At 71.7% G+C, this 56,160-nt stretch carries 51 protein-coding genes, 2 pseudogenes and 2 riboswitches (1 of these 55 cut by a window edge); of the genes and pseudogenes, 34 read left to right on the top strand and 19 right to left on the bottom strand.

The genetic code is table 11. The features are described from left to right. Window positions 1–132 precede the first annotated feature (132 nt). The 10 genes from ACFT9I_RS00690 (at window position 133) to ACFT9I_RS00645 (ending at window position 13,849) form a co-directional block, all read left to right on the top strand. Window positions 133–1,302 (top strand): LacI family DNA-binding transcriptional regulator, encoded by a 1,170-nt coding sequence (locus ACFT9I_RS00690; protein ID WP_382558936.1) that lies wholly within the window; start codon window positions 133–135, stop codon window positions 1,300–1,302. Further along, window positions 1,299–2,225 carry an ABC transporter permease gene (locus ACFT9I_RS00685; RefSeq protein WP_382558934.1) on the top strand — a complete coding sequence of 309 codons (927 nt, stop codon included), beginning with the start codon at window positions 1,299–1,301 and terminating at the stop codon, window positions 2,223–2,225. Before ACFT9I_RS00690 ends, ACFT9I_RS00685 begins: the two co-directional genes overlap by 4 nt. Further along, window positions 2,225–3,103: an ABC transporter permease gene (locus ACFT9I_RS00680; RefSeq protein WP_382558932.1), complete on the top strand. Its 879-nt coding sequence runs from the start codon at window positions 2,225–2,227 to the stop codon at window positions 3,101–3,103. The genes ACFT9I_RS00685 and ACFT9I_RS00680 overlap by 1 nt, the downstream gene beginning before the upstream one ends. Before the next feature lie 93 nt (window positions 3,104–3,196). Next, window positions 3,197–4,744, top strand: coding sequence for an ABC transporter substrate-binding protein (locus ACFT9I_RS00675; RefSeq protein WP_382558930.1), 1,548 nt, complete (start codon window positions 3,197–3,199; stop codon window positions 4,742–4,744). After that, complete coding sequence (locus ACFT9I_RS00670; protein WP_382558928.1) at window positions 4,741–5,772, top strand: ABC transporter ATP-binding protein; 1,032 nt, start codon at window positions 4,741–4,743, stop codon at window positions 5,770–5,772. The genes ACFT9I_RS00675 and ACFT9I_RS00670 overlap by 4 nt, the downstream gene beginning before the upstream one ends. Beyond that, on the top strand, window positions 5,769–6,611 hold the full coding sequence (locus ACFT9I_RS00665; RefSeq protein WP_382558926.1) for an ATP-binding cassette domain-containing protein: 843 nt from the start codon (window positions 5,769–5,771) through the stop codon (window positions 6,609–6,611). Before ACFT9I_RS00670 ends, ACFT9I_RS00665 begins: the two co-directional genes overlap by 4 nt. An 11-nt stretch (window positions 6,612–6,622) precedes the next feature. Then, window positions 6,623–8,947, top strand: a complete 2,325-nt coding sequence (locus tag ACFT9I_RS00660) for a trehalase family glycosidase (protein ID WP_382558925.1) — start codon at window positions 6,623–6,625, stop codon at window positions 8,945–8,947. Then, on the top strand, window positions 8,944–10,557 hold the full coding sequence (locus ACFT9I_RS00655) for an FAD-dependent oxidoreductase (RefSeq protein WP_382558923.1): 1,614 nt from the start codon (window positions 8,944–8,946) through the stop codon (window positions 10,555–10,557). Before ACFT9I_RS00660 ends, ACFT9I_RS00655 begins: the two co-directional genes overlap by 4 nt. Then, window positions 10,557–11,537, top strand: coding sequence for a dihydrodipicolinate synthase family protein (locus ACFT9I_RS00650; RefSeq protein WP_382558921.1), 981 nt, complete (start codon window positions 10,557–10,559; stop codon window positions 11,535–11,537). Before ACFT9I_RS00655 ends, ACFT9I_RS00650 begins: the two co-directional genes overlap by 1 nt. Before the next feature lie 188 nt (window positions 11,538–11,725). Next, the gene (locus tag ACFT9I_RS00645; protein ID WP_382558919.1) at window positions 11,726–13,849 is read left to right on the top strand and encodes an exo-alpha-sialidase; all 2,124 of its coding nucleotides are present in this window, start codon (window positions 11,726–11,728) and stop codon (window positions 13,847–13,849) included. A gap of 51 nt (window positions 13,850–13,900) precedes the next feature. On the opposite strand, the gene ACFT9I_RS00640 is transcribed toward ACFT9I_RS00645, so the two are convergent. Further along, complete coding sequence (locus ACFT9I_RS00640; protein ID WP_382558917.1) at window positions 13,901–14,458, bottom strand: TetR/AcrR family transcriptional regulator; 558 nt, start codon at window positions 14,456–14,458, stop codon at window positions 13,901–13,903. 138 nt (window positions 14,459–14,596) lie between these two features. Here ACFT9I_RS00640 and ACFT9I_RS00635 point away from each other — a divergent pair, with 138 nt between their 5' ends. Beyond that, window positions 14,597–15,277: an SDR family oxidoreductase gene (locus ACFT9I_RS00635; protein WP_382558915.1), complete on the top strand. Its 681-nt coding sequence runs from the start codon at window positions 14,597–14,599 to the stop codon at window positions 15,275–15,277. Between the two features lie 39 nt (window positions 15,278–15,316). Here the strand turns inward: ACFT9I_RS00635 and ACFT9I_RS00630 are convergent, their stop codons facing one another. The 3 genes from ACFT9I_RS00630 to ACFT9I_RS00620 form a co-directional block, all read right to left on the bottom strand. Beyond that, window positions 15,317–15,982, bottom strand: a complete 666-nt coding sequence (locus tag ACFT9I_RS00630; RefSeq protein WP_382558913.1) for an SDR family NAD(P)-dependent oxidoreductase — start codon at window positions 15,980–15,982, stop codon at window positions 15,317–15,319. Window positions 15,983–16,062: 80 nt separating this feature from the next. Further along, window positions 16,063–16,440, bottom strand: coding sequence for a DUF2255 family protein (locus ACFT9I_RS00625; protein ID WP_382558912.1), 378 nt, complete (start codon window positions 16,438–16,440; stop codon window positions 16,063–16,065). Between the two features lie 227 nt (window positions 16,441–16,667). Beyond that, window positions 16,668–17,123: a MarR family winged helix-turn-helix transcriptional regulator gene (locus ACFT9I_RS00620; RefSeq protein WP_382558910.1), complete on the bottom strand. Its 456-nt coding sequence runs from the start codon at window positions 17,121–17,123 to the stop codon at window positions 16,668–16,670. A 170-nt stretch (window positions 17,124–17,293) separates the two neighbouring features. On the opposite strand from ACFT9I_RS00620, the gene ACFT9I_RS00615 reads away from it, so the two are divergent. Then, window positions 17,294–18,751, top strand: coding sequence for an MFS transporter (locus ACFT9I_RS00615; RefSeq protein ID WP_382558908.1), 1,458 nt, complete (start codon window positions 17,294–17,296; stop codon window positions 18,749–18,751). 147 nt (window positions 18,752–18,898) lie between these two features. After that, complete coding sequence (locus ACFT9I_RS00610) at window positions 18,899–19,573, top strand: DNA-binding response regulator (RefSeq protein ID WP_382558907.1); 675 nt, start codon at window positions 18,899–18,901, stop codon at window positions 19,571–19,573. Here the strand turns inward: ACFT9I_RS00610 and ACFT9I_RS00605 are convergent. From ACFT9I_RS00605 to ACFT9I_RS00590, 4 genes and pseudogenes are all read right to left on the bottom strand, one after another. Continuing rightward, window positions 19,507–19,686: pseudogene (locus ACFT9I_RS00605) on the bottom strand (hypothetical protein); the annotation flags it as partial. The gene ACFT9I_RS00610 and the pseudogene ACFT9I_RS00605 overlap by 67 nt on opposite strands. Window positions 19,687–19,719: 33 nt before the next feature. Further along, complete coding sequence (locus ACFT9I_RS00600; protein ID WP_382558905.1) at window positions 19,720–20,892, bottom strand: alcohol dehydrogenase catalytic domain-containing protein; 1,173 nt, start codon at window positions 20,890–20,892, stop codon at window positions 19,720–19,722. Further along, entirely contained in the window at window positions 20,889–21,623 is a 735-nt protein-coding gene (locus tag ACFT9I_RS00595) for a YoaK family protein (protein WP_382558903.1), read from the bottom strand. The genes ACFT9I_RS00600 and ACFT9I_RS00595 overlap by 4 nt, the downstream gene beginning before the upstream one ends. A 149-nt stretch (window positions 21,624–21,772) precedes the next feature. Further along, entirely contained in the window at window positions 21,773–23,596 is a 1,824-nt protein-coding gene (locus ACFT9I_RS00590; protein ID WP_382558901.1) for a serine/threonine-protein kinase, read from the bottom strand. Between the two features lie 143 nt (window positions 23,597–23,739). Between ACFT9I_RS00590 and ACFT9I_RS00585 the strand changes: the two genes are divergently transcribed. From ACFT9I_RS00585 to ACFT9I_RS00570, 4 genes are all read left to right on the top strand, one after another. Then, a complete protein-coding gene (locus tag ACFT9I_RS00585) occupies window positions 23,740–23,949 on the top strand; it encodes a putative leader peptide (RefSeq protein WP_382558899.1) in 210 nt (69 codons plus the stop codon). A 249-nt stretch (window positions 23,950–24,198) separates the two neighbouring features. After that, the gene (locus tag ACFT9I_RS00580) at window positions 24,199–25,224 is read left to right on the top strand and encodes an aldo/keto reductase (protein WP_382558897.1); all 1,026 of its coding nucleotides are present in this window, start codon (window positions 24,199–24,201) and stop codon (window positions 25,222–25,224) included. Window positions 25,225–25,328: 104 nt separating this feature from the next. After that, window positions 25,329–26,402: an LLM class flavin-dependent oxidoreductase gene (locus tag ACFT9I_RS00575; RefSeq protein ID WP_382558896.1), complete on the top strand. Its 1,074-nt coding sequence runs from the start codon at window positions 25,329–25,331 to the stop codon at window positions 26,400–26,402. A gap of 61 nt (window positions 26,403–26,463) precedes the next feature. Further along, window positions 26,464–27,468 carry a hypothetical protein gene (locus ACFT9I_RS00570; RefSeq protein ID WP_382558894.1) on the top strand — a complete coding sequence of 335 codons (1,005 nt, stop codon included), beginning with the start codon at window positions 26,464–26,466 and terminating at the stop codon, window positions 27,466–27,468. An 11-nt stretch (window positions 27,469–27,479) separates the two neighbouring features. Here ACFT9I_RS00570 and ACFT9I_RS00565 read toward each other — a convergent pair whose 3' ends face one another. Continuing rightward, window positions 27,480–28,496, bottom strand: a complete 1,017-nt coding sequence (locus tag ACFT9I_RS00565) for an iron-containing redox enzyme family protein (protein WP_382558892.1) — start codon at window positions 28,494–28,496, stop codon at window positions 27,480–27,482. Further along, window positions 28,480–28,752, bottom strand: coding sequence for a CDGSH iron-sulfur domain-containing protein (locus tag ACFT9I_RS00560; protein WP_382558890.1), 273 nt, complete (start codon window positions 28,750–28,752; stop codon window positions 28,480–28,482). Before ACFT9I_RS00560 ends, ACFT9I_RS00565 begins: the two co-directional genes overlap by 17 nt. Window positions 28,753–28,919: 167 nt before the next feature. On the opposite strand from ACFT9I_RS00560, the gene ACFT9I_RS00555 reads away from it, so the two are divergent. The 6 genes and pseudogenes from ACFT9I_RS00555 to ACFT9I_RS00530 all read left to right on the top strand — a co-directional run. Then, window positions 28,920–29,252, top strand: coding sequence for a small hydrophilic protein (locus ACFT9I_RS00555; RefSeq protein WP_382558888.1), 333 nt, complete (start codon window positions 28,920–28,922; stop codon window positions 29,250–29,252). Continuing rightward, the gene (locus tag ACFT9I_RS00550) at window positions 29,224–30,666 is read left to right on the top strand and encodes an ATP-binding protein (protein WP_382558886.1); all 1,443 of its coding nucleotides are present in this window, start codon (window positions 29,224–29,226) and stop codon (window positions 30,664–30,666) included. Before ACFT9I_RS00555 ends, ACFT9I_RS00550 begins: the two co-directional genes overlap by 29 nt. Continuing rightward, on the top strand, window positions 30,663–31,322 hold the full coding sequence (locus ACFT9I_RS00545; protein ID WP_023536688.1) for a response regulator transcription factor: 660 nt from the start codon (window positions 30,663–30,665) through the stop codon (window positions 31,320–31,322). Before ACFT9I_RS00550 ends, ACFT9I_RS00545 begins: the two co-directional genes overlap by 4 nt. A gap of 122 nt (window positions 31,323–31,444) precedes the next feature. Further along, window positions 31,445–32,878: an SLC13 family permease gene (locus ACFT9I_RS00540; RefSeq protein WP_382558884.1), complete on the top strand. Its 1,434-nt coding sequence runs from the start codon at window positions 31,445–31,447 to the stop codon at window positions 32,876–32,878. Next, entirely contained in the window at window positions 32,875–34,077 is a 1,203-nt protein-coding gene (locus ACFT9I_RS00535) for a glycerate kinase (protein ID WP_382558883.1), read from the top strand. The genes ACFT9I_RS00540 and ACFT9I_RS00535 overlap by 4 nt, the downstream gene beginning before the upstream one ends. Window positions 34,078–34,177: 100 nt before the next feature. After that, window positions 34,178–34,372: pseudogene (locus ACFT9I_RS00530) on the top strand (carboxymuconolactone decarboxylase family protein); the annotation flags it as partial. Between the two features lie 16 nt (window positions 34,373–34,388). On the opposite strand, the gene ACFT9I_RS00525 reads toward ACFT9I_RS00530, so the two are convergent. Then, complete coding sequence (locus ACFT9I_RS00525; RefSeq protein ID WP_382558881.1) at window positions 34,389–34,997, bottom strand: TetR family transcriptional regulator; 609 nt, start codon at window positions 34,995–34,997, stop codon at window positions 34,389–34,391. Between the two features lie 100 nt (window positions 34,998–35,097). Between ACFT9I_RS00525 and ACFT9I_RS00520 the strand changes: the two genes are divergently transcribed. Next, window positions 35,098–35,949, top strand: coding sequence for an oxidoreductase (locus ACFT9I_RS00520; RefSeq protein ID WP_382558879.1), 852 nt, complete (start codon window positions 35,098–35,100; stop codon window positions 35,947–35,949). A gap of 54 nt (window positions 35,950–36,003) precedes the next feature. On the opposite strand, the gene ACFT9I_RS00515 is transcribed toward ACFT9I_RS00520, so the two are convergent. Then, the gene (locus ACFT9I_RS00515; RefSeq protein ID WP_382558877.1) at window positions 36,004–36,555 is read right to left on the bottom strand and encodes a TetR family transcriptional regulator; all 552 of its coding nucleotides are present in this window, start codon (window positions 36,553–36,555) and stop codon (window positions 36,004–36,006) included. Window positions 36,556–36,772: 217 nt separating this feature from the next. Here ACFT9I_RS00515 and ACFT9I_RS00510 point away from each other — a divergent pair, with 217 nt between their 5' ends. From ACFT9I_RS00510 to ACFT9I_RS00500, 3 genes are all read left to right on the top strand, one after another. Beyond that, entirely contained in the window at window positions 36,773–38,098 is a 1,326-nt protein-coding gene (locus ACFT9I_RS00510) for an MFS transporter (protein ID WP_382558875.1), read from the top strand. A 161-nt stretch (window positions 38,099–38,259) separates the two neighbouring features. After that, window positions 38,260–38,892, top strand: coding sequence for a hypothetical protein (locus tag ACFT9I_RS00505; RefSeq protein WP_382558873.1), 633 nt, complete (start codon window positions 38,260–38,262; stop codon window positions 38,890–38,892). 105 nt (window positions 38,893–38,997) lie between these two features. Then, window positions 38,998–40,146: an SGNH/GDSL hydrolase family protein gene (locus ACFT9I_RS00500; RefSeq protein ID WP_382558871.1), complete on the top strand. Its 1,149-nt coding sequence runs from the start codon at window positions 38,998–39,000 to the stop codon at window positions 40,144–40,146. Here the strand turns inward: ACFT9I_RS00500 and ACFT9I_RS00495 are convergent. Then, complete coding sequence (locus ACFT9I_RS00495) at window positions 40,143–41,294, bottom strand: FAD-dependent oxidoreductase (RefSeq protein ID WP_382559590.1); 1,152 nt, start codon at window positions 41,292–41,294, stop codon at window positions 40,143–40,145. The genes ACFT9I_RS00500 and ACFT9I_RS00495 overlap by 4 nt on opposite strands. Window positions 41,295–41,382: 88 nt before the next feature. On the opposite strand from ACFT9I_RS00495, the gene ACFT9I_RS00490 reads away from it, so the two are divergent. Continuing rightward, the gene (locus ACFT9I_RS00490; protein ID WP_382558869.1) at window positions 41,383–42,054 is read left to right on the top strand and encodes a TetR/AcrR family transcriptional regulator; all 672 of its coding nucleotides are present in this window, start codon (window positions 41,383–41,385) and stop codon (window positions 42,052–42,054) included. Between the two features lie 229 nt (window positions 42,055–42,283). On the opposite strand, the gene ACFT9I_RS00485 is transcribed toward ACFT9I_RS00490, so the two are convergent. Together ACFT9I_RS00485 and ACFT9I_RS00480 are read right to left on the bottom strand one after the other, a co-directional pair. After that, the gene (locus ACFT9I_RS00485; RefSeq protein WP_382558867.1) at window positions 42,284–42,754 is read right to left on the bottom strand and encodes a hypothetical protein; all 471 of its coding nucleotides are present in this window, start codon (window positions 42,752–42,754) and stop codon (window positions 42,284–42,286) included. 1 nt (window position 42,755) lies between these two features. After that, window positions 42,756–43,535 (bottom strand): sulfite exporter TauE/SafE family protein, encoded by a 780-nt coding sequence (locus tag ACFT9I_RS00480; RefSeq protein ID WP_382558865.1) that lies wholly within the window; start codon window positions 43,533–43,535, stop codon window positions 42,756–42,758. Between the two features lie 84 nt (window positions 43,536–43,619). Between ACFT9I_RS00480 and ACFT9I_RS00475 the strand changes: the two genes are divergently transcribed. Then, window positions 43,620–44,579, top strand: coding sequence for a LysR family transcriptional regulator (locus tag ACFT9I_RS00475; RefSeq protein ID WP_382558863.1), 960 nt, complete (start codon window positions 43,620–43,622; stop codon window positions 44,577–44,579). 53 nt (window positions 44,580–44,632) lie between these two features. Here the strand turns inward: ACFT9I_RS00475 and ACFT9I_RS00470 are convergent, their stop codons facing one another. After that, window positions 44,633–45,370 (bottom strand): DJ-1/PfpI family protein, encoded by a 738-nt coding sequence (locus ACFT9I_RS00470; protein WP_382558861.1) that lies wholly within the window; start codon window positions 45,368–45,370, stop codon window positions 44,633–44,635. Window positions 45,371–45,475: 105 nt separating this feature from the next. Beyond that, window positions 45,476–46,888, bottom strand: coding sequence for a hypothetical protein (locus tag ACFT9I_RS00465; RefSeq protein WP_382558859.1), 1,413 nt, complete (start codon window positions 46,886–46,888; stop codon window positions 45,476–45,478). Between the two features lie 130 nt (window positions 46,889–47,018). Then, window positions 47,019–47,162, bottom strand: a riboswitch (cobalamin riboswitch). Window positions 47,163–47,254: 92 nt separating this feature from the next. Next, window positions 47,255–47,400: riboswitch (cobalamin riboswitch) on the top strand. 132 nt (window positions 47,401–47,532) lie between these two features. Here ACFT9I_RS00465 and ACFT9I_RS00460 point away from each other — a divergent pair. From ACFT9I_RS00460 to ACFT9I_RS00440, 5 genes are read left to right on the top strand one after another with little or no spacing between them, the layout of a single operon-like run. After that, a complete protein-coding gene (locus tag ACFT9I_RS00460; protein ID WP_382558857.1) occupies window positions 47,533–50,283 on the top strand; it encodes a prenyltransferase/squalene oxidase repeat-containing protein in 2,751 nt (916 codons plus the stop codon). Beyond that, the gene (locus tag ACFT9I_RS00455; protein WP_382558855.1) at window positions 50,280–51,302 is read left to right on the top strand and encodes a hypothetical protein; all 1,023 of its coding nucleotides are present in this window, start codon (window positions 50,280–50,282) and stop codon (window positions 51,300–51,302) included. Before ACFT9I_RS00460 ends, ACFT9I_RS00455 begins: the two co-directional genes overlap by 4 nt. 52 nt (window positions 51,303–51,354) lie before the next feature. Further along, a complete protein-coding gene (locus ACFT9I_RS00450) occupies window positions 51,355–52,518 on the top strand; it encodes an energy-coupling factor transporter transmembrane component T (RefSeq protein WP_382558853.1) in 1,164 nt (387 codons plus the stop codon). After that, window positions 52,515–54,263 (top strand): ABC transporter ATP-binding protein, encoded by a 1,749-nt coding sequence (locus ACFT9I_RS00445; RefSeq protein ID WP_382558851.1) that lies wholly within the window; start codon window positions 52,515–52,517, stop codon window positions 54,261–54,263. The genes ACFT9I_RS00450 and ACFT9I_RS00445 overlap by 4 nt, the downstream gene beginning before the upstream one ends. Before the next feature lie 56 nt (window positions 54,264–54,319). Then, window positions 54,320–55,096: an ECF transporter S component gene (locus ACFT9I_RS00440; protein WP_382559587.1), complete on the top strand. Its 777-nt coding sequence runs from the start codon at window positions 54,320–54,322 to the stop codon at window positions 55,094–55,096. Window positions 55,097–55,130: 34 nt separating this feature from the next. Here the strand turns inward: ACFT9I_RS00440 and ACFT9I_RS00435 are convergent, their stop codons facing one another. Together ACFT9I_RS00435 and ACFT9I_RS00430 are read right to left on the bottom strand one after the other, a co-directional pair. Next, window positions 55,131–55,691, bottom strand: coding sequence for a hypothetical protein (locus ACFT9I_RS00435; RefSeq protein ID WP_382558850.1), 561 nt, complete (start codon window positions 55,689–55,691; stop codon window positions 55,131–55,133). Between the two features lie 220 nt (window positions 55,692–55,911). Further along, window positions 55,912–56,160 carry the 3' end of an RBBP9/YdeN family alpha/beta hydrolase gene (locus tag ACFT9I_RS00430; RefSeq protein WP_382558848.1) on the bottom strand. It continues 360 nt past the right edge of the window, so only the last 249 of its 609 coding nucleotides appear in the window; its start codon lies off the right edge, out of view — the gene reads right to left on this strand; its stop codon occupies window positions 55,912–55,914.

The raw sequence follows: 56,160 nt of genomic DNA, 5'->3' as shown, positions 1-56,160 counted from the left end.
CTGTCACGCCACATGATCAGACCATCTGTCAGAAACAAGCCGGACAAAGGCCGTTCACGGCTCTTGACGCGTTTCGCGGCATTCGAGTAGCGTCTTGCGGCACTTGCTAATACGTATTAGTTGGGAGTGCTCATGGCCCCTCCCGAACGGCGTCGACGGACCACCCAGCGGGACATCGCCCGGCGCGCCGGCGTCTCCCAGGCGACGGTGTCGCTGGTGATAAGCGGGGGCGCGGCGAGTACCCAGATCGCGGACCCGACACGCAGGGCCGTGCTGGCGGCGGCCGAGGAACTCGGCTACACGGCCAACGTCGCCGCGCGCAGTCTGAAGGGCGGGCGGAACCGGCTGCTCGGGCTCTACACCTTCGAGTCGGTGTTCCCGACCGATCAACGCGACTTCTACTACCCGTTCCTGCTCGGCGTGGCGGAGGAGACGGCGCGGCAGGGCTACGACCTGCTGCTGTTCAGTTCGAGCGGCGCGAGCGCGGGCGCCACCGCGGGTTCGGACACGCGCGGGGCCGGCGCCGGTGGCACAGGTGGCGCCGAGCGGTCGATCTACGTCGGCGGGGCCAACCGGCTGAAGATCGCGGACGGCTGCGTCCTCCTCGGCAGGAACGTCCGGCGCGAGGAACTGTCGGCGCTGGTCCGAGAGGACTTCCCCTTCGTCTTCGTCGGACGCCGCGAGGTGGACGACGGTGAACTGTCCTACGTGGCAGCCGACTACGTCTCCGCGACCGGCGCGCTCGTCGCCGAACTGGCCCGGCTGGGCCACCGGCGGATTCTGTACCTGCGGGCCCTGGAGGACAGCGAGCCCACCCGCGACCGTGAGGAGGGATACCGGCGCGGGCTGGCCGACGCCGGCATCGTCCCCGACGAGGCGCTGATCCGGACCCTGGCCGATCCGGCGGACCTCTCGATCGAGCGGGTGGAGGAGTGGATCGGCGGGCTCGGGATCACCGCGCTGCTGGTCGAGCCGACCGAGGACAACCGGCTCACCGAGGCGCTGGCGACGATGGCCGGCACGGAACGGGTGCGCTTCCCGACGGACTGCTCGCTGGCCCTGCTGGGCGATCCGCCGTCCTGGACACCAGAGTCGCGGGACTGGACGCGGTTCTCGCTGCCACGCGCCGAGATGGCCGGCCAGGCCGTACGCGTACTGATCGAACTCCTCGACCAGGAGCCCCCCGAGCCGCGACAGGTGACGGTGCGCTGCGCGTACGTACCGGGCGACTCGATCGGCCCGGTCCCCACTCGCGTCGAGCGTAAGCCCGAGCCCCAGCCCGACGGGGGGCCGGGGACATGATCCGTATGATCGCGCACCGGCTGCTCGTCGGGGTCTTCGTGATGTGGGGCGCCGCCTCGCTGATCTTCGTCATCGTCCGCGCGGCGCCCGGCGACCCCGCGACCGTGCTACTCGGCCCGGACGCCGACCAGGGCCAGATCGACCGGCTGCGCGCGTCGCTCGGACTCGACCGGTCGCTCGGCGCCCAGTACCTCAGCTACCTCGGCGATGTCTCCCGGCTCGACTTCGGGGAGTCGCACCGGCTCGGCAGGCCCGCCATGGACGCCGTCCTCGACCGGCTGCCCGCCACGATCGACCTCACGCTGACAGCCACCGCGATCGCGGTGATCGTGGGACTGACGCTCGGCCTGCTGGCCGGCGGACGGCCCGGCGGCCCGCTGGACCGGGTGGTCTTGGCCTGCACGATCGCCCTCCAGTCCTTCCCCACGTTCTGGATCGGCATCATGCTTGTGCTGGTCTTCGCACTCGGCCTGCGCCTGCTGCCCAGTTCAGGAGTCGGCACGCCCCAGCATCTGGTGCTGCCGGCCGTCACCCTCTCGTTCCCGTTCGTCGCGATCATCGCCCGGCTGACCCGCACCAGCGTCGCGGAGACGATGCGCGAGGGCTACATCCAGACCGCGCGCTCCAAGGGGCTGACCCAGCGTCAGGTACTGCTCGGTCACGCCCTGCGTAACTCGCTGATCCCGGTCGTGACCGTCGTGGGCGTCCAGGTGGGCGCCCTGGTTGGCGGCGCCGTGATCGTCGAGAACGTCTTCGCGTGGCCCGGCCTCGGCTCGCTCGTGGTGGACGCGGTGGCCAACCGCGACTACGCCGTCGTCCAGGGCGTCACCCTCCTGATCGCGGGCATCGTCGTCGTACTCAACCTGATGGCGGACCTGCTCATCGCCCAGCTGGATCCGCGCATCCGGACGGGAGCCGCCTGATGGCCGACATCGCCACCGCCGCCGAACAGTTGACGACCGCTCCGCCGCGTCCGCGGCGCCGGCTGCTCTCCCGTATCCCCTGTCTGGTCGTGGGCCTCTATCTGCTGATCGCCGTCGTGGGACCGCTGCTGATCCAGTACGACCCGGTGCACACGTCCCTGGAGGACCGGCTGCTCTCTCCCGGCTCCGAGACGTCCACGGGCGGCACGGCCTGGTTCGGCACGGACGGCCTCGGCCGCGATGTACTGGCGCAGATCGTCCACGGGGCCAGGACCTCGGTGCTCATCGGTGTGTCCACGGTCGCGATCTCCTGTCTCGCCGGGGTCGTCCTCGGCGCCGTCGCCGGCTACTTCCGCGGCGCTGTCGACGCCGTACTGGCGCGGGTCTTCGACGTTCTGCTGGCGTTTCCCGCGATCCTGCTGGCGATCGTGATCGCGGGCGCCTTCGACCGCAGCGTCCTGCTGGTCGTCGTCGCGCTCTCGGCGACCGGCTGGATTTCCTTCGCCCGCGTCACGCGGGGCGTCGCGCTCTCCATCCGGGAACGGCCCTGGGTCGACGCCGCGCGGGTGCTGGGCGTGCCGGGGCGGACCATCCTCGCCCGGCATGTACTCCCGTTCACGGCGGGGCCGATCGTCGCCCTCGCCACGCTCGAATTCGCGCTGGTGGTGCTGGCGGAGGCGGGGCTCAGCTTCCTCGGCATAGGGCTGCCCGCCTCGACGGTGTCCTGGGGGCAGACCATCGCGAACGGCAAGGAGTACCTCGAACCGCAGTGGTGGATCTCCACCCTTCCCGGCATCGCCCTGTCTCTCCTGATCATCAACGTCGGCATCCTCGGCGACCAGCTCACCGCCCGCCACCGGCGTGGCCGCACCGACTGAACCGCCTGGTCGCCACCTCCGTCCGACCCGGCTGCCCCCCCGAACCGGCCGACTCCGACCGACCGACCCTCGTTCTCAGACAGGAGCACCACCATGACCAAGACGCGCTGGTACGGGCGGAGCCGGCTGGTCCGGCTCGCCGCCACCGCAACAGCGGGCGCGGCCCTCCTCGCCGCCTGCACGACGACTACGGGCGGCGACGACAACGACGGAGGGGGCTCCGGCGGCTCGGGCGACGTGACGGCCGCGGGCACCTATCCGATCGAGAGCCTGGACCCGCACGGCGCCCAAGGCGCCTCCACCGGAACGCAGTTGGCGGGGCAGGAGATCTTCAGCAGACTGGTGAAACCTGAGCCGGACGGCACCCTCACCGGTGATCTCGCCACCGCCTGGAAGCCCGACAAGGCTGTGACGGCCTGGACGTTCACGCTGCGCGAGGGGGTGACGTTCTCCGACGGCTCCCCGCTCGACGCCGACGACGTGGTCGCGTCCTTCCGGCGCATGATCAGCCTGGACGGCCCCAACGCGGGCAATTTCCCCGGCTCGACGATGACCAGGACGTCGGCCACCGAAGTCGTGCTCACCAGCCCGGCACCCGACGCGTCCGTCCCCGGCAAGCTCGGCACCTTCTACGTCATCCCGTCGGACGTCGGCGAGGACGACACCGCCTTCTTCAACAACCCCGTCGGCTCGGGCCCGTTCACCGTCGACGGGTTCACACCGGGCGAGTCGCTGGTCCTGGTGCCCAACAAGAAGTACCGGGGCGACAAGCCCGCGCCGCGCCGGGTCACCGTACGGAACATCCCGGAGCTGTCGGCACGGATGACGGCCCTGCGCACCGGCGAGGTCGACATCCTCTGGGGCATCCCGGACGACCAACTGGCCTCGCTGAAGGGCGAGAAGGACCTGACGGTGCGAACGGTGCCGAGCAGCGCCGAGTTCACCATGTGGTTCAACTCCTCGACCCCCGCGCTCAAGGACGCGAAGGTACGCAGGGCGATCTGGCAGGCGGTCGACTTCAAGACCATCATCGACAAGCTCTACCCCGAGACCGGCAAGCCGGCCGACGCGCCCGTGACGAGCGTCGTACTCGGACACGTACCGCAGCCGCCCGTGGCCCACGACGCGACAGCCGCCAGGTCGGCGCTCACCGCCGCGGGCTTCGACTTCTCCAAGAAGCTCCGACTCCAGTTCGCCAACGCCGAGTTCCGGCCCTTCATCCAGGCCGTCGTCTCGGACCTGCGGGAGGTCGGGGTGCGGGCGGAGCCGCTGGAGAAGGAACAGGCCACCTTCACGGAAGACCTGATCGCGCTCAAGTGGGACATCAACTTCCAGCAGTTGGCCATCCCCAGCTACGACGCGGCCAGCAACCTCGGCCGCCTCTACACCTGCGAGGCCAACCGGAACGGCTACTGCAACAAGCGGCTGGACGGTCTGCTCGCGGCGGCGGGCGCCACCGCCGACAAGAAGAAGCGCACCGACCTCTACGGCCAGGCGAGCCGGATCATCTGGCAGGACGCCGTCGGGATGTACCCGATGTCGGTGAGCATCGCCTACGCCTGGAAAAGCGACCTCATGGGCTTCACCCCCGACGCCAGTGGCCTGCCGGACTTCGCCACCGTCCGGACCGGTGGCTCGTGACCCCGGCCGGAACCGCGCGCGAGCGCGGAGCCGTGAAACCGGAGCCCGCGACCGACGGGCCGCCCCTGCGGATCGACGACCTGGTGGTGGAACTGCCGGGCCCGCGCGGTGAGCGGGTGCGCGTGGTGGACGGTGTGTCCTTCGACGTACCGAGAGGCACCACCGTAGGACTGATCGGTGAGTCGGGCAGCGGAAAGACGATGACCGCCCAGGCGATCCTGGGCCTGCCGCCCGAGGGCGCCACGCTCACGGGGCGGCTGCTGTGGCACGGCGAGGACCTGATCGCCGCCGACGAGGTACGGCGCCGTACGGTACGCGGCCGGGAGATCGCGATGATCTTCCAGGACCCGCTCGCCGCCCTCAACCCGACCCAGCGGATCGGCCGTCAGGTCGGCGAGATCCCACGCCGCGACGGGCTGCCGCGCGCCGAGGTGAACCGCCGGGTCGTCGAACTCCTCGACCGGGCGGGTGTACCGGAACCGCGCCGCCGGATGCGCGCCTACCCGCACGAGTTGTCCGGCGGCCTGCGCCAACGCGCCATGATCGCCCTGGCGTTGGCCGGCCGGCCCGCGCTGCTGCTCGCCGACGAACCGACGACGGCGCTCGACGTCACCGTGCAGTCCCGGATCCTGCGGCTGCTGGCCGACATCCAGGCGGCGGACGGTCTGGCCATGCTGCTGGTCAGCCATGACCTGCGGGTCGTGTCGCACGTCGCCGAACAGGTGGTGGTGATGTACGCGGGACGGGTCGGCGAGCGCGGGCCCGCCCGCGACGTACTGCGCCGGCCGGCCCATCCGTACACCGCCGCCCTCGTACGCAGCGTGCCCGCCGTCAGGACCCGTACCGCGCTCGCCGATCCGCTGCCGGGGGCCCCGGCGACCCCGGCGAACCGGCCGGCCGGCTGCGCGTTCCATCCGCGCTGCCCACTGGCCCGCGCACGGTGCCGAGGCGAGGTGCCGGCGGTCCGGGAGGTGGCGCGGGAGCGGTGGAGCGCCTGTCACTTCGCCGAGGAGGTGCTGGGCTCGTGAGTTCGGATGAGCGAGTGGGGAAACTCCTCGACGTGCGCGATCTGCGCGTCAGTTACGGGGGGCGGGGCAGAGCCCGCAGGGGCGGCACGGCCGCCGTGGACGGGTTGAGTCTGTCGGTGGCGCCCGAGGAGACCCTCGGGCTGGTCGGCGAGTCGGGCTCCGGAAAGACGACCGTCGCCCGGTGCGTGGCCGGACTCCTGCGGCCGGGGGCCGGGACGCTCACCTTCGACGGCCGGCCGCTCGGCCGCGCGGGCCGCCGGCCGCCGGAGCTGCAACGCGCGGTACAGATGGTGTTCCAGGATCCGCGTTCGTCACTGAACCCGCGCATGACGGTCGCCTCGATCATCGCCGAGGTCTGGGACACCCACCCGGTCACCGCCCCCAAGGGCGATCGAACGGAGGCGCTGCACCGGCTCCTGGCCGACATGGGGCTCGACCCCGAGGTGGCGTCGCGGCGGGCGGGGGACCTGTCGGGCGGTCAGTGCCAGCGCGTCAGCATCGCCAGAGCGCTGGCGGTACGGCCCCGGCTGCTGGTGTGCGACGAGGCGGTGTCGGCGCTCGACGTCTCCGTCCAGGCCCAGATCCTGCGGCTGCTGGCCGATCTGCGGGCCAGGCACCGGCTCGCGATGCTGTTCATCTCCCACGACCTGGGGGTGGTGCACCAGATCGCCGACCGGGTGGCGGTGATGCACCGGGGCGTGATCGTGGAGAAGGGCCGGACCGGCGAGGTACTGACCGCGCCGCGTCACGCGTACACCCGGGCGCTGCTGGACGCGGCGCTGGACCTGGACGACTCGGTGCCGGGCGACGGCACCACCGACGACAAGGCGGTCGTATGAGCGGGAGTCGTATGAGCGGGAAGCGTGCCACCACCGTCACAGCGACGGCCGTCCCTGCCACCACCGTCACTCCGGCGCCGACCGGTTGGAACACCTGGGACGTCCGCACGCACACCGGTATGAGCCTGCTGCCGTCCGGACCACGGGTGCGGTTCGGTGTACTCGGCGCCGAGGGACCGGTGCTCGACGGGTTCACCTGGCGCGACGGACTTGAGCGGCTGGGGCCGCACACCGTGGACGGCGCCTACGCCGAGGTGACGGTACGGGCGGCGGGCCACCGGCTGCGGCTGCTCTTCGCGGGCGGCCCCGGCGACGTCCTGCACGCCCGCGCCGAGTGCACGGGCGGGGGTGTCGTGCTGTCCGTGGAGGGCCTGGACGGTACGGGCTTCGACGGTACGGGCCCGGACGCCGCGAGCCTCGACGGTACGGTCTCCGACGGCACGGGCCCGGTCGGCACCGTCCTTGTGGGCGGCGCCCGTTGGACGGTCAGCGCCTCGTCGCCGGCCCGGCGGATCGAGGGGCCGGCCGACACGCTGCTCCTGACGTTCGCGGTCGAGGCCGGGGCCGTGGACCTGCGGATCGCGCCGGAGCACGCGCCCGGGACGGTCGCCGGGACCGGCACCGTACTAGCGGCGCGCCAGGGCGCCTCCTACCGGACCCGGCTGCGGTCCGGCGGCTGGCTGGGCGACGCCGCCGACGCACTGACCAGGGCCGTCACCTGGAACACCGTCTACGCGCCCGGCATCGACCGCGTCCTCACCCCGACGTCGCGGGACTTCGTCTGCGCCGAGCGGAAGGGCTTCTACGGCACCTGGGCCCTGCACGCCTGGGACACGTTCTTCACGGGCCTCGCCGCCTCCGCCGTCGACCGGGACTACGCGCGCGGCGTGTTCGGGCAGATCCTCCCGTACACCGACGGGGCCGGGATGATCCCGAACCGGATCTCGGACGACGGGGGCCGCACCGACGACCGTTCGCAACCGCCCGTCGGCGCGCTGACGGTGTATCAGGCGTATCTGGCGGGCGGCCTGTCGCCCGGGACCCGTGACGTGGCGCTGCTCGACGAGACCTTCCCGGCGCTGCTGGCCTGGCACGACTGGTGGCCCCGGGCCCGCCGGGGACCGCACGGACTGCTCGCCTGGGGCTCCGACCCGATCGCGGGCGACCCCGCGTCGGCGACCCTGGACCGGGCCAAACGGGAGTCCGGCCTGGACGATTCGCCGATGTACGACGAGGCTCTGTACGACCCGGTGACCCACACCATGGACCTCGCCGACGTCGGGCTGAACGCGCTGCACATCGCCGACGCCGAGGCACTGGCCGCGATCGCCGACATCCTGGGGGAGCCCGCGACGGCCGACCGGCTGCGCGCCGAGGCCGCCACGGCCAAGGCGGTCGCCGACCGGCTGCTGTGGGACGGCGAGCGGGGCGGCTACCGCAATCTCACGGCGGCGGGCACGCACGATCCGCATGTCTCGCCGACGATGCTGTACGCGCTGCTCGGCGGGTTGCCGGAGCCCGCGCGGGCGGCGGCCGTGGCCGCCGATCTGCTGAAGCCCGAAGCGCTCGGCGGTGTACGGCCACTGCCCAGCGTCGCCCGGAACGACCCCGGCTTCGCGGCGACGTACTGGCGCGGCCGGATCTGGGCACCGATGGCGTATCTCGCCGTACGGGGCCTGCGGCGGTACGAGCTGACCGAGCTGAGCCGGCCGGTGGTGGGGGCGCTGTTGCGGCTGTTTCTCGACGAATGGCGGGAGCACGGCCACGTCAGGGAGAACTATCCGGCCGCCGACGGGGAGAATCTGACGGGTCTTCAGAAGCGTTCGGACGGGCTGATGGCCTGGGGAGGTCTGTTGGCGTACCTCGCGTTCGGTGAACTGGCCGACGCACGTCCCGACGGCTGGCGGTTCGCCCACCCGGGGGAGCCCGCGGAGCTGTGCAACCTGCCGCTCGGCGAGGGCCGCCTCGACATCCGGGCGGCCGACCGGCTCACCGTCGGCCTGGCCGGACGTGTCCTGCTGGACATGGCGCCCGGCGTCGTCGTCCGGGGCTACCGGCTGACGGCCGACCGCGTCACCGGGACCGCCGAGGGCAACGGCGACCTGCTCGTCACACCACCGGGCGGCGGCCCGCCCGTGGCGCTGGACGTGCGGGGCGCGCCCCGGCACTTCACGTTCGGCCCCGCCGGACGAACGGCCGGGCGGGAAGCGCCGGACACGACCGACGGCGCGGACAGTACGGGCCAGGCGAACACCGCGGGCAACGCAATCGGCGACGCGCCAGGCGATACGGCAGGCGATACGGCAGGCAACACACGGGAGGGGAGCGGCATATGAGCGCGGAGACGGCGGCTGCCACGGACATCCTGATCGTCGGCGGGGGCCTCGGCGGCGTGGCCGCCGCGCTGGCCGCCCTCGACCGGGGCCGGTCGGTCCTGCTCACCGAGGAGACCGACTGGATCGGCGGCCAGCTCACCAGCCAGGGCGTACCGCCCGACGAGCACGCCTGGATCGAGCAGTTCGGCGCCACCCGCACCTACCGCGCGCTGCGCGAGGCGATCCGTGACCACTACCGGACGTGGTACCCGCTCACCGACGAGGCCAGGCGGCGCCGCCATCTCAATCCGGGCGAGGGGCGGGTGAGCGCGCTGTGCCACGAGCCCCGGGTCGCCGCCGCCGTTCTGGAGGCCATGGTCGCGCCGTACGTGTCGGCCGGGCGGCTGCGGATTCTGTACGGGCACCGGCCGGTGGCCGCGTCGGTGGACGGCGACCGGGTACGGTCCGTGGTCGTCGAGGGCCCGGACGGTACGCGGGTCGAGGTGTCGGCGCCGTACGTCCTGGACGCGACGGAACTCGGCGACCTGCTGCCGCTGACCGGCGCCGAGCATGTGACGGGCTTCGAGTCGCGGCGGGACACCGGGGAGCCGAGCGCGCCCGACGAGGCGCAGCCGGCCAACATGCAGGCGTTCTCCTGGGTGTTCGCCGTCGACCATCTCGCGGGTGAGGACCACACTGTCGACCGCCCGGCCGGTTACGACCGCTGGGCCGCGTACCGGCCGCCACAGTGGCCGAACCGGCTGCTGAGCCTGAGCGCGCCCGATCCGAGGACCCTGCGGACCGTGCCGCGCGGCTTCACGCCGAACGCCGAATCGGGGCCGGTGGTCGCCGACCAGAGCAAGGACGCGGGCGACAAGGAACTGTGGCAGTTCCGCCGGGTGGTCTCGCGGAAGCTGTACCGGCCCGGCTTCGTCACGAGCGACGTGACCATCGTCAACTGGCCCATGATCGACTACCTGCCCGGACCGCTGATCGGGGTGGACGACAAGGAGCGGGACCGGCATCTGGCGGGGGCCCGTGAGCTGAGCATGAGCATGCTCCACTGGCTCCAGACCGAGGCGCCCCGCCCCGACGGGGGTACCGGCTGGCCCGGCCTGCGGCTGCGCGGCGATGTGTTCGGTACGGCCGACGGGCTGGCCAAGGCGCCGTACATCCGTGAGTCACGCCGGATCGTCGCCCGGCGCCGGATCGTCGAACAGGACCTGTCGCTGACCGTCCGGGGCGAACAGGGCGCCGTGCGCTACCCGGACTCCGTCGGCATCGGGATGTACCGGATCGACCTGCACCCCTCCACCGGCGGCGACACCTACATCGACGTGGCCAGCAGCCCCTTCCAGATCCCGCTGGGCGCCCTGCTCCCCGTGCGGCTGCGGAATCTGCTGCCCGTGTGCAAGAACATCGGCACCACCCACATCACCAACGGCTGTTACCGGCTGCACCCCGTCGAGTGGAACATCGGCGAGGCTGCCGGGTCGCTGGCGGCGTACTGCCTCGACAACCGGCTCGACATCGAGCAGGTGTACGAGGACGGCGAGCGGCTGCGCCACTTCCAGGACGAACTCACGCGCGCCGGGGTCGAACTGGCCTGGCCCGAGGTCAAGGGGTACTGATGGACGGTCAGGACAGCGGGACCGACGGGGAGAGACGGACCGGCAAGGGGAGTCAGAGAGAGGGACAGGCGGACGGGCGCGCGCTGCTGGCCGGAGTCATGATCCCGTTGGTCACACCCATGGATCGGCCGGGCCGGCCGTCCGCCGAGGCCGCCGACGCCCTGCTCGGCGCCTTGGCGGCGGCAGGCGCACACGGCCTCATGCTCTTCGGCAGCAACGGCGAGGGCCCGCTGCTGCCGACGTCCCAACTGGGCGACTTCGCCGCCGGGGTGGCCAACCGCTGGCGCGAACTAACCTGCGGCGGGCCAGTGTTGGTCAACATCACGGCCCCCGGCACCGCCGAGGCGCTGGCGCGCGCGGAGGCGGTCCTGCCCGCCGAGCCGGACGCGCTCGTCCTCAGCCCGCCGATCTACTACCACCACAGGCACGACGAGATCGTCGCCCACTACGCGGCGACGGCAGGCCTCGGCGTACCCGTCGTCGCCTACAACGCCCCCCGCTACAGCAATCCGCTGACACCCGCCCTGCTCGACGAACTCGCCGACCTGGCGCACCTCGTGGGCATCAAGGACAGCTCTGGCGACCTCGCGTTGTTCGGCCGCGCGGTCGCGGCTGCCCGCCGTCGCGACGACTTCGGAGTCAGCCAGGGCGCGGAGGGGCAGGCGCTCGACGCGCTACGGCTCGGCGCCGACGGTCTGGTCCCCGGTGTGGCGAATCTCCTGCCGGGGACGGCTGTCGAGCTGTTCCGGGCCCACCGTGAGGGACGGGACGACGACGCGCGTCGCGCGCAACGACTGCTCGACGAGGCGCTGGTGCTGCACACCGTACGGCCCGGTGTGCCGGCGGTGAAGGCGGTCCTGGCCGAACGAGGGCTGTGCCCGCCGCATGTCGCGGCACCGTTCACACCGTGCTCCGTGGCGGAGCGGCACGCGCTGCTCGATCTGCTCGGCCCCCTCGACGCACATCTCATACGCGCCTGATCCGGCACGTACCGGATCCACTCGCGCCTGATCCGGTACGTGCCGGCTCCGTACGCCGCTGATCCGGCACCTGCCGGGTCCGCATGCCGCCGATCCGGTACCCACCGGGTCCGTACGTCGCTGATCCGGACCGTAACCCCCCGCGCCGGCTCACTCTCCTCCGTACCGCCCGAAAGGGGTGGCTCACCATGTCCGAAACCGGACCGAAGCGCACCGACATGAACCGCAGATCCTTCGCCCTGGGCGTCGCCGGTGTCTCGGCCACCGCCGCGTTCGGCCCCGGGGCGTCGGGATCCACGGCACACGCCGCCGACCGACGGCCCACGCCCGATCGGCGCGGCTCCTTCTTCGACGAGCGGACCCTGTGGGACTCCGTCGAGGGCCCGCTGGTGAACTACCACGTGCACGCCCTCGCCGTGCTGCCCGACGACACCATCCTCGCCGTGACCGAGGGCCGCCACGAGGTGTGCGACGCCGGGCCGCGCGATCTGCTGCTGCGCCGCAGCACCGACGGCGGCGAGACCTGGGAGGCGAGCCGCCCACTGGTCACCTCCGTCGGCGGGGAGTCCTGGGGCAATCCGGCGCTGGTCGTGGACCGGGAGACGCGAGAGATCTTCCTCTTCTTCATGCTCTCCCTGCGACTGCCGCAGAACACGTCCTGCTCCGGCGACTCCGGCGACCTGTATGTGATCTCCAGCCGGGACAGCGGCCGGACCTGGGGCAAAGTACGGAACCTGGCCGGTCTGTTCGACGGGTTTCCCTACAACTGGGCGCTGCACGGCCCCGGTCCCGGCCACGGACTCCAGCTCAAGTCCGGGCGCCTGCTGCTCAATTGCTCGCACCGCAGGGTGATCGTCGGCAACACCGTGGCCGAGCGGTACTACGGTGTCGCGCCGATCTACAGCGACGACCACGGCGTCACCTGGAAGGCGACCGGCGCAGTGCCCGTACAGGTCGAGTACCCCATGAATGAAGCGCGGATGGTGCAGCGGTCGGACGGCACCGTGCTCGTGAATGGCCGCGCCGCGGCCGGCGGCGAGGGACAGCGCATCGTCTCCGCCAGCTCGGACGACGGACTGACCTGGTCCCAGCCGGCGTTCGACGGCGGCACCGGCTCGTTCAACGCGGTGGACGCCGGCCTGCTGCGCTACACCGGCGGACCCGGCAGCCGCGACACCGACCGGCTGCTGTTCAGCCGCCCCGACTCGCCGGTCAGATACAACATGACGGTGTCGGTCAGTTACGACGAGGGCACCTCGTACCGGTACCGGCGGGTCATCAACGAACGCCGCTCCTTCTACTCGGATCTCGCCCGGCTGTCCGACGGCACCATCGTGCTCCTCTACGGCTGCGACGGCGACCTCGCGAGCGCCCCGCGCCGCGTGAACGTCTGCCGCTTCTCGCTCGACTGGCTGACCCGGGGCCGCGACACACTGCGTCGCGGCCCCCGCTACCGGGAGACGGTGGTCGCCCTGGCCGGCGCGGACCGCAGGGTCACGGGCGGCGCCGTGGACACCCGCGCCGATCCGCTCGCGCGCCGTGGCGAGCGACTGGTCCTCACCCCCGAACGGGTAGGCGGCTCGGCCGAGTTCACCTTCCGGGTGCCACGCACCGGCGAGTACGAGCTGCTGCTGCGCCACTACCGCTCGGCGGACGGCGCACTGGCCACGGTCACCCTGACCGGCACCAAGCTGCCCGCCTTCTCGATCGACACCACGGCGCAGTCGGCGGACGGCTACGACCTGGCCCGTATCGGCACGGCCCGGCTACGCGCCGGCCGGCACACCCTGCGGTGCGCGGTGACGGGCACCGGCAGGGGCGGCGGGACGTCGCTCGGCCTCGACTCGCTCAGCCTGATCGAGGCGCCGGGCTCCGCCGACGTACGCGAGGAAGTGGTCGTGGACAACGACCGGCTGGGCTTCGCCGTGGTCACCGGCAGCTGGCCGACGGCGACGGCGGACCCCGGCTACTGGGCGGGCAACTACCGTACGGCGCCCGCCGGTTCGGGCGAGCGGTTGGTGCGCTGGCGTCCGGCGGTGCCCCGGGACGGCACGTACGAGATCCAGACGTCCTACGCCCCGGGAGCCAACCGCGCGGGCAACGCCCCGTACACCGTCGTCCACGCGGCAGGCACCGACACCGTGCGGATCGACCAGCGGGTGGCCGGAGCCACGGAGCCGCGCGGCGGCTCGTGGGTCACGGTCGGCAGCTACCGGCTGCGGGCCGGTCTCACCACGTCGGTCGAGCTGAGCAACGACGCCGACGGCACGGTGGTCGCCGACGCGATCCGACTGCTGGGCCCGCGCACCTGACACCGGCCCCGGCCTCGTTCGAAGCAGATCGGGGCCGGGGCCGGGGCGTCGTTACGCCGACACCTCGGCCTTCGCGGCCGCGAGGAGCGCGTCGGAGAGCGGGTCGCCGTTGACCGCGCGGGCCAGGATCAGCGCGCCCACCATCGTGCTGAGACGGGCGAGGCCGTCATCGCCGTCGCCGGCCATCCGCTCCGCGAACTCCCTTACCCCCTCGGCGTACGTGTGCCGCGCCGCACTGCCCGCGGCGCCGCGCGCCATGTCGACGGCCAGGCCCGCCGTGGGACAGCCGCCGGCCATGTCGTCGCGGTGCCCGGGGGAGAGGTAGTCGTCGACGAACGCGCGCCGCGCGGCCTCCGGATCGCCGTCGTCCGCCCCCGGCCGTGCGACGAGCGGATCCTCCACCCCGTCGAACGCGCAGGCGGTGGCCTCGTCCACGAGGGCTTCCTTGGAGTCGAAGTGCTTGTAGAAGCCGCCGTGGGTGAGCCCGGCCGCCTTCATCAGGTCGGCGACGCTGACACCGGCGGTGCCCTGCTCGCGGAAGAGACGGGAGGCGGTGTCGACGATCCGACGGCGGTTCTCCTGCGCCTGTTCCTTCGATACGCGGCCCATCGGCCACCTCCCTGAAATATATGTTCGATGACATCTATCGTACGCCTCAACCCTTCCGCATTTAGATGTTGAGTGTAATCTAAGTGGTGTGGCAACGACCTGAAGAGGTCGTACGCCCCCGATGAAGGGATCAGGACCATGGAACTGAACAACGCCGTAGCGGTCGTCACCGGCGCCAACCGAGGACTGGGCCGCCGTATCGCCGAACAACTGCTGGAGCGCGGCGCCAAGGTGTACGCGGGAGCCCGCCGTCCCGAGACGGTCGATCTGCCCGGTGCCGTACCGCTGCGCCTCGACATCACCGATCCGGAGTCCGTCCGTGCCGCCGCGGCCGCCGCACCCGACGCCACGCTCCTGATCAACAACGCGGGCATCTCCACCCACACGCCGCTCGTGTACGGCCAACTCGACCGGATCCGCCTGGAGTTGGAGACCCACTTCTTCGGGACGCTTCAGGTGACCCGTGCCTTCGCGCCCGTCATCGAGGGCAACGGCGGCGGCTCGATCCTGAACGTGCTCTCCGTGCTGTCGTGGGTCCACCCGGCCGGATACGGCGCGTACAGCGCCGGCAAGGCCGCGGCCTGGTCCCTGACGGACTCGATCCGCGAGGAGCTGGCACCGCGCGGCATCCAGGTCTCCGCCCTGCACGTGGGCTACATGGACACCGACATGGCCGAGTACGTCGACCCGGCGCAGAAGACCGACCCGGCGTCCGTCGCGGCCCAGGCTCTGGACGGGCTGGAGAAGGGCACCCCGGAGATCCTGGCCGACGATCTGACACGCCAGGTCAAGCAGGGGCTGGGCGTGGTGACCGGCTGATCCGGTCCGGTCCGGGGCCTCCGGGGGCGGGTGGCCGGATCAGGCGTCCAGGGGTTCGGCGTACCGCCGGAACTCCGTACGGTCCTGGTGCATCCCCCAGAGCGTGTCGGCGAGCACGGCCGGGTCCTTGCGGGGATGGCCGGGGGTGATCGCGCCGGGAATGATGAGCTGCGCCGCGTGGATCCGATCCCCGGCGAGGGCGTCGTGCAGCATGTGCGCGTAGGCGCTCTCCGCGGCGAAGGCGATCGAGGTACCGGCGCGCTCGGGCTGCGGCTGGACGGCGGTGCCGCCGTTGATGAACAGCAGGGTGCCGCGCCCCAGGGAGCGCATGCCGGGCAGGACCTGGCGGACGGCTGTCATCGGTCCGACGACGGAGAACGCCAGCGGGCCCTCGATGTCGGCCGGAGACGTCTCCAGGACCGGCTTCATGAAGTCCCTGTGGGGGATGGGGCTGTACTGCAGGACCTCGACCGGGCCGAGGTCGGAGGCGGCGGCCTCCAGGGCGGCGGCGAGAGCGGCCGGGTCGGTCACGTCGGCGGCGAAACCGCGCGCGCTCACGCCTTCACCGCCGAGGTCGGTGGCGAGGGCGTCGACGTGTTCCTTGGTGCGGGAAACGAGGGCGACGTCGAAGCCTTCGCGTCCGAAGCGGCGCGCCACGGCGCTGCCCAGACCCGTGCCTGCTCCGACGATGGCGATGGTGGTCATGGGAAGTCCTTTGCTGTGGCTACAACTACGGCTACGGCTACGGCTACGAGTTCGACTCGGGCTCCGACTTCGGCTTCGGTTCAGCGGGGGACGAGCTTGAGGGTCGCGGCGCGAGCGTCGTCGGCGACCATGGGGTCGACATAAGTCTCGCTGTAGCTGCCGTACTTGCTGCGGTAGGCGGCGTCGAGCCGGTCGTTGAGGGCCGGGTCGTGCTCCTCCACGAAGGTGACGTCCTTGTCCACGCCGCCGGCGCTGATGCGGCCCGCGTGCCGCTTGGTGGCGTGGCGGTACCAGGTGCCGCCAGGGCCGTGAAAGGCGCGTACGTGCAGGTCGTCGCCCTCGCGGACCACCCAGATGGTCGTCGGCTCGCGCGGTGTGTCGTCGCTGCCCAGCGGGGCGATCTGCAACTCGTCGGCGTGCTCGATCCTGCTCAGCTCGTCCTTGGTCCAGGTGGCCATGGGGTGGTCTCCTTGTCGGCGGTGTCGGTGCGGCCGTCGGTGCGCCTGCCGGGTGCCCGTATGTCCGCGTACTCCCTTCCACACTGGCGACCACGACGCGCGACGCGCACCTCAACGAACCGGCGTAGCGTCCCAGGACCCGTCGGACCGGACGGAGCCCCGCACCGGAGATCCGCCCGTCGGCCGGTGCTTGCCGCCCCTCGGCTCGGCTACTCCATACGGATGAATCAGAGACGCGGCCACGGCCTGCCGGCGAGCCGTTCGATGTCGGTGTTGAAGCGCTTCAGATACGCGGCGAACGCGGCGATGTCCTCTTCCGGCCACTCGGACATGACCCGGTCCAGGGACTGGACGATGCCCTCGCGCTCCTCGTCGAGCACGCGTGCGCCCTCGTCCGTGATGCGGAACTTGCGAGCCATGCCGCCCTCGGGGTCCGGGATGCGCTTCACGAGCCCCGCGCGCATCGCCGCGGCCGTCTGCCGGTTGAGGGTGGAGGCGTCGAGCCCGAAGGCGTCGCTCAGTTCGCCGATCGACATCGGTCCCTGCAGGCGGATACGGCTGAGCAGGATGTAGGCGCTGCGCTCCAGTACGCCGTCCTTCCGGCGTCCGCCTTTCTGATTCAAGAACGTGTGGCGGCTGAGCAGCATCTGCTCGTACTCGATCTCGTGCGTGGCCCCGACCATGCCTGTGTCGCCTCCTGCTCTCTCGCGCCGGGCCATTCTCGCACCACGTCGGAACGGCCTGGACCCCATTCTCTCACGTGCATGCACCCTGCATGTAAAGTGCTCGATACATACGATATGTATGATGCACAAGTTCGTTTCGTGTTGGACAGCCCTAGGAGTCCCCTTTCATGGACGCCCCACAGCTCACCTCCCGCTCGGGCGGTGTGGTCGCCACGCTGGCGCTCGCCGGCACGACGGCCGCGATCATGCAGACGTTGGTCACCCCGCTGCTCGCCGATCTGCCCATGATCCTCAACACCTCGGCGTCGAACGCCACTTGGGTGATCACGACGACCCTCCTGGTGGCGGCCGTCTGCGTGCCGGTCGTCGGCCGGCTGGGGGACCTGCTCGGGAAGCGCCGCATGCTTCTCGTCTGCTCGGTGCCGCTGATCGTGGGCTCCGTGGTGTGCGCCCTCTCGTCCTCCGTCCTGCCGATGATCATCGGACGCGGGCTCCAGGGCATGGGGATGGGCATGGTCCCGCTGGGCATCGCCCTGCTGCGTGACGTCGTTCCCACCGAGAAGCTCAGCTCGTCCATCGCCCTGGTGAGCGCCTCCATGGGCATCGGCGGTGGCCTCGGCCTGCCGATCGCCGCGGCGGTCGCCCAGTACGCGAACTGGCGCGTCCTCTTCTGGGGCTCCGCCGTGCTCGCCACGATCATCGCGGTGCTGATCTGGTTCCTGATCCCGACCGTGCCGGCCGGTGCCAAGGGTCAGCGCTTCGACTATGTGGGCGCGATCGGTCTCGGCGCCGGTCTGGTCAGTCTGCTGCTCGCGATCTCCAAGGGCGCGGACTGGGGCTGGGGTTCGGGCACCACGCTCGGTCTGTTCGTCGCCGCCGTCGTGTTCCTGGTGGGCTGGGGCGCCTGGGAACTCCGTACGAAGGACCCGCTGGTCGACCTGCGTACCACGGCCCGCCCCAGGGTCCTGCTGACGAACATCGCGTCGATCTTCGTCGGATTCGCGATGTACGCCAGCATGCTGGTGATACCGCAGCTGCTCCAGTACCCGGAGGCCACCGGTTACGGCCTGGGGCAGTCGATGCTCGCGGCCGGCCTGTGGATGGCCCCCGGCGGCATCATGATGATGATCGTCTCCCCGCTCGGCGGCAAGCTGACGAACGCCTACGGCCCCAAGCTCACACTCCTCGGCGGAGTCCTGGTCATCGCGGCGGGCTACGGGCTGTCGCTCGCGCTGATGGGATCCGCCTGGGGAATCATGCTGGCCATCATGGTGATCAACAGTGGTGTGGGCCTCGCGTACGGCTCGATGCCCGCGCTCATCATGAGTTCCGTCCCGCTCTCCGAGACCGCCGCCGCCAACAGCTTCAACGCCCTCATGCGCTCCCTCGGCACGTCGATCGGCGCCGCGGTGGTCGGCCTGGTCCTCTCCCAGATGACCACCGACATCGGCGGCTTCAGCGTCACCTCCGAGAGCGGGTTCCGCACCGGCCTGATCATCGGCTGCGGTATCGCGCTGATCTCCGCCGCGATCGCGGCGGTCATCCCGGCCGTACGCACCGTCACCGGCGGCCTGGAGAAGACGCACGCGAGCGCCGAGCCCGAGAAGTCCGCCGTCCAGGCGTGAACGGTGTGAACGCCTCGGGCGCGTACGGCCGTTGAGGCGCACGTGGCCGAGGCCGCTTCACCCGGTGGTGCCGCATCGTGTGGCGCGTCGGACGCGTGTGCCGCACCGCGGGCCCGCCGGAGCCGGCACCCGACGGAAGGACGAGAGATGCACCGCGTACTCCTCACGGGCGGTCCCACCCTCGTGCGCGACGCCTACGCGCACATCATCGGGGCGTCCGCCGTCCTCACCCTCCAGGGCCAGACCGCCACCCTCCCCGACGCCCTGGCCCAACTGCCCGCCGTCCGGCCGGATCTCCTCCTCATCGACGCCGGGGCACTGCCCAACAGCCCCACGGCCGCGACCCAGTTGGTACTGCGTCAGGCCGCCGCCGGCACGAGGCTCGCCGTCATCGGCTCCGTCCCGCCCTCGGACATCGCCTTCTTCGTACGCGCCGGGGTCACGGGCATCCTCGGCCGGGACATCGACGTACCCCACTTCGTGGCGGCCCTCGATCTGGTGAGCGGGGGAGGACTGGTCATCTCCTCCCTCGACGCGCTGCTGGCGGCCCACAACACCCGCGCCGTCGCGCCGCCTTCGGCGCTGGAGCACCTCTCCGACCGGGAACGCCAGGTCCTCGCCCTCGTCGCGAGTCAGCGCGACAACAACGCGCTCGCCCAGCTTCTCGGCCTGAGCCCGCTCACCGTGAAGACCCACGTCAACCGGATCCTGCGCAAACTCGGCGCCACGAGCCGCGCGCACCTCGTCGCCATCGCCTACGAGAGCGGCCTCATCACTCCCGGGACTCCCGGGACTCCCGGGACGCCGCTCCCGCTGTCCTGACCCGCCGGCGCCGAGCCACGGAGCGTGGCCGCCGAGCGGACGAGTGACGCGACCGCCCGGGAGCGGCTGCCCGGCGGCCAGGCGATCACCGTGGTGACGTCCGGCGCGTCGACGGCGACGGGAGCGTAACGCCACCGGCCCGGTCGTCACGGCCGGAGCACCGCCTTCACGATGCCGTCCGCGCGGCGGTCGAACGCGTCGTAGAGACCCGGCGCGTCGGCCAGCGAACCGTGATGGGTCACGACCTTCTCGGGGTGCGCCCTGCCGTCCAGCACCAGGTCCCGCAACAGGCGGGTGTAGCGGCGGTCGTGGGTGCGGCCGAATCCGACATGGATGCCCTTGTCGAACAGTGTGGCCCACGGCACCTGGAGCGACCCGTCGCGGTGACCCTCTTGCGCCGGGTCGAGGTCCTTGGCGGCGAAGACCCCCGCGATACCGAGCGATCCGGCGGGGTTCACCAGCCGAGCGAGATCGTCGATGACCTGGCGCGGATTCTCCCGCCCCGGTTCGGAGCGGTCGCGGGCCTGGAATCCGACCGCGTCGATGCCGCAGTCCACTCCGTCCGCGCCCTCCTCCCCGGGCGGCAGCCCGCGCTCACGCCGGTGGTCGCGGATCCGCCGGACCGGGTCGCCCTCGGTGAAGTCCACCGGTACAGCGCCGAACTCGGCGGCCACGGCCAGCCGTTCGGCGACGTGGTCCACCACGAAGACCTGGCCGGCGCCACGGATGACGGCCGAGTGGGCGGCGAGCAGCCCGACCGCCCCGGCGCCGAACACGGCGACGGTGTCGCCCGGCCGCACCCGGGCCAGTTCGGTGGCGTGCCAGCCGGTGACGAACGCGTCCGCCAGCAGCACGAACGCGTCCTCGTACCGGTCGCCGGGCTCCCCGGGCAGCGGTACGCAGTTGGCGTCCGCGTACGGCACGCGCAGCAACTCGGCCTGGGCGCCCCGGAACGGTCCCATGCCGGCGTAACCGTACGCGGCGCCGAAAGCGCCGGGTCTGATCCGGCTGCACGCGGCGGTCCGCCCACGGGCGCAGTTGGGGCAGACCCCGCAGAACAGATGGGTGGGCATCACGACCCGGTCGCCCGCCGCGACCGCCGTGACGGCGGCGCCGGTCCGCTCCACGACACCCAGCGGCTCATGGCCCAGGACGAGGCCGGGCTCCGCGCCCGTGCGGCCGTCGTACATGTGCAGGTCGGTGCCGCACAGGGCGCTGGAGGTGATGCGTACCAGCGCGTCCGTCGGCTCCTGAAGGGCCGCGTCCTCGACCTCGTGCACGGACACACGGCGGGTGCCGTCGTAGACCACGGCTTTCATGGGGTGTCTCCAGTTGTCGGTGTGGTGGGGGTGGACCGGTTCGGGCGGGGGGAAACGGCCACGCACGCCAGTGCCGCCGACGCCCAGAGCAGCGGTACGGCCATCGCCCAGGGCGCGGACGCCGCGTACACGAGCGCGGCCACGGCCGCGCCGGCGGTGAGCGCGACAAGCCGCGCCAGGGAACCCAGGTCCGCACGGCGTTCGCCCGCCGGTCCGACCGCGCGCACGACCAACTGGGTGAGGGTGCCGGTGAAGTAGGTCCCAGGCCCGCCCGCCGCGCCCGTCCGGGCCAGTGCGGCGGACTGCGTCCCCATGGCGACGGCGACCGCGACGAGCACGACATCGAGCCACGGCTGCGCGGGCGCCCCGCCGGCCGCGCCCCAGACGACGGCGACGGCGGCCAGGAGTACGACCTCGGCGGCGAGCCAGCGCACGACCGTGCGGGGCCAGTGCGTCTCCCGCTCCTCCGGTCGCCGCCGGCTGAAGGGCGCCACGGCCGCGACGCCCGCGACATAACCCCCGAGGGCCAGCAGCGGCGCGGCCGGACCGCCCTCGTCCCCGGTCCCCGTCAGGGAGAGCCCCAGCAGCACGAGATTGCCGGTCATCACACCGGCGAAGACCCGGCCCAGCGCGATGAACGCCAGCACGTCAACCGCGCCCGAGGCCCCGGCGAACAGGATCAGCGCACCCCACTGGGCGCGCCCCGGACGCACCGGCTCGGTCGTCGACACCCGTCACCGCCTCCGCGTCCGCTGCCCGAAGAGGCCACCAATACGGCGCCGGGGCCCGCCCCGCACCACGCCGAGCCGATCCCGCCGACCGGCTCACCCGTCCGGCGCAAGTCTTGACGCGGGGGCGGTCGGGAGGGTCTAAGGGGTGTCTAGTCCTCCGGTTTGGCCTCTTCCGCGTTCCGCCAGATCGTGAGGTCGAAGGTGACGTACGTCGAGCCTTCGGCGCCGCCCTTGCCCTGGTACGTCGCGACCGCGATATGGCCCGCGTCGCTGAGCACGCAGAACTCCGACCCGTCACTGAGCTGGTCGAGAGTGATTCTCTCGGTGAAGCGGGTCTCCGCGCGGCAGGTCTCCAGGGAGCCCTTCTGCGCGTTGTTCAGCAGGATGAACTTGCCGTTGTCGGTTCCGATGTAGTTGTCCTCCCCGAACAGGCTGTCCACGTAGTAGTACAAGTCCCCGCCGCCGTAGGAGACGTCCCCCTCCGCGGGCCGCGGGGGATTGTCGGCGAGCATGACCTGGTAGCTCTCCGTCACGTCGATGCCCTTGTACGAGGCCGACTTGGGGTCGGGCCGCTTCTTGCCCGCGTCCGTGCCCGACGTCTCGCCGTTGTCCGAGCCGCCCCCCGCGCTGCTGCTGCTGCCGCCGCTGGGCGACTTGGACTCGTCGTCCTTCCCGGAGCCGTCCGGCAACAGGGAACCGATGACCCCCAGGACGACGATCGCGCCCACGACCGACGCGGCGACGATCAGCCCGGTCCGCTGCTTCCGCTTGGGCGGCCGCGGGGGCACGTAGGGAGCGTGGACGACGGGCGGCGGCGTGTGGTAGCCCGGCGGAGGCGTGGGCTGCATCGGGTAGCCGGGCGGCGGGGTGTGGTGGCCCTGCGTGGGGTGTGCCGGATAACCGGGCGGCGGCGGTACCGGGCCGGGAGCGCCCGGCCCGGTCTGCGGCGGCACGGCGAAACCGGTCGGCGCGTACGGGTTCACCGTGCCCGGCGCCGGCGGCTGCGGCGAGAACTGGGTCGGCGTCGGCGCCACGCTCGGCTGCGGCGGCGGGGTCTTCGCCGGCTCCGGCAGCTGCAGCCGCTCGGTGATCGATCCGGCGACCGCCTGCGGCAGCCAGTCCTCGCCCTGGCGCAGCGCGACGGGCGAGATCTCGTGACACAGCTCGATGATCTCCGTCAGGCTCGGCCGCCCGGCCGGGTCGCGCGTCAGACAGCGGGTCACCAGGGGCAGCAGCTCCGCCGGCACGCGGCTGAGATCGGGGTCCTCGTGGACGATCCGGTAGAGCACCGCGTGCGACGACCCCTCGCCGTAAGCGGGTGAACCGATCGCCGCGAACGCCGCGATCTGGCCGAGGGCGAAGATGTCGGTGGCGGGGGAGACCGTACCGGCCGCCGCCTGTTCGGGCGCCATGAACGCCGGGGTGCCCACGCTGACGCCGGTACCGGTGAGGGCGGTGGTGTCGGCGGCGCGGGCGATACCGAAGTCGATCACGCGGGGGCCGTCGGAGGCCAGAAGCACATTGGCGGGCTTCAGGTCACGGTGCACGATGCCCGCGCCGTGGATGACATGGAGGGCCTCGGCGACCCCGACGGACAGCAGCAGCACGCTCCGCAACGGCAGCGCGCCGTGCTGGGCCACCGCGTGCGCGAGAGAGGGACCCGGCACGTACGCCGTGGCGAGCCACGGCTGCGAGCCCTCGGTGTCGGAGTCGATGACCGGCGCGGTGTACAGACCCTGCACCCGCTGCGCGGCCTGGACCTCCCGCTGGAAGCGCCGCCGGAATTCGGGGTCCTCGCTGAACTCGGGCCGGATCACCTTGAGCGCGATGGGCCGGCCGCCCGGTGTGTACGTGAGGTACACCTTGCCCATGCCGCCGGTGCCGAGCACGGCCGCGAGGCGATAACCACCGACAACGGCCGGGTCGCCTTCCCCGAGCGGTTTGAAAAGGTTGGCGGAAGGTGTGCTGGTCATGGTGGATCATCCCCTGTTAACGGCAGTTGAGCGCCTGCCGAAGCCCCGAAGTCAACCGGGAGCGTATCGACTTTCCTTCCGAGTCCTCACCGCGCGGCGCAACAACCCTGCAACAACCCTGCCGCGGTGGCCCCGCGGACGGGATGCGTGAGGGCGTACGGGCCCGCGGGCGTACGGGTACGGACGCGGGGGTCCCACGCGGCGTACCCCTTCCGCCCTCTCCGCTCCCGACGGTTGCGCGCATTGCCAGGATCCTTCGCTTCGCTTACCTTTGCATCGTGCATCCAGGTGTAAGGCTCGTTACGCGCATTCACGTCGACCTTCTGCGGTCGGCCAGCGCGCTCTGTCTTTAGTGCCACCTGACGCGTAGTCGCGTTTTCTCGCGCTCACGCGGATTCGCCTGATCTCGCTCTCCGTAGCGCACCGATCACGGCCACGTTCTCGCCTTTCCCGTTTCCCCCTTTTCCTGTCGTTTTCCCATTCCCAACGCACGGTGCCTCGTCGTGGGTTGTCGCCGTCCGACGGCTTCAGGCGCCGACCGCCGTCGTGCGCTGCCCGCGAGCCGTGACCCTCCCCATTTCTTCAGAAAGGCATGACCGTCCATGGGCTACCGAGCCGCCGAAGACCGTTACGAGAAACTGCCGTACCGCCGCGCCGGTAACAGCGGTCTCGTCCTGCCCGCTCTCTCCTTCGGCCTGTGGCAGAAGTTCGGTGACGATTATCCGTTCGACACCCAACGGGACATCGTTCTGCACGCGTTCGATCTCGGAATAACCCATTTCGATATCGCCAATCGTTACGGCCCGCCCGCCCGCGCGGCGGAGAAGTTCTTCGGACGGATCGTCAAGAGCGATCTGGGGCCGTACCGCGACGAGATCCTGATCTCGACCAAGGCCGGCAACCCCGTCGGGGACAGCCCCTATCTCAAGGGCGGCTCGCGCAAGTCACTCCTGGCGTCGCTCGACCACAGCCTGCGCGACCTCGGCGTCAGTTACGTCGACGTCTTCTACTCGCACCGCCCGGATCCCACGACTCCGCTGGAGGAGACCGTAGGAGCCCTGGTCAGCGCGGTCGAGCAGGGCAAGGCGCTCTACGTCGGCATCTCGAACTACCCCAGCGAACTCGCCCACGAGGCAGCCGAGTTGCTGCGTAGCGCGAACGTACCGCTGCTCCTGCACCAGCCGCGCTACTCCATGTTCGACCGGAGCCCCGAGACCGACGGCCTGCTCAAGGTGGCGGCCGACGACGGCACCGGCGTGATCGTCTACTCGCCGCTGGCACAGGGACTGCTCACCGACAAGTACCTGGACGGCACCGTGCCCGCCGACGCCCGCGCGGCGGTCAGCCGCTTCCTGTCGCCGGACGACATCAGCGACATCTACCGCGAGCGGGCCGGCGCCCTGAACGACATCGCGAGGAAGCGCGGCCAGTCGCTCGCCCAGCTGGCGCTGCAGTGGGTGCTCCGCCGGCCGGAGGTGACCAGCGCGCTCATCGGGGCGAGTTCGACCTGGCAGCTCGACCACAACGTCAGGGCGGCGACGGAGTTCTCGCCGCTGACCGACGAGGAGCTGGCGCTGATCGACCAGTACGCCGTCCACGGCACCGGCCTCCGCGCGCGCCGTGGCTGAGACCGGGGCCGACGCCGGGACCGAGGCGGCGCCAGGCCCGAGGCCGTCGGAGAACAACTCACCGAGCAAGGCCACCCTGCTCGACAGCGAATCGGAGCACTGACATGAGCGACGAATACCTCTGGTACATCCCCAACACGGTCGAGCCCGGCCACCGCGGTGACGACACGGCCGACGGATGGGGCACGCTCGGCTTCTCCACCGAGATCGCCCGGGCCGCCGAGGAACACGGCTGGGGCGGAGCCCTCATCGGTACGGGATGGGGCCGGCCGGACACCTTCACCGTGGCCACCGCGCTCGCCGCCTGTACCACCACGTTCAAACCACTCGTGGCGATACGGCCCGGCTACTGGCAGCCCGCGCACTTCGCCAGCGCCGCCGCCACCCTCGACCAGCTCAGCGGGGGACGCCTGTTGGTCAACATCGTCAGCGGCCTCGACAACGCAGGGGCGTACGGCGACGGCGAGAGCGACCCGGCCCGCCGGTACGACCGCACCCGGGAATTCCTCCAACTCGTGCGCCGGCTCTGGACGGAGGAGAACGTCACCTTCCGGGGCGAGTTCTTCGGGGTCGAGGACTCGACGGTCAGCCCGCGCCCGTACGGCGCCGAGAACGGCCGTACCCCGAGGCTCTATTTCGGCGGCGCCTCGGCGGCGGCGGAAGCGGTCTCGGCCACCGAGGCCGACGTCCAGCTCTTCTGGGGAGAACCCCTCGACGGCGTGGCCGAGCGGATCGACCGTCTCAAGAAGCTGAGCGAATCCCTCGGCCGTACCCACGCACCGCTGGAGTTCGGCCTGCGCATCACCACGCTGGTCCGCGACACGACGGAGGAGGCCTGGCACGACGCCGAGGCGAAGGTGGCCAAACTGGCGGGCGCCCGTGATTCGACGATCAACCCCCAACGGCGCCGAGCCGTCGGCCAGCAGCGGCTCTACGACCTGGCCGAGCGCGGCGAGGTGCTGGACTCCTGCCTCTACACCGCCCCTGGCCGGGTCGGCGGCGGGGGCGCCGGGACCACCTGGCTGGTCGGCTCTCCGGACGATGTGGCCGCCGCCCTGCGGAAGTACGGCGAACTCGGTATCACCCACTTCGTCCTCTCCGACACCCCGTACAAGCCGGAGGTCGCCCGTATCGGCGATCAGCTTCTCAGCCGGCTCCGGGAACACGCCCCCGTGTGACGGCCGCGTCGGCGATGATGGGGGCACGCCGCCGGGGGAGCGGCGTGCCTGGGGGGCTTCGATGAACGACGGCGTTGTGGTGCGCGAGATGCTGGTGGAGACCGGCGAGGTGCGGTCTCTCGTGTGGGACGGGGACGATCTGCTGGACCCGGTGGGTGGTTGGCGCCGCTGGTCACCCGACGGGAGGGAGCACCGGCGCACGCGGCGGAGGTTTGCGGAGTGTTACGACCGCGCCGTCACCTCACCGTCCGGCCGGTGGACCGTCGTGTACGGCGAGCGGGGTACGCGCGGCCTGCTGCTCGACGGGCGGAAAGCGGTCCGTGAACTGCGCCGGGACGAGGAGCAGTTCGAGTCCTACGACTACCCGGTGGGCCTGGGGGAGCTGTCCGACGGCAGGGAAGTGCTGGTGCACTGCCCCGAGCGCTACGACCGGCTCCAGATCGAGGACGTCGCCACGGGTGAGCGCCTGGCCGCGGGGTCCGAGGCGGAGATGTCGAACCTGTTCCACGCGCGGCCGGCGGTCAGTCCGGGCGGTCGGTGGCTGATGTCGGCGGGCTGGGTGTGGCACCCGGCGGGCATCTGTGAGGTGTACGACCTGGACCGGGCCCTGACCGACGCCTCGGTGCTGGACGGGGACGGCCTTCTGGACCCCTTGTCGCTGAGCTATGACGAGGTGGACTCCGCCTGTTGGCTCGACGGCGACAGACTGGCCGTGGTCGTCGGCGACGTCGGCTGGGAGCACCCGGTGGACGAGGGGCTGGGGCGGCACCGACTCGGCGTGTGGTCCTGCTCCAAGGCGGCATGGCTCTACCGCCATGACGTTCCCGGGCCGCTCGGCGCGATCGTCGGGTGCGGCGAAGCGGTCCTCGCGCTGTACGAGTATCCGCGCCTGTTCGACATCCGTACCGGTCAGCTCGTCGCGCGGTGGCCGCAGCTGCCCATGTACCGGCGGCAGGGTTCGTACGGTGTGACCCATATGCCGTCATCCGTCGCCGCCGTGCACCCGGACGGCACCCGGGTGGCGATCGCGCTCGAAAGCGGCATCGCGGTCATCCGCCTCCCGTAGGCCGGGCGCCGTCACGGAAGCAGCGGGGCGCGCAGGGCGCTCCGTCCGGCGCGCCATGCGTCCAGCAGATGGGCCGCCAGCCGGTCCTCCACGAGGACGGTGGCCCGGACCCCGAAGGCGACATCCGGCTCCAGGTGCGGCTCGTCGGCCAGCAGTCCGGCGACGACCTCACGCCGGACGACCTGTTCATGGACGGCGTCCGCCTCCACGTGCTCGGCGTAGAAGCGCTCGGCGGCGGCACCCGCACCCGTCCGCCGCATGGCGTGGGCCAGCCGCCGGGAGCCCGGGGAGGACGTCACCTCCACCGCGGCGAAATGACCGACGAGAGCGCCCCGCAGCGCGCGCTGCAGTCCGAGCGCGGACATGAGATTGACGACGGCCAGCGCCTGCGCGGGCGCGACGTCCACGTAGTGCCCGTAACGGACGTCCAGCTCCAGGTCGGCCATGAGATCGGCGAACAGCCGCGCGTGCAGGTCCTCGGCGCGCCCGGCGCCGTACTCGTCGTACTCGACGGCCACCATGCCCGCCTTCGCCCTGCCGTGCAGGCGGGGAAGAACCCAGGCGTGCGGGTCGCCCTCCTTGAGGTGGTAGAGCGAGCGCAGCGCCGCGTACTCACGCAGCTGCTCCCGGGTGCCCTCGCGGTCCAGGAAGTGGGTCGTGCTCGTCCCGTCGTCCCCCACGGGCTCGACCAGCAGCCCCGCCAGGGCGTCGTCCGCGCCACCACCCCCGGGCACGGCTTCCCGTACGGCCCCGAGGAACCGGTCCTCCAGCACGCGGCGCACCCGCAGCAGCTCCGGGTCCCACTCGCGCCGGTCGTCGACCCCGTCGAAACCCTGGTAGTGCAGCTCGTACAGGACGTACAGGGCCAGTTGCAGATCGTCACCGAAAGGGTCCGCGCCCGCCGGGGACTCCGGCGGGAGCGCCACGGCCGTCCCTTCGCCCAGCGCCGTACGCACGGAGGCCGAGACCGCACCCCGTGGTTCCGGCAGCGGCGGGCTCAGCGCACGTGACTCACGGTACGTCGGCACGGCCGGGCCCCTCCGTGTGGTCGCCGGGTGGTCCGGGGCGGTCCTCGCCCCGGACCCGGCGGCGGTGGCTCGTGTCGCACCACGGGTAGGAACGGCTGCGGCGGCAGACACACAGGGCGACGACGAAGCGGTCCGAGACGAAGGTGTTCCCCGCCTCGTCCACCACCTCCACCGGCCCCTCGACGAGGACCGGCCCCTCGCGGCTGACAGCGACACGGCACGGGCGTCGTCGTGGGTGCTGGGACGCGTTCGACATCGTTGACCACCAACTCCCCGGACCGAGGTACCTCACCTCCCCAAGCTCCTCCTACCCCCGGAGACCCACCACCCGAGAAGGTGACCGAGCGGGATTCCGGGCCTTCATGAAGAAATCCTCATCCCCGCTTCATGCTGGCGATCGGCCCGCTCACCAGGATGGGCCGCATGGCCTTCTCACCTCGTCTGGCGGCCCTGGCGGCCGTCGTCGCCATCCCGCTCGGCATCGCCGCGACCAGCTACGCTATGACCGACAGTCCCGACGCGCCCAAGGTGCCCCCCGGCGTACAGCTCTCCAACACGCCGAGTGGCACGCCCAGCGGCACACCGGACGACCGGCGGAGCACCGGGCCTGGGTCTTCGCCCACGGGCTCACCCACCGGTTCGCCCACGGGTCCATCCACCGCTTCGCCGGGCGGGACATCCGACGACGACGTCGTTCCGGGGCCGTCGGCCGGCAACGGTGACGACGATGACGACGACTTCGGTGATGACGGTTGACGTTCCGAGGGTCTCCGCCCGGGTGCGGATCCTGCTGTGGCTGTTGGTGGTGATGACGGTGGCCCTGGGGGCCGTGGCCGTCACGGTGCGCTCGATCCTCCACCGGGACGTGGAACACCGCATCAGCCAGTTGCTGTCCCAGGAGACGGGCGAGTTCGCGAACTTCGTGGTCCAGGGCGTGGACCCGGACACCGGCCGGAGTTTCGGCGACTCGCGCAAGCTGCTCCAGACCTTTCTGCAACGGCAGTACGCCGACCGGGACGAGGAGTTGCTGGGCCTGCCCCGCTCCTCCGCGACCCGGTCGGACATCGTCCGGCAGCGCCGCGACATCCCCGACCACATCGCCCTGTGGCAGGACGACACGTCGCTGAAGCGGATCCTCGCGGCCAAGGGCTCCTCCGGCACACTGCACCGTTCGCAGGGGGAGCTGCGCTGGGCCAAGGTCACCATCCGGCCGCTCGGTGACGAGCCTCCCGGCGCCCTGATCGTCGCCTTCCACGCGGACCGCGAACGGGCCGTCGCCGACAAGACGTTCTGGACACTGCTGGCCCTGTCGGGCATGGCGCTCGTCCTGGCGAGCGGTATCGGCTGGGCCGTCGCCGGCCACATCCTGGCGCCCGTCCGCCTCGTACGGAAGACCGCCGCCGAGCTGACCGAGCGGGATCTCACCCGGCGTATCCCCGTCGAGGGGCGGGACGACATCGCGGCGCTCGCCGAGACCTTCAACGGCATGCTCGACCGACTGGAGCAGGCGTTCGCCGCGCAACGGGTGTTCGTGGACGACGCGGGTCACGAGCTGCGCACACCCATCACCATCGTGCGCGGGCACCTGGAACTGATGGGCGACGATCCCGCCGACCGGGAGGAGACGATACGTCTCGTCACGGACGAACTCGACCGGATGAGCCGCATCGTCGAGGACCTGCTCCTGCTCGCCCGAGCGGAGCGGCCCGACTTCGTCCGCCCCGAACCGGTCCAGCTCGCCGAGCTGACCGCCGACGTCTTCGTCAAGGCCCGCACGCTCGGCGAGCGGGAGTGGCTGCTGGACACGGTCGCCGACCGCGAGGCACCGCTGGACCCGCAGCGGATCACCCAGGCGATGGTCCAACTCGCCCAGAACGCCGTCCAGCACACGGTGCCGGGCCAGCGCATACGGATCGGCTCGCAGGCGCACGGCGAGCGGATCGAGCTGTACGTCGCCGACAACGGACCCGGGATCCCACCGCAGGACGCCGAGGTGATCTTCGAGAGGTTCCGGCGCGGCACGGCCCGCCGGGGCGCCCGCACCAGCGGCGCCGGACTCGGACTGGCCATCGTCAAGGCCATCGCGGAAGGCCACCACGGCCGGGTCGAACTGCGCCGTACCGACGGCGGCGGCGCCACCTTCGTACTCATTCTGGAGACGGGCTCATGAACCGAATTCTGATCGCCGAGGACGAGGAACGGATCGCCTCCTTCGTGGAGAAGGGCCTCCGCGCCAACGGCTTCACCACCGTCGTCGCCGACGACGGCGACTCCGCACTGCACCACGCCGTGTCCGGCGGCTTCGACCTGGTGCTCCTCGACATCGGCCTGCCGGGGCGGGACGGCTTCACCGTCCTGCGGGAGATGCGCGAGGCGCGCGTCACGCTGCCCGTCATCGTGCTGACGGCCAGGGACTCCGTACGCGACACCGTGGCCGGACTCGAAGGCGGCGCCGACGACTGGATGACCAAGCCGTTCCGCTTCGAGGAACTGCTGGCGAGGGTACGGCTCCGGTTGCGTACGGCGGCGCGGGCGCCGGAAGTCACCATGCTGCGCAGCGGCAGCCTCAGCCTCGACCTGAGGACCCGGCGCGCACGGGCCGACGAGCGGACCGTGGATCTGACGGCGCGTGAGTTCGTGCTGCTGGAGATGTTCCTGCGCCACCCCGGCCAGGTGCTGTCGCGCGAGCAGATCCTCTCCCATGTGTGGGGCTACGACTTCGACCCCGGCTCCAACATCGTGGACGTCTATGTCCGGGCGCTGCGGCGGAAGTTGGGCGCCGAGCGGCTGGAGACGATACGGGGGATGGGCTACCGGATGCCGTGAACGCGGCCCGTGGGCCGGGGTACTTGGAGTCTCCCGCCGGGGCGTCGGCACCGTCGCGTACATGAAGCGGCTTTCACCCAAGCCTCATTCGGACCTCACGGCCCGCCCCCAGGCTGATCGTCGTGCCTCTTTCTCTCCGGCAGACCGGCTGCCTCGCCGCCGTTCTCGGCCTCTGCGTCCTGCTCGCCCTGCCCGGCGATTTCCTCCGCCTCGGCGGCGACGCGCGGTTCACGCTCGTCGTCTTCATCCTCGCCACGTACACCTGGATCGCCACCTCGGTGGACGACACCTACGTGGCGCTCGGCGCCGGACTCGCGCTCACCGCGACCGGGGTGATCAGCAGCGAGACACTCTTCGCGACCCTCGGCGACGAGACGGTGTGGCTGCTGATATGCGCCTTCGTCCTGGCCGCCGCCGTCAGCAAGACCGGACTCGCGGGCCGTGCCGCCGCCTGGCTGGTCGGCGGGGCGGGCACCGTACGGCAGTTGGTGCATCTGACCACGGCCGGGCTGGTCGTCACGGCCTTCGCCGTGCCGGCGACCTCCGGCCGCGCCGCCCTCGCCCTGCCGGTCTTCCTGGCCCTCGCCAAGGCGCTCGCCGACCGGAAGCGGCTGGTGGTGATGCTCGCGCTCCTCTTCCCGACGGTGATCCTGCTCTCCGCCGTCGCCACCCTGATCGGCGCGGGCGCCCATCTGATCACCGTCGGCGTGCTGTGGGAGCAGACAGGGGAGGAACTGGGCTTCGTCACCTGGCTGATCCTCGGGCTGCCGCTCGCCGTGGTCTCCTCCCATCTGGCCGCCGAGCTGGTGCTTCTGACGACGACCCGCCGGGCCGACCGGACGGGGCCCGTGCGGATCACCACGGCGCAGATCCAGGAGCACTCCGACGCTCCGGTGCAAGGGCCGCTCACCCCGCCGGAGGCGCGGTGCCTGCTGCTGCTGGGGACGGTGGTCGTGCTGTGGTGCAGTGAACCGCTGCACGGCGTGTCGCCCGCGGTGGTCGCCCTCATCGGCGCCGTTGTAGCCGCCTCGCCGGCCCTGGGCACGGTGGGCCTCAAGGACGGCCTGCGGACAGTGCCCTGGCCGCTGCTCCTCTTCATGGCCGCCACCATGGCGATGGGCATCGCGCTCTCCGAATCGGGCGCGGCCGACTGGCTGGTGGGCTGGGTGCCGGGTGGCGCGTCGATGCCGCCGTGGATGTTCCTCGCCGGTGTGATCGTGATCAGTACGGCGGCGCATCTGGCGCTCCAGTCCCGCTCCGCCCGCTCCTCCGTCCTGGTCCCGCTGGTGGTCGCCGCGGCGCTGGCCGCCGGTGTCAATCCGGTCGCCGCCGCGTTCGCGTCGACCGCCGCCGCCGGTTTCTGCCACACGCTCCCCGCCTCAGCCAAGCCGGTCGCGCTCTTCGCCGATCTGCCCGGCACCCCCACGTACACCCCGCGCGATCTCCTGCGGCTCTCGGCCGTGCTCGCGCCCCTCACCGCGGCCCTCGTGCTGCTCTTCGCCCTCGCCGTCTGGCCGTTGCTCGGCGTGCCCGTCCACCTGGAGACCCAGCCATGAGCTACCGCATCGTCATCGCCCCCAGCGGGTTCAAGGAGTCCCTTTCCGCGGCTCAGGTGGCCGAGTCCATCGCCGAGGGCGTCCGGCGGGTGATCCCCGACGCCGACATCGATCTGATCCCGCTGGTGGACGGGGGAGAGGGTACGGCGGAGGCGCTGGCCCTGGCGGGTGGCGGCCGACTGGTGACGTGCACCGCGACGGGCCCGGTCGGGCTTCCGGTGAGCACGCACTTCGCCCTGCTCGGCGAGGACGGCCCTGTCGCCGATGCCGGCTCCGGTCCCGTCACCCCCGTCACCGCCGTCGTGGAGATGGCCGCGGTCGCCGGTCTCTCCCTCGTACCGGCCGACCGGCGTGATCCGGGGACCACCACCACGTACGGCGTGGGTGAACTGATCCGCGCCGCCCTCGACCTGGGAGCGCGGCGGGTGCTCGTCGGCTGCGGGGACTCCGGCACGTCGGACGGCGGCGCCGGAGCGCTCCAGGCGCTGGGCGCCGGGCTGACGGACCACCACGGCCGCGAACTTCCGCCGGGCGGCGCCGCGCTCGCGGAACTGGACCGTATTGACACGTCGGGACTCGACCCGCGCCTCGCCGGCACCGAACTGCTCGTGGCCTGCAACCCCTTCAACGTCCTGTGCGGCGCGCTCGGTGTGGCGCGCGTATTCGGGCCGCAGAAGGGAGCGGGTCCGGCCGATGTGGAGGTGCTGTCGGCGGCCCTGGAGCGCTGGGCGGCGATCCTCACCCGGGATCTGCCGCCCGCGATCGATCTGCGGACGGCCCCCGGCACCGGTGCCTCCGGCGGGCTCGGGGCCGGACTGGCCGCGCTGGGGGCGCGGCTCCTGCCCCGCTTCGAAGTCCTGCTCGACCGGCTCGACCTGGACGCCAGACTGGCCCGCGCCGATCTGGTGATCACGGCCGAAGGGGCGCTGGACCACCAGACCGTACGCGGCAAGATCCCCGCCGAGGTGGCGAGCAGGGCCCATGCGGCCGGAGTGCCGGTGTTCGTGCTCGCGGGCACCATCGGGCCGGGCGCGCATCTGGTGCGGGCGATCGGCGTCGACGCGTACAGCGCGATCCTGCCGGCGCCGATGTCGCTGCCCGAAGCGATCGAGGGGAGCAGTGAGATCCTGGCCGACGCCACGGAACGCGCCCTGCGAATCCTGGAGTTGGGCACCCGGCTGGCGGTCCGGGCGGCATGACGAGAGGGAGATCCGCCGGGGCCGTCACATTCCGCTCAGTTGACCCGTCAGTGCGGTGTACCCGGGTGGTGTACCCGGCGACTACGAGGGAGGAGCTCATACGGAACAGGGCACCCGAATCGCGGCCGCCACCGGCGGTGTGCCGGACGAGGTCTGGGCGACCGCGACCAAGCACTACGACGAGGAGCAGTTGGCCGTCCTGGTGTCCATGATCGCCCTCATCAACGCGTTCAACCGCGTGAACGTCATCGTCCGGCAGCCTGCGGGCGACTACCGCCCCGGCCAGTTCGCGTAGGGCCGGTCAGGCGCTGTCAGCCGCCGCCGTCGCCACCGTCGCCGTCCGGGTCGGGGGCGGCAGCGACGCCGACGACGCGCGCGACCGCGTCGACGACCGTGCGGCGGCGCTCCTGGCGGCTGATCGACGCGGCCAGGGCCGAGAACTCCGGGTTCATCGTCGCCCAGGACGTCGAGAGGGCCTGGATGAACGCCAGCAGCTGCACGGCGGTGAAGTGGGACGGGACCGATCCGTCGTCCTGCGCGGCCGCGATGCGCTGGACCCGGACGTCGTTGGTGTCGATCAAGGTCCGGAGGTGGGTGCCCTCGGGGCGTTCCAGGCGGTACCAGGTCGACAGCCGCAGCCGCTCGGGGACGTCGGCGAAGTGGTCGAACATGCGGCCCGCGTAGGCCGGGAGATCGTGGGCGTCGAAGTCGACCTCGGCAAGGGAGTCCTCGACGTAGTTGCTGAAGACGGCGTCGAAGAGCTGGTCCTTGTTCCCGAAGTACGTGTAGATGCGCTCCTTGCTGCTGGCGGCCCGCTCGGCGACGCGGTCCATGCGCGCTCCCGCGATCCCGTACGTGGCGAACTCGTCGGTCGCCGCCTTCATGATGCGGGCTCGTGTCGCGTCCGGATTGCGGGGCATGGGCCCAGCGTACCTACCAACTAGTAGGTTGCCAACCGGGGCCGGACGATGCACGCTGGAGTTACCTACCAACTAGTACGTAGGTAATAAGGAGCGCATCATGCAACGCCACAACTGGCTGATCACCGGCAGCTCCCGCGGCTTCGGGTACGAACTGGCCAAGGCGGCCCTGGAGGCGGGCGACAACGTCGTCGCCACCGCCCGCCGGCCCGAGCAGCTCGCGGGGCTCGCCGACGCGTACGGCGACCGCGTCCGTACCGTCGCCCTCGACGTCACCGATCCGGACGCCGCCCGCGCCGCGGTCGCCACCGCGGTGGAGGCGTTCGGCTCGCTCGACGTGGTCGCCAACAACGCCGGCTACGCCAACTCGGCGTCCATCGAGGACATGGACCCGGCGGACTTCCGGTCGCAGATCGAGACCAACCTCTTCGGCGTCGTCAACGTCACCCGCGCGGCGCTGCCGCACATGCGGGCCCGGCGCGCCGGTCACTTCCTCCAGTTCTCCTCGATCGGGGGACGCGTGGGCGGGACCGCGGGCATGGGCGCGTACCAGACCGCCAAGTTCGCCGTCGAGGGTTTCTCCCAGGTGCTGAACACCGAGGTCGGACCGCTCGGCATCAAGGTCACCATCGTCGAGCCGGGCGCCTTCCGGACCGACTGGGGCGGCTCGTCCATGACCCTCCACGACGTCGGCCCCGACTACGAGCAGACCGTCGGAAAGATGAACGCCTACCGCCGTGAGAACGAGGGCACCGAGAAGGGCGACCCCGCCCGCGCGGCCCGCGTCCTGATCGACATCGTCAACAACCCCGAGCCCCCGCTACGGCTCCTGCTGGGCTCCGACGCGGTCGCGTACGCCGACAAGGCCTCACGGGAGCGCGCCGCCGAAGCCGCACGGTGGGCCGAGGTCAGCCGCTCCGCCGACTTCCCCACCGGGGAGGCGGCGGCCTGACGGCCCCCGTGCGTGCGGCGCGCGGGGGCCGTCGCGGCCTGCCCGCCGCGCCGGTCACACGCCTTCGGCGAGGGCGAGCGCGGCCTGAAGGCGCTTCAGGTCGGCGACGATGTCGACGGACGGGTCACGCAGCCACTGCACTTGAAGCCCCTCGGCCGCCGCGAGCAGGACCCGCGCCTGCCACTCGTGCCCCGGGCCGAGGATCTGTTCGAGGAGGGCGACGATGACCTGGGCGCGCCGGCGCATGAAGGCATGGGCCGGATGCTCCGGGCTCGCCGCCGCGGCGGTCATGTCGACGAAGAGCTTCACCAGGCCCGGGGTCTGTGTGGTGTGCGCGAGGAGCGCCCAGACGCCGTCGAGCGTGCTGAGGTCGTACTGGTCGATGTACTCGCTGTCGCGGGCCTCCAGCACGGCGACGAGCAGTTCGTCCTTGCTGTCGAAGTAGTGCAGGACGCTCGCCTCGGCGAGTCCGACGGCCGCCGCGATCGACTTCAGTGACGGTCCCTGCCGGCCCGAGGTCTGGTAGGCGTCGAGCGCGACCTTGAGGATCTCCGCACGCCGCGCGATCCCCTTCGAGTACGGCCCCCGCCGTGCGTTGCTGCCCATGGTCCGAACCTACCGTCCCGCGCGGGCTCTCCTCCCACCGGCCGATCCGTCGATCCGTCGATCCGTCGATCCGTCGATCCGTCGAAACGCGGAAACGCCGATCCGCCGACGGTCGAAGGGCACGGGAACGCAACAGAGGTGAAACCCTAGTGTCACTCGGTTTTCACGTTTACTGTGAAAGCGGGACACGAGACCCCGGGGCCGAAGGAGGTTCGTGATGGGCAGCCATCAGTACATGCCGGACGCGGACGTGCCCGCGCCGCCGGAACCCCCGGCCGCCACCGGTCGCGAGCCGGCGGACGACCCGCATGGGCCGGCGCACGACCCGCCGAGGGCCGAGAGACGGGAACGCCTGGGGCGGCTCGGACCGCTGCTGCTGACGAGCCACATCGCGTGGGCGCTGCCCTCCGCGGCGGCCGGCACTCTGCTGCAGGCACTGCTCGCCGACGAGCGCCCCGACTCCAAGGTCGCCTCGTACGCCGTGCTGACAGCGGTGGGCGCCGGTGCGGCCGTGCTCGGCACCGTCGTGGCGGGCGCGCTGTCGGATCGCACACGCAGTCGTTTCGGACGGCGCAATCCGTGGATTCTGGGCGGGGCGCTCGTCTCCGCCGGGGGGCTGGCGGCGGCCGGGCTGACGCCCGTGTTCGCACTCCAGGTGCTCTGCTTCGCCGTCTACCAGGCGGGGTTGAACGCGATGCTCAGCGCGCTGCACGCGCTGCTGCCCGACCGCGTCGCGAAAGTCTCGCTGGGCAAGGCGTCGGCCCTGGGCGGGGTCGGCTATCTCATCGGCACCACGCTCGGCGGAGTCGTCGCCTCGAAGTCCGTCGACGACCCGACGGCCGGGATCCAGCTGGTGCCCTGGACGATGGTGGTGGCCGCGCTGCTGGTCTTCTTCCTGGCCAGGGACGCGTCCAACGCCGACGAGCCGCGCGAACGCGTCGCGCCCCGGGCGCTGTTGAGGTCCCTGCTGCCGCCGAGGGACGCGGACTTCCTATGGGCCTTCGCGGGACGGTTCTGCGTGATCCTCGCGATTTTCACCGTCGCCTTCTACCAGCTCTATCTGTTCACGGACTTCCTCGGCCTGAGCACCGAGCGCGCGAGCGAGGTGATCGCACTCGGTACGGCGCTGCTCGGCGCCGGCGCCCTGGTCGCGTCCGCCTCGGCGGGCGTGCTGTCGGACCGCATCGGGAGGCGCAAGCCTCTCGTCGTGGTCGCGTCCGTGCTGGTAGGGGTCGCCGCGGTGCCCGCGCTGATCGCCCCGTCCATACCGACCATGATCGCGTTCTATCTGATCGCGGGCGTCGGATACGGCACGTACCTCTCGGTCGACCAGGCGCTGATGGTCGAGGTGCTGCCGCACGGCGGCTCCGAGGCCAAGGACCTGGGATTCCTGAGCATCGCCAACACCGCGCCGCTGGTGCTCGGTCCGCTGCTGGCCGCCGGTCTGGTGACGGTGGCCGGCTATCGCACCCTGTTCGCCGCCACGTTCGTTCTCGCACTGGTGGGTGGCGGCTGCGTTCTCATGATCCGCCGTGTCCGTTGATAACGTTGTCATACAGCAAGGAGTCACCGTTCCATGCACGCTGCCGATGAAGCCCCTGCCTCGCACCCCCGGCGTCCCGGCCACACGGTTCAGCCCCTGGGTCACTTCCAGCTCGTATCGAGCACTACCGCCGGCGTCAGCCGCACTGCTCGGGCACGCTGGTGTGGCAGCTCAACGACCCCTGGCCCGGCCTCTCCTGGTCGGTCGTCGACCACGACCTGATCGCCAAGGCCGGCTACTACTTCACCCAGCGCGCCTACCGGACCGTGCTGACCAGCTTCGTACGGCACGACGACGGCCGGCTCGAACTCTGGGTGACCAACAGCGGTCGTACGGCGGTCTCCCTCGACCTGCGCGTGGAGGTGGCGGCCTTCGCCGACGGCCGGATCCTCGACGAGCGGGTGCGCGTCGTCGCCGACCCGGGAAGCTCCCGGCCGGTCTGGTCGGCGGCGCCGGAGACGTACGAGCCCGGACCGGACCGGTTCGCCTGGGTCGGCGAGGCGTCGGGCCGGACCGAGCCCAACAGGCTGTTCTTCGCCGCCCTCAAGGAGCTGCCGCTCCAGGACAGCCGCACCGAGCTGCGTACGGGACCGGTCGAGGACGGCTCGGCGGAACTGACCCTGACCGCCCACGGTTACGCGTACCTGGCACGGGTCCTGGCGCCCGCACCCGGCGTGACGTTCAGCCGGAACTATCTGGATCTGCGGGACGGAGAGTCGGCCCGTATCACCGTGCGGGGGCTGCCCGACGGCTTCGACCCCGCCGAGCTGCGCCACGCCGCGTACCGGCACTGACCGACGGGTGATCAGCAGGTGATCGGCGAGTGGTCGGCGAGCGGTCGGCGGATGATCACCGAGGTGATCACCGACCCACCGATACGAATCGAAAGGCGGCACGAGATGACCGATCTGCTTCACGGAACCACCTTCCCCAGTGCCCAGGTCCGCGTCGACGGCGCGCTGGATCTTCAGGAGAACGAGCGGGGGCTCCGGCCGCGCCGGCTGCCCGCCTGGACACGGGCGCAACTGCCGCACCCCTTCGTCGACGTGGTCGTGCAGGCGACCGCGGGCGTACGGCTCGTCCTCCGTACACAGGCCACCGTGCTCGAACTGACCCTGCACACCACGCGGGTGGTGGTGCCCGGCAGCGGCCCGCTGCCGGCTGCGGTCGACCTGGTCGTCGACGGCAGCCTGGTGCGCCGCGAAAGCCTGACCGGCGGCGACCTGCTGCACATCGTCTCCGTGCGGAACGACACCGAAATCGTTCCGGGCGAGGCGGAGACGGTTCGCTTCTCGGGTCTCGACGCCGGGGACAAGCAGGTGGAGATCTGGCTGCCCCAGTCGGTCGCCTGCGACCTCATCTCGCTCCGGGCGGACGCGGAGCTGCGTACGCCGGCCCCGGACACCCGCCCGCGCTGGGTTCACCACGGCTCGTCGATCAGTCACTGCCTCGAAGCCGAAGGCCCCACCGGCACCTGGCCTTCCGTCGCCGCGACGGCCCTCGGGCTTCAGCTGACGAACTTCGGCTTCGCCGGCAACGCGATGCTCGACCCGTTCGTGGCACGCACCATCCGGGACATGCCCGCCGATCTCATCAGCCTCAAGATCGGCGCCAACATCACCGAGCAGGCCACCATGCGCCTGCGCACCTTCCTGCCCGCCGTGCACGGTTTCCTCAACACCATCCGCGAAGGCCACCCGGACACCCCCGTCATGGTGATCTCACCGATCCCGTCCCCGACCCTGGAAGACACCCCCGGCCCGACCGTGACGGACCCGGAGACCGGCCGCCCCCGGGCGAGCGGGAGCACCGACCAGATCCCGCTCGGCGCGCTCACGCTCACGACGGTCCGCGAGAACCTGCGCGACCTCGTGGCGGAACGGCGCAGGACGGATCCCGCGCTCAGCCATCTCGACGGGCGTGAACTGCTGAGGGCCGACGAGACGGCCGATCTGCACGACGGCCTGCATCCGACGGCCGCCGCCTATCTCCGCATGGGCGCCAGGTTCGCGGACATCGTGTCCGCGCGGTCGTGGGGTGATGCCTAGGTCCGGCTCGTGCCGGTGTCGTGCTGCGGGGCGCCGGTCATGAAATCGATGAGCCCGAACGGTGCGCGGTCGCCGAGGCAGAGGTCCAGGATCTCTCGCGCGTCCACGGCGGCCGACGCGCTGCGCGGGAACAGCGCCTCTTCGTAGGCGGTGAGCGCCGCTTCGATGTCGTCGGGGTGCGCGGCGATGGCCTCGCCGAGTTCGGCGCCGTCGAACATCGCCAGGTTCGCGCCGTCCCCGGACGGCGGCATCAGGTGCCCGGCGTCACCGAGGAGCGTCACCCCGGGCACGCGGTCCCATCGGTGTCCGTCCGGGAGCGCGTGGATCAGACGGGGGACCGGAGCGGTTTCACCGTCGGTGATCAGCGCGGTCAGCTCCGGCGCCCACCCGTCGAACTCGGCCGCGACGCGAGCGGCCGCGGCGGTGGCGTCGGTGAAGTCGATGGCGGCGATCCACTCGGCGGAGCGGTTCAGCTCGACGTACGTGTGCAGGATGTTCCCCGCCTCGCGGTGGGCGACGATCCCCTTTCCCGGGGTGAGCGCGTACATCGCGCCGCCGCCGACCGCTTCGGCCGTCGCGGAGTGCCGTTCGTCGGCGTCGTACAGGTAGGTCTCGATGAACGTCGTGCCGATGTACTCGGGCTTGGCGTCGGAGAGCAGCGGCCGGACCTTCGACCAGGCGCCGTCCGCGCCGACGAGGAGTTCGGCGCTTACGGTGGATCCGTCCGCGAACGTCAGTTCGTGCCGGCCGTCGCCGAGCGCGGCGACGGCGGTGAGCTTCTTCCCCCACCGGATCGTCCCGGCGGGCAGGGAGTCGATGAGGATGCGCCGCAGGTCTCCACGGAGTACCTCGGGCCGTATGTCGTCGGCGTCGTCCGGTTCGTCGAGCAGTACCTTCCCGTGCTGGTCGAGCGCGCGCGATGCCGCGCCGCCCTCGTGGATGATCGCGCGGAACTCGTCGGTGAGGCCGGCCGCTTCGAGCGCGGCCTGCCCGTCGTGCGGGTGGATGTCGAGCTGGCCGCCCTGTGTACGGGTCTCGGCCGAGGGGTCCGCCTCGTAGACCGTCGCGGGGATGCCGTGGACGTGGAGGACGCGTGCGAGGGCGAGGCCGCCGAGGCCCGCGCCGACGATGGTGACCGGTGTCTTCATCATGATCATGTTCCTTTCGGGGCCTGCTTGGAATGGTGTTCCATGAATCCATGTTGGAACGCTGTTCCAGATATGTCAACATGGATCCATGGCGACCAGGAAGCAGCGGACCGAGCGGCGCACGGACGCGCTCTCGAAGGAGCGGATCGTCGAGGCGGCGATCGAGATCCTGGACACCGAGGGTGAGAGCGCTCTGACCTTCCGCGCGCTCACGGCGCGCCTGGCCACCGGGGCCGGGGCGATCTACTGGCACGTCGCCAACAAGAACGAGCTGCTCGCGGCGGCCACGAACGACCTCATCGCCCGAGTCATGGCCGACGTGGTCGGTGGTGCGGAGCCGCGGGAAGCGATCCGTGCCGTCGCCCTCGGGGTGTTCGACGCGATCGACGCGCACCCCTGGGTGGGTACCCAGCTCTCCCGTGAGCCGTGGCAGTCCGCGAATGTGCAGATCTTCGAAGGCATCGGCGGCCGGCTGGAGGCGCTCGGCGTTCCCGAGCGCGCGCGGTTCGACGCCGGATTCGTGCTCGTGAACTACGTCCTCGGCGTCGCCGGACAGAACGCCGCGAACGCCCGTCTCGTGGCGGGCGGGACGGATCGCTCGGCTTTCCTCGGGGCCGTCGCCGAGCGGTGGGCGCAACTCGACCCCGCGGAGTACCCGTACGTGCGTGAGGTGGCGGCGCAACTGCCCGAGCACGACGACCGCGAGCAGTTCCTCGCGGGCATCGACCTCATACTGGCCGGCATCCGAACCGTCCGATAGGCGGCGGCGGGCCCCACCGCGTGACCGGGGTCGGCGGGGCCGTACTGCGATGATCGCTCGTGCGCGCACTCGTCACCGAAGGCCCAAGCCGCAGGCGGGTGGTGGCCGAGGTCCCGCCACCGGACGCCGGCCACCACGAGGTCCCGGTGGAGGTGGCGGCCGCCGGCCTGAACCGTGCCGCCAGGTGGGGCACGGCGGATGAACGCCGCTCGGGAGCAAGCCCGTTGACTCACCCGCCGGTCCGGCGGACCAGGCCGCCGGACACCGGCGCGGTGCCGAGATCCGGGTCCCCGTCCCGGTGGCGCAGCACCCATTCGTCGAGGTCGCGCGCCGCTTCGAGCGGCGCGACGGTCAGGTAGGAACGCCACCAACTCGCCTCGCCGCACGCCTCGGTGGAGGAATTCGCCCCGCTGGAGGCGTTCTCCTCGGCGGAGAGCGGGTCCGTCCGGAAGCGCTCGAACGTGGCCGCGGCCTCGTAGAACCGACGTGCGGCCGCGAGGACTTGGGCGGCGTCGGCCGGTGGGGAGCCCGCCGGACGAACGGCGGAGCCGGGATTCAGCTCGTGCTCGCCGATCGGGACGGCCGAGCGCGCGAGTTCGGTCAGCTCGTACGCGGCGAAGGCCATCTCCAGCCTCGCTCGCGCCATGGACGTGTACGTGTCCGTATCCGTGTACGGCGTTTCCGTGTGGCCTTCGGCCATGTCAGCCCGCCTTCGTGCCGCGTAGGAAATAGAGGACGGTCATGGTGACGGCGATGGTCAGGATGGTGCCGCGCAGCAGCCGGGCGGGGAGACGGCGCGCGAGGTGGGCGCCGGCGAAGCCGCCGGCCACCCCGCCGGCCAGCATGGCCGTGAGCACGAGCGGAGTGCGCAGCGCGTCCGAGGCGACGAGGAACAGCGCGGTCGCGCTGAGGTTGACGGCCGAGACCTGGGCGATCCGCATCGGGTTGCTCGCCGCGGTGTCGAGACCGAGGCCGATGCTCCACACCGCCAGCAGCATGATGCCTATGGCGCCGCCGAAGTATCCTCCGTACACGGCGAGGACGAACTGCGCGACCAGGACGGCCCGCGAGCTCATGCCGACCTCGCCCGAGCGGCCCGTCGCCGCGCTCAGCGCACGGGAGACGCGACGGCCGAAAGCGAGGACCAGTGTGGCGAACGCGAGCAGCCACGGCACCGCGGCGCCGAACGACGCGCTCGGCAGGACCAGCAGCAGACCGGCACCGAGCGCACCGCCGAGCACGCTGATCGACGTGAGCGCCGACGCGGACGTCTCGCCGACCGGGGCGAGTTCACGTCGGTAGACCCACGCGCTGGCCACGGCCCCGGGTGCGAGGGCGACGGTCGACGACGCGTTCGCCGCCACCGGGGACAGGCCGGCCGCGACCAGGGCGGGCAGCGCCACGAACGTCCCCCCGCCACCGATGGCGTTCATCGTTCCGGCGACGGCACCGGCCAGCAGGACGAGCACAATGTCGGGCACCCGCCGAGCATCACCCCGCGTCCGGTGGGCGCACAATGCGTCATTTCTGTACCCAGCCTAAGGCTGTGCCATAGGCTGGGACAGATGCGCTACGACTTGGACGACCTGCGGCTCTTTCTCGACATCCTGGCGGAGGGATCGATCACGGGAGGTGCCCGCCGGGTGCACCTGAGCCTGCCGTCGGCCAGCGCGCGGGTGCGCGCGCTGGAGCACAACGCCGGTGTCGCGCTGCTGATCCGCGGTCGCCGGGGCGTGCGACCCACCCCGGCGGGTACGACACTGGCCCGCCACGCGCGCGACGTCCTCGCCCAGACGGCCCGGCTGGAAAGCGCCGTGGCGAGCTACACGCGGTCCCCGACCGCTCCACTGACCCTGTTGGGCGGTGGCTCGGCCATCCAGGGATTCGTGCAGCAGGCCCTGGTCTCGTTCCTCCGCGCGCACCCGGACGTCGACGTCCGGGTCTCCGAGAGCCGCACCCCGCAGACCGTGCGGACGCTGACCGACGGCGAGGCCGACCTGGGGATCGTCATCGACGACGAGGAGGCCCGAGACTGCGGCCTCGACATGGAACCCCTCGGCGACGACTCGCTTGTCGTGATCGGTCAGGCCGGCGGGATTCTCGCCGGGCGGACCGGGCTGACGTACAGCGAGGTCGCCGAGCACCCTCTCGTCGGGCTCGACGCCGACTCCTCGCTACGACGCTGGATCGAGAAGAACCTCGGCCCGCACGCCCCGGTGGTGCGCTACCGCACCACCGTCGCCGGCCTCAACGTCCTCGTCGCCCTCGCCGCCGCCGGGGTCGGACTCGCCGTCGTACCGCGTCGTACGGTCGACCCCCACCTCCCGCTCGACGTGTGCGAACTGGAGGACCCGTGGGCGCGCCGTCTCCATCTGCTGGCCTGGGGCGCGAAGGCCGCCCGGACCTCGTCGACGGCCAAAGCCACTGCCACAGCTGAAGCCACAGCCGCGCTCGCGGAACACCTGCGCCGCGCGGCGTTCTCCGAGCCGGCCTCCGGCAGGGAACACCCCGACGGCCAGGCTTGACCGTCTCCGCCGACGTAACCGCCGCAACCGACCCAACCGCCGTGCCCGGCCGGTCAGTTACGGCGCCACACCGTGCCGCGTCGCTCGTACTCCAGCACCGTCTCCACCCGCTGGGTGAGCTGCGCGCCCACGAACCGCTCCACCAGCCAGAGCGAGACCTCCAGCCCGGAGGTGATGCCGCCGCCGGTGACGAGGTCGCCGTCGTCGACCACCCGCGCGTCGATCACCGTCGTGCCCTGGGCGGCCAGATCCGCCTTCGCGCCCGCGTGGGTGGTGGCGTTGCGCCCCTTGGTGAGACCCGCGGCCGACAGCACCATGACGCCCGTACAGATTCCCACGGGCAGCGCCTCGGACGCGGCCAGCCGGCGCAGGAATCCCTGGTCGGCGATGAGCCTGTTCACACCCGGCCCGTCCTTGGCGGTATAGCCGCCGCCGGGGACCACGAGCACATCCGCCTCGTGCGGTGACCAGCCCTTGGCCACCTCGACCTTGGTGCCGTAGGTACAGGTGACCGTGGACGGCCGCCCGGTCGTGACCATCGTCGTCGTCAGTGCCCCGCCACTCATCCGCCCGGCGAGCCCCAGCACTTCCACCGGGGCGATGAAGTCCTGCTCCTCCACGCCGTCGAACATCAACACCTGCACACGAAGCGGATTCGCCGCCGAAACCGCGGATGCCGTGGAGCCCTCAGATGCCGCGGATGCCGCCGATGCGGCCGACGCCGCCGACACACCCCCGGCCGCCGCGCCGACGGACAGTGTCGAAGCACGCAAGAACGTACGCCGTTCCATGACCAACCTCCGTAGATTGCCTTCCTGTTCACATGTCGGCCGGCGTACGTATCCAGTTCCCGGCCAGGCCCGACACCGCCGGACCCGGCCGGGAACGACGAGGGTTCAGCTGCCGTAGCGCAGAGAGATCGTGTCTCCGGCGTTGATCGTGGCGCCGCGTGTCGCCGTGGTGGCCGCGCCACCGTCGATGCTCAGCTTCCACGACGAACTGCCCGCGTTCGCCTTGCCGTTGAGAGCCGTGATCGTGCCCGTCCCGGTAGTCGGCGTGACACCGGTGACACAGCCCGACGGGGTCGCGGCGCTCGCCGCGGCGTTCAGCACCGCACCGAGGGTGGTCGTCGTGCCGGCCGGGGTGAGGGCGACCGAGCAGACCTTCAGCGACGTGCCGTCGTCGACGGTCACGGCAAGGCTGGTCGCCGTACCCGCCGTGAACGTGCCGGTGGCGACCCAGCGCGGCGCGCCTGTCGTGGTCGGGACCGGAGGCGCGGCGGTGAAGCCGGCGCCCGCGACGGCGCGCAGACCGTCGATCGACGCGTACGCGGACGGACTCGTGTCGCTCGGCAGGTACTTGAAGCCGCCGCCCGGGTTGAACTGCTGGGCGATGAGGAAGTCCACGGGCGTCTTGCCGGCGGAGGTCAGGAAGTCGCCGGTCTGGGGGTTGATGCCGCAGGCGTTGAGGCCGGAGACGGCCCAGCCGTTGGAGTCGGTGTTGGGACCCCACATCGCGTTGAACGCGCCCGTGGTGTTGATGAGTTTGCTCTTGAGGAACGCCTTCGCCTGGACGACGTCCGGGTCGGTGGCGGGCACGCCGGACACGCACAGCGCGGCCATGGACGCGCCGGTCATGTCGATGTCGCTCGGTCCGGCGAGCGCCGTGGGATCGCCCTCCGCCTTGCTGTAGTTCCAGCCGCCGTCGTTGTGCTGATTGGCGCGGACCCGGGTGACCGCCGCGTCGAGCAGCTTCTGCGGGACCCGCTGTGCCCCGGCCTGCGTCCTGGCGCCGGCGAGCGCGAGCGCGGCGAAGACGGTGCCGTTGTAGTTGGCGGAGGGGCCGAAGTAGCCGGGCTCGGCGTTCTGCCAGTACGCGTAGGTGTCGGCGATCAGATTGCGGCCCGCGGAGATCCGGGCCGGGTCGATGCCCGCGGCGTACGCGTTGAGGATCCCCCGCTCGTAGTCCGTCACGACGGGGGCGCCGCCGGGCCAGCCCGTCGCGGCGAGGTGGTTGCGGTAGACCGTACGGGCGTTCTTGGTGGCGTCGCCGCCGGGTGTGACGTCCACGGCGGCCGTGCCGGCGGCGGCCAGCGCGCTGAAGGCCCATTCGTTGGAGAGCCCGCTCCCGGCGTAGGAGCCGTCGGCGCCCTGCAGGGATCTGAGATAGCTGACCCCGTTGGTCTTCGAGGTGGCTATCTGGGCCGGTGTCGTCGTGGCGAACGCGGGGAGCACGGTGAGCGCGAAGGCGCCGAGCGCGGCGGGCACCGCGAGCGCGACGCGGCGGGAGGACGGCGGACGGTACGACATGGCCTGCTCCTGGGATGAGGGGGACGCCGGCCAGGCGTACGCCTCCGAGCAGGGCCGCGCCGGGCGGGAACCGGGCGGTGCCGTGACGGGAGAACGACGAACGGGCCGCCGTCCAATCGCGTGGTACGGCTTCCTGTGCTGCTCTGCCGCTGGGCATTCGGGCTCGGCACGGCCTCCAGCCGTGTCATACCGCTGCGCGTCAGCCCCGGAGTCTCACCGGGTTCCCCCACTCGGCAGTCGGGGAGGCTACCGGAGCGCCGTCGGTCCGCCAAGAGCGCCTGATCCGGCGGGCCTTGGCCGGGCGTGGACGGCGCCGAACAGCCCTGGACGCGGTGCCTGGGGGAGACGTACCCCACCTTGACGCTCTGTGTGAACGCGTGTTCCACTTCGCCTGATTAGTCGCTCGACACCCAGGGGAAGCCGGTCGAAATCCGGCGCTGACCCGCAACCGTAGGCCCGTCAACTCCTTGACGGGCGAGCCGGATTACCTGGGTGGGAGATATTCAGCGAAAGACGCCGTCGCGGACTACGGCGTGGTTCGGACGGCTTCCCCGGCGTCAGCCGTGGGCCTTCGGTCACGCACGGCTCCGCCTCGGGTGACACAGGGGGCCGTGGTGGTGACCGGGAAGAGATCAGACCGTCGCGTGGGGGCGAGACTCCTCTCACTGCCGGCCGCCCTGCTGCTGACGATCGGCCTGGGCACAGCACTCGTGACGACGGCCGCCCCGGCCGCGGCCGATCCCATCGGCGACTGCACCGCCACGACCGGCGCCGTGGTCGCCGTCGACTTCGGCGACTGGGGCGGGGATGTCGTACGGGGCTGCGACACCACCTTGACCACCGGCATGGAGCTGCTGCACGACGGTGGATTCACCACCACCGGCACGGTCCACGACGGCCCCGGCTTCATCTGCCGCATCGGCCACGACAGCTTCAAGGGCGGTGCGCAGCACCCCACTCCGGCCGATGAGGCATGCCGGCTCACACCGCCGGCGGACGCCTACTGGTCGTACTGGCTCGCTCCCGTCGGGCAGGACCACTGGACGTACAGCCCGCTCGGCGCTCTGAGCCAGCGGCCCAAGCCGGGCGAGGTCCAGGCGTGGGTCTTCGGCCCCACCGACATCGGCGGCAGCACCGGACAGCCGAGCTTCACCCCGGCGGAGATACGGCCTGGCGGCGGCGGGGATCCGGACCCCGGCGAGAGCACTCCGCCGCCGGTCGAGCCGGGAACGGTCGACACCGAGGCCGCCGCCGGCTGGCTCACCGGCCGGCTGAAGGACGGCGACCACATCTTCGACGAGGGCGCCGAAGGCCCGAACCATCTCCAGACCGCCGAGACGGCGTTCGCCCTCGCCGCCGCGAACGGGCGCGGCGCGACGCTCGACAAGATCAAGGCGTATCTCACCGCGCACACAGCCGAGTTCGCGTATCCGCAGGGCACCGACAAGGCACCCGATCCCAAGGCCGCGGCCCGGCTCGCGCTGCTCGCCGAGATCTCCGAGGGCGATCCGCGCGACGTCGGCGGACACGACCTCCTCGGCGATCTCGCCGCGAACATCTGCGCGAACGGCCCGGAGAGCGGGAGCGCGCCCGGCTGCTCCGCCAAGGGCGACTTCACCGAAGCCGGTTCGACCGACGCGCAGGCACTGGCCGTCCTCGCCCTGCTGCGGGGGGACATGGAACCGCCGGCCGGCACGGTCTCCCGGCTGGCCGCCCTGCAGTGTGTCAACGGCGCCGTCACCAGCGTGCTGATCCGGCCGGGCGAGTTCTGCGAGGGCGACGCGGGCACGACCGCCCTCGTGGCGCTCGTCCTGGAGCGGGCGGGCGGCCACGGCGACGCCGTGGCCAAGGCCCGTGACTTCCTCAAGAAGTCCCAGCGGGACGACGGCAGTTACGTCGCCTACGTCGGGTCCGCCGTCGGCGATGTCGCCATGACCGCCACGGCGTCACAGGCGCTGCGCGCGCTGGGCGACACGACGCGGGCCGACGCGGCGATGTCCTGGGTGTCGAGGCAGCAGAACAAGGACGGCGGCTTCGGCTTCGAAGAGGCGACGGCCGATTCGTTCCTGTACCCGACCGTGCACGCGACCATCGGCGGCGCCGGAACCAACCTCGTCACGCTGACGACGAAGCCCACCGGGCCCACGGACCCGCCGACCGGGCCTCCGACGGATCCGCCCACCGGCCCGCCCACGGATCCGCCCACCGGCCCGCCGGGGGACGGGGTCGGGCCCGATCTCAAGAAGGGCACCGCCTACCTCACCGCCCCCGCCCGCCTCAAGCAGGGCCACTACTACGAGAACCTCGCCGGCTCCGGCTTCGCCGACTTCGGCCTCACCATCGACGGCGCCTTCGCCCTCGCGGCCACCGGACAGGACAACAACGCCCTGCGCGGCATCGTCGACTTCCTGGACGACCGGGGCAAGGACGGCAGCACACCGGGCCGTACGGTCGACGACTGGACGGGAGCCGGTACGACGCACGCCGCCGGGGGCTCCATGGGCAAGGCCGCCCTCCTCGCCGAGGTGGTCGGACGCGACCCGCGCGACTTCGCCGGGCAGGACCTCGTCGCCGGACTCGGCGAGGCGGTCTGCGCGGCGCCGAGCCAGGCACCCGACCGGCGGTGCGCCGCCAAGGGCGCCTACGCGTACGCCCCTTCGGTCTTCTCGCAGACTCTCGGCATCATGGCCCAGCTCCGCGCGGGGGAGAAGGACGCGGCCGCCGGTCCGATCGCGTACCTGGCGGACCTGCAGCACGACTCGGGAGCCTGGCCGAGCCTCGTACCGCCCACCGGGGACTCCGAGGTCGACTCCACGGCCATGGGCGCGATGGCGCTTGATCTGGTGAACGACGACAAGGCGGCGGCAGCCGTCGACAAGGCGCTGGCCTGGATCGCCCGCGAGCAACTGGCGGACGGCGGATTCCCCGGTGCGTCGGGGAACTCCGTCAACTCCGCCGCCCTGGCCGTGCAGGGGCTCTCCCTGGACGCGGCGAAGTACGGCACCGAGATCACCAAGGCGCGGAAATTCCTGGCCGCACAGCAGAACAAGGACGGTGGCTTCGACGTCGCGGCCGACGGCCAGCCCGGCTCGGACGTACGTGCGTCCACCCAGGCACTCAGCGGCGCGGTGGGTACGTCCTTCGGGACGCTCGTCCGTGACCTCAGTGGTACGACGCCGCAGCCACCGGCCGGGCCCGGCGCGACGCCCCCGATCGTCACACCGGGGGACTCCGGCGGTTCCGGCGGTTCCGGCGGGTCGGCATCGGGCGGGCTGGCCTCCACCGGGGTCCAGCCGTGGGCGCTGACGCTGACCGCCCTGCTGCTCGCCCTCGCGGGCTGGCACACGGTCGCCGTCGCCCGATCCCGTCGCACGGCGGCAGGGGGCCACCGATGACGGCGCGACTCGCGCCACTCACGAGGCTCGTGCCACTCGCGCCGGTCGTGCCACTCGCCCGAGCCGTCGGCGCCGTCACGGCCGCGCTGGCGCTGACCGCCGCCATGCTCGGCATGACCACCGGCACCGCGTCGGCGGTGCCTCGGCCCATCGGCGCGTGCACCACCTCCGCCGGGGCCGTGCTCGCCGTCGACTTCAGCCACTGGGGCGGCCCGATCCTCCGTTCCTGCGGAACCACCCCCACCACCGGCTACGAACTGCTCAACCAGGGCGGCTGGCACACCACCGGCACCGGGCACGACGGCCCGGCCTTCATCTGCCGGATCGGCTACAGCGGCCACCAGGGCGGCAAGCAGTACCCCACCCCGCAGCAGGACGACTGCGTCCTGACGCCGCCCGCCTCCGCGTACTGGTCGTACTGGCACGCCGACCCGGGCGAGAGCGACTGGGAGTACAGCCAACTCGGCGCGATGAGCTACCGGCCGAAGCCCGGCAGCGTCGATCTGTGGATCTTCGGTGGTACGAACATCGAGGGCACCAAGGGCCGTCCCACCGTCACCCCCGACCAGCTGCGCGCCAAGAACACCCGCCCGGCCGGGGGCGGTTCGGACAACGGGAACGGCAACGGCGGCGGATCCGGGGGTGGTTCGGGCGGCTCGGGCGGCTCGGGCGGCGGTTCGGGCGGTGGAGCCGCGCCGGGCCGGGGGAGTGAGGACCGGCCGCCCGCGCGGCGGGACTCCACCGCCAAGCCCTCGCCGAAGGCCTCCGCGAAGTCCCCGTCCCCGTCGGCGAGCACCGGCCCGAGCCCGTCCACGAGCGCGTCCGGGTCCGCCTCCCCCTCGGCCTCCACCGGATCCGTCGCGGCGGGCGACGACACACGGGTCGTGGACGCCGGTCCCGCGGCGGACGCCGAGCACGACTCCGGGTCCCTGGTGCCCGTGGCGTCGGCGGCCGGTCTGGTGCTCCTCGTGGGTGGCGCGGGTGTCGTCGCGGCGCGGCGCAGACGCTGTGCCGAATAGCGCGGTGCCGGGCGGTCGTACACCGGGCGGTCGCGCACCCGACGCTCGTGCTGTGGACGGTCGTGCCCCGGACAGCCGTGCGGCGGCGGACACCGGAGGCCGCCGGCTGCCCCGCACCCTGCACCCGGTGGCCTGGTGGATCTGGGCGCTCGCCCTCGCCACCGCCGTCAGCCGCACCACCAACCCGCTGCTGCTGATCCTGGTCCTCACCGTGCTCGGCTACGTGGTCACCGCCCGGCGCACCGAGGCACCCTGGGCCCGGGGTTTCAAGTACTACCTCTGGCTGGCCCTGACCGTCGTCGCGATCCGGGTCGTCTTCCGCGCGGTCTTCGCCACCGGCATCACCCCCAGGGACCATTTCCTCTTCGCCCTGCCGCACATCCCGACACCCGACTGGTACGCGGGCATCCAACTGGGCGGCCCCGTCTCCCTCGAAGCCGTACTCTCCGCCGCCACCGACGGGCTACGGCTCGCCTGCATGCTCTGCTGCATCGGCGCCGCCAACACCCTCGCCAACCCCAAACGGGCCCTTCGCATCCTGCCCGGAGCGCTGTACGAACTCGGCGTCGCCGTCACCGTCTCCATCAGCGTCGCCCCCCAACTCGTCCAGAGCGTCCAGCGCGTCTCCCGGGCACGACGGCTGCGCGCCGGGCGCAACAAGGGATTCCGCGCCCTGCGGGGCATCGCCGTCCCCGTACTCGAAGACGCCCTCGAACGCTCCCTGCGACTCGCCTCGGCCATGGACTCACGCGGCTACGGCCGGGCGGGCTCGGCCACACCCCGCTCCCGCCGCCTGACCGGCGCGTTCATGCTGCTCGGCATGTGCGGGCTGTGCGCCGGGGCGTACGGACTGCTCGACGGCACCGCCCCCACGGCACTCGGCCTGCCGGCCCTGCTCGCGGGATCGCTCCTGTGCGTGGCGGGTCTGCGGCTGGGGGGACGCCGAGTGACGCGTACGACCTACCGGCCCGACCCGTGGCGCCTCGCGGAATGGGCGGTGGCCGGCTGCGGGGTGCTCTCCGCCGTGCTGCTGTTCGCCGGGGTCGGCTACGACGCCGCCGACCTCAACCCGTCCCTGTATCCGCTCACTTGGCCCTCGCTGCCCCTCCTGCCGACCGCCGCGATCCTGCTGGCGGGAACGGCGGGCTTCCTCGCGCCGCCGCCCCGGCCACCGAACCCGTCCCCGCCCGTACCGCGCACCGAGGTGGCAGCGTGATCGTTTTCGACGACGTCAGTGTCCTGTACGACGACACGGCCGAGCCGGTCCTGCGCGGGGTGGATCTCACCGTCGAGGAGGGCGAACTCTGCCTGGTGGTCGGCCACACGGGCGTCGGGAAGTCCACGCTGCTCGGGGCCGTGAACGGTCTGGTGCCCCACTTCACGGGCGGCACCCTGTACGGCCGGGTCACCGTCGACGGCCGCGACACCGCCGCGCATCCGCCGCGCGAGCTGGCGGATGTCGTCGGTTTCGTCGGGCAGGACCCGCTCGACGGCTTCGTCACGGACACCGTGGAGGAGGAACTCGCCTACGCCATGGAGCAGTTGGCCGTTCCGCCGGCGGTGATGCGCAAGCGCGTGGAGGAGACGCTGGACCTGCTGGGCCTGGCCGATCTGCGCCACCGCGCCCTGTACGAACTCTCCGGAGGCCAGCAGCAGCGCGTGGCCATCGGCTCCGTCCTCACCGCGCACCCCCGCGTACTGGTCCTCGACGAACCCACCTCGGCCCTCGACCCCACCGCCGCCGAAGAGGTCCTGTCCGCCGTGACCCGGCTCGTGCACGACCTGGGTGTCACCGTCCTGCTCGCCGAACACCGCCTGGAGCGGGTCCTCCAGTACGCGGACCGGGTCATCCAGCTGCCCGGCGACGGCACGGTCGTGACGGGACCGCCGGCGCAGGTCTTCCGCACTTCGTCCGTGGCGCCGCCCGTGGTCGAACTGGGACGCCTGGCCGGCTGGGACCCGCTCCCGCTGTCCATCCGCGACGCCCGCCGGGCGGCGGTCGCTCTCCGCACCCGGCTGGCGGACGCCCCCGTACCTCCGGTGCGCCCCGCGACGGAGGGGGAGCGGCCCGTCCTGCTCGACGCCCGAGGAGTCACCGTCACCTACCACGGTGTCCCGGCCGTCTGTGAAGTCGACCTGAAGCTGCGCGGCGGCGAGATCACCGCCCTGATGGGACGCAACGGATCGGGCAAGTCCTCCCTGCTGTGGGCACTCCAGGGATCCGGCCCCCGGCGGGCCGGCACCGTGGCGGTCACGTCCGCCGACGGTACGGAGCCGGCCGACCCCAAGTCCCTGTCCGCCGCCCGCGCACGGCGCCTGGTGGGGCTCGTACCGCAGACGCCCACCGATCTCCTCTACCTGGAGAGCGTCAAGCAGGAACTCGCCCAGGCCGACCACGAATCGGCCGCCGTAGCGTCGACCGACGGAAAGTCCCGGACCTGGACCCGGAACCAGCCTCGGAACCAGCCCCGGACCCGGCCTCGATCCCAGCCACCGACCCAGGCCGCCGCTCAGCTGTCGGCCCGCGTCGTCCTGGACCGGCTCGCTCCCGGAATCGACGACGCGACCCACCCCCGGGACCTCTCGGAGGGCCAGAAGCTCGCCCTGGTGCTGGCGATCCAACTGGCCGCCACACCGGGCGTTCTGCTGCTGGACGAACCCACCCGCGGTCTGGACTACCGCGCCAAGTCCGAACTGACCCATATCGTGGACGACTTGGCGGCCGAAGGTCGCGCCGTCGTCATCTCCACGCACGACGTGGAGTTCGTCGCCCGCGCCGCCGACCGCGTCGTGGTCATGGCCGAGGGCGACATCGTGGCCGACGGCCCGACCACCGAAGTCATCGTGGCCTCACCCGTGTTCGCACCCCAGGTCGCGAAGATCCTGGCACCCCTCTCGTATTTGACGGTCGATCAGGTGACGGCAGCCGTGCTGCCGTCCGACGGTGAGGCGGGCAGGTGAGGGAGCGCGTATCGACGGCCATCCGCATCACCCCCCGGGCCGGGGTGGTCATCGCCATGGCCGCGTTCATCGGACTCGTCGCGTTCTTCTGGCCGTTCGTGGTCGCGCCCGGAAAATTCGGCTCCGTGTACGCGCCCCCGCTCATCTTCGGTGTCCTGCTCCTGCTCGTCCTCTGCGTCGTCCTGTCGGAGATCGCCGAGGGCGGCATCAACTCCAAGGCGCTGGCCATGCTCGGCGTCCTGTCCGCGGTGAACGCGGCCCTGCGTCCGCTCGGCGCGGGCACCGCGGGGATCGAGACGGTGTTCTTCATCCTGGTGCTGGCAGGGCGGGTGTACGGCCCGGGGTTCGGCTTCTCGCTGGGCTGCACGTCCCTCTTCGCCTCCGCCCTCATCACCGGCGGCGTCGGCCCCTGGATGCCGTACCAGATGTTCGGCTGCGCCTTCGTCGGGATGCTCGCCGGCCTGCTCCCACGGGCCACCGGCCGCCGCGAAGTCCTCCTCCTGGCCGGCTACGGCTCCCTGTCCGGCTATCTCTTCGGCTTTCTGCTCAACCTGTCCTTCTGGCCGTTCTCCCTCGACCCGGACAGCTCGATCGCCTATCTGCCCGGCCTGCCCTTCACCGAGCAGTGGCAGCGCTACCTCGCCTTCGACCTGGCCACGTCCCTGGGCTGGGACACCGGCCGCGCGGTCACCAACTTCGTCTGCGTCCTGATCGCGGGCCCGGCGGTCCTGGTCACCTTCCGCCGTGCGGCGCGACGGGCCCGCTTCCAGGCCCCGGTGAGATTCCACGCCGAGGGCGCACACGAGAAGGGCGCACACGAGAAGGGCGCCTGACGGGCCGAAGCCCGGTCAGGCGCCCCAGCACCACTCAGCTGACCATGATCGGCCCCGCGGTGGCCGTGCACTTGGTCTGGTCGGCGGCCACGGCCGCGCAGCCGTTGCCCGGGGTGGCCGTGTAACCGGCCGGGGTGAAGATGATGATGTTGTTGTTGAGACCCCACGCGCCCGGGGGCACGTTCACCCTGCCGACGGTCTCGGCGATCGTGCCGGTGATGTCGTAGCTGCTGCCCGGGAAGTAGGCGATGTCGCTGCCCCACACGTACGAGGCGCTGACCCCGTACATGCGCACGACGACCTGGCAGACCGCGACCGACCGCCAGGAGAGCTGATGCGGCTGGGTCGGCGCGTGTCCGAGGCCGGAGGGCGTCGTGATCTCGCAGGTGTACACGCCGCCGTCGTTGTTGTTGGTGAAGGTGACGAGCGCGTTGCCGGAGTCGGCGGCCGCGGGTGGGGCCGCGGCGGTTGAGGAGGCGCGCTCCGTCGGCTCGGCGGCCTGGGCCGGGCCGGAGTTGAGCGCGAGGGACAGGGCGGCGATGCCGAACGCCGCTGCGGCTGAGCCGATCTTTCGGTGGAGCGAGTGGGGGGACACGGATATACCGACCCTTCGTGGATACGAAATCGGACAGGCAGAATTCCGGTGCTTCTTCATCGCCCACACGCGTGGGCGACCAGAAGATCGTGGCCTTCCGACGGGAAGAAGGTCAAGAGTTTGAACGTTCCAATCAGCGGTTTTAACGCTCCAACTGTCTTGTATGGACTGCTAATTGGAATTTCTCTATGAATTGTCGGACATGCAGAATTGATCCAGATCACTCCCCGGGTGCCCGGGGCCTCGGTGACAGCCGTACGGCGGGGTCGAGGCACCAGTCGAGAACCGACGGCCAGGAGCCGTAGCCCGCGTCCAGGTCGAGATGCGCGCCGCCGGTGATCACGTCGGAGTCGAGGCCGAGCGGCCGGCCGTAGCGCTCGGCCGCGCCGCCCTCGCAGTACGGGTCGTCGTCCCCGGCCGCCAGCCGCGTCGTGCCCGCGGCCGCACGCAGCTGCGCGGCGGTCGCACC

The sequence above is a fragment of the Streptomyces sp. NPDC057137 genome, assembly GCF_042670825.1.
Taxonomy (GTDB): Bacteria; Actinomycetota; Actinomycetes; order Streptomycetales; family Streptomycetaceae; genus Streptomyces.
The sequence above is the reverse complement of the archived record's forward strand: the minus strand, read 5'-3'. Positions and strand labels throughout refer to the sequence as shown.

Coding starts and splice junctions, on each gene's coding strand:
- ACFT9I_RS00690 (WP_382558936.1), top strand. CDS start 133: ATGGCCCCTCCCGAACGGCGTCGACGGACCACCCAGCGGGACATCGCC.
- ACFT9I_RS00685 (WP_382558934.1), top strand. CDS start 1,299: ATGATCCGTATGATCGCGCACCGGCTGCTCGTCGGGGTCTTCGTGATG.
- ACFT9I_RS00680 (WP_382558932.1), top strand. CDS start 2,225: ATGGCCGACATCGCCACCGCCGCCGAACAGTTGACGACCGCTCCGCCG.
- ACFT9I_RS00675 (WP_382558930.1), top strand. CDS start 3,197: ATGACCAAGACGCGCTGGTACGGGCGGAGCCGGCTGGTCCGGCTCGCC.
- ACFT9I_RS00660 (WP_382558925.1), top strand. CDS start 6,623: ATGAGCGGGAAGCGTGCCACCACCGTCACAGCGACGGCCGTCCCTGCC.
- ACFT9I_RS00655 (WP_382558923.1), top strand. CDS start 8,944: ATGAGCGCGGAGACGGCGGCTGCCACGGACATCCTGATCGTCGGCGGG.
- ACFT9I_RS00650 (WP_382558921.1), top strand. CDS start 10,557: ATGGACGGTCAGGACAGCGGGACCGACGGGGAGAGACGGACCGGCAAG.
- ACFT9I_RS00645 (WP_382558919.1), top strand. CDS start 11,726: ATGTCCGAAACCGGACCGAAGCGCACCGACATGAACCGCAGATCCTTC.
- ACFT9I_RS00640 (WP_382558917.1), bottom strand. CDS start 14,458: ATGGGCCGCGTATCGAAGGAACAGGCGCAGGAGAACCGCCGTCGGATC.
- ACFT9I_RS00635 (WP_382558915.1), top strand. CDS start 14,597: ATGGAACTGAACAACGCCGTAGCGGTCGTCACCGGCGCCAACCGAGGA.
- ACFT9I_RS00630 (WP_382558913.1), bottom strand. CDS start 15,982: ATGACCACCATCGCCATCGTCGGAGCAGGCACGGGTCTGGGCAGCGCC.
- ACFT9I_RS00625 (WP_382558912.1), bottom strand. CDS start 16,440: ATGGCCACCTGGACCAAGGACGAGCTGAGCAGGATCGAGCACGCCGAC.
- ACFT9I_RS00620 (WP_382558910.1), bottom strand. CDS start 17,123: ATGGTCGGGGCCACGCACGAGATCGAGTACGAGCAGATGCTGCTCAGC.
- ACFT9I_RS00615 (WP_382558908.1), top strand. CDS start 17,294: ATGGACGCCCCACAGCTCACCTCCCGCTCGGGCGGTGTGGTCGCCACG.
- ACFT9I_RS00610 (WP_382558907.1), top strand. CDS start 18,899: ATGCACCGCGTACTCCTCACGGGCGGTCCCACCCTCGTGCGCGACGCC.
- ACFT9I_RS00600 (WP_382558905.1), bottom strand. CDS start 20,892: ATGAAAGCCGTGGTCTACGACGGCACCCGCCGTGTGTCCGTGCACGAG.
- ACFT9I_RS00590 (WP_382558901.1), bottom strand. CDS start 23,596: ATGACCAGCACACCTTCCGCCAACCTTTTCAAACCGCTCGGGGAAGGC.
- ACFT9I_RS00585 (WP_382558899.1), top strand. CDS start 23,740: ATGCGTGAGGGCGTACGGGCCCGCGGGCGTACGGGTACGGACGCGGGG.
- ACFT9I_RS00580 (WP_382558897.1), top strand. CDS start 24,199: ATGGGCTACCGAGCCGCCGAAGACCGTTACGAGAAACTGCCGTACCGC.
- ACFT9I_RS00575 (WP_382558896.1), top strand. CDS start 25,329: ATGAGCGACGAATACCTCTGGTACATCCCCAACACGGTCGAGCCCGGC.
- ACFT9I_RS00570 (WP_382558894.1), top strand. CDS start 26,464: ATGAACGACGGCGTTGTGGTGCGCGAGATGCTGGTGGAGACCGGCGAG.
- ACFT9I_RS00560 (WP_382558890.1), bottom strand. CDS start 28,752: ATGTCGAACGCGTCCCAGCACCCACGACGACGCCCGTGCCGTGTCGCT.
- ACFT9I_RS00555 (WP_382558888.1), top strand. CDS start 28,920: ATGGCCTTCTCACCTCGTCTGGCGGCCCTGGCGGCCGTCGTCGCCATC.
- ACFT9I_RS00550 (WP_382558886.1), top strand. CDS start 29,224: ATGACGACGACTTCGGTGATGACGGTTGACGTTCCGAGGGTCTCCGCC.
- ACFT9I_RS00545 (WP_023536688.1), top strand. CDS start 30,663: ATGAACCGAATTCTGATCGCCGAGGACGAGGAACGGATCGCCTCCTTC.
- ACFT9I_RS00535 (WP_382558883.1), top strand. CDS start 32,875: ATGAGCTACCGCATCGTCATCGCCCCCAGCGGGTTCAAGGAGTCCCTT.
- ACFT9I_RS00525 (WP_382558881.1), bottom strand. CDS start 34,997: ATGCCCCGCAATCCGGACGCGACACGAGCCCGCATCATGAAGGCGGCG.
- ACFT9I_RS00520 (WP_382558879.1), top strand. CDS start 35,098: ATGCAACGCCACAACTGGCTGATCACCGGCAGCTCCCGCGGCTTCGGG.
- ACFT9I_RS00515 (WP_382558877.1), bottom strand. CDS start 36,555: ATGGGCAGCAACGCACGGCGGGGGCCGTACTCGAAGGGGATCGCGCGG.
- ACFT9I_RS00510 (WP_382558875.1), top strand. CDS start 36,773: ATGGGCAGCCATCAGTACATGCCGGACGCGGACGTGCCCGCGCCGCCG.
- ACFT9I_RS00500 (WP_382558871.1), top strand. CDS start 38,998: ATGACCGATCTGCTTCACGGAACCACCTTCCCCAGTGCCCAGGTCCGC.
- ACFT9I_RS00495 (WP_382559590.1), bottom strand. CDS start 41,294: ATGAAGACACCGGTCACCATCGTCGGCGCGGGCCTCGGCGGCCTCGCC.
- ACFT9I_RS00490 (WP_382558869.1), top strand. CDS start 41,383: ATGGCGACCAGGAAGCAGCGGACCGAGCGGCGCACGGACGCGCTCTCG.
- ACFT9I_RS00485 (WP_382558867.1), bottom strand. CDS start 42,754: ATGGCCGAAGGCCACACGGAAACGCCGTACACGGATACGGACACGTAC.
- ACFT9I_RS00475 (WP_382558863.1), top strand. CDS start 43,620: ATGCGCTACGACTTGGACGACCTGCGGCTCTTTCTCGACATCCTGGCG.
- ACFT9I_RS00470 (WP_382558861.1), bottom strand. CDS start 45,370: ATGGAACGGCGTACGTTCTTGCGTGCTTCGACACTGTCCGTCGGCGCG.
- ACFT9I_RS00465 (WP_382558859.1), bottom strand. CDS start 46,888: ATGTCGTACCGTCCGCCGTCCTCCCGCCGCGTCGCGCTCGCGGTGCCC.
- ACFT9I_RS00455 (WP_382558855.1), top strand. CDS start 50,280: ATGACGGCGCGACTCGCGCCACTCACGAGGCTCGTGCCACTCGCGCCG.
- ACFT9I_RS00440 (WP_382559587.1), top strand. CDS start 54,320: ATGGCCGCGTTCATCGGACTCGTCGCGTTCTTCTGGCCGTTCGTGGTC.